This window comes from Novipirellula herctigrandis (assembly GCA_007859835.1).
In the GTDB taxonomy this organism is placed as follows: domain Bacteria; phylum Planctomycetota; class Planctomycetia; order Pirellulales; family Pirellulaceae; genus Novipirellula_A; species Novipirellula_A herctigrandis.
Genome location: SJPJ01000001.1, coordinates 6,822,931 through 6,880,601, shown reverse-complemented (window position 1 = coordinate 6,880,601; position 57,671 = coordinate 6,822,931). Strand labels below are relative to the sequence as shown.

Here is a 57,671-nt window from a genome sequence, read left to right as displayed (position 1 = left end):
CCATATCGATCATTCGCGGCAAAGCGGTTTTGTGTTCATCAAAGCTCTCTCGTTCCAACACGAAATGGCCACGTACCACCCGATATTCGGGGCCGCGAGTCATCCGAAACGAGTAAGTCCCTTTGGGGAAAGAGAGCTCCAAGGATCGATCGATCACAACACCAACACTTTGAGGACTCGTCCCCGACGATCCAGTCCCCGCAGGAACCGTTTTACGTATCGGCATTAGTTTTCCACCGACTTGTTCGCCCCGAAAGACCTCTAGCCGTGCGGAAACGGGCAGTTGGGTGCTTTCGTCCGTTACCAACACGGTCAGTTGTCCTGCAGCACGCAGCGGATTGCCAGGCAACAGTAGCCCAGCAAACATCAAAATCACGGCATAGAAGCAAAAACGCATCAAATTCCCCTTCAACAACTCCAACCAAAAACGGCCAAGCGGCTTTCAATCGACAATCGGCTCAGCGTTTGCTACCGCTAGTGGAAGTCGGTGGAATGTGCCAAGTTGGCACTCTTAGTTATAGTGCAGTTTCCTACCACATCGAATCCCAAAAGCGAACCCAACCGTCGTGACAGAAGACCTATATCAAGTTCTAGGCGTATCGCGAACAGCGACGAACGATGAAATCAAAAAAGCGCATCGCCGTTTGGCGCTTAAGTTTCACCCGGATAAGAACCCCGACAACGATGAAGCACGGGAAAAATTCAAGCGAGTTCAAGAAGCTTACGATGTCCTAAGCGACGAGGACAAACGGGCCGCGTATGACCGTTATGGTGCCGATTTCGAGAAGATCCGCAGCAGTGGATGGAATCCAAACGCCGGTGGCGGAGCGGGTGAAGCTGGATTTGACGGCTTGGACCTCGAACAAATTTTCGGCGGTCGCGGTCGCGGAGGTGGCGGCGTCCAGTTTGAACATGGTTTCTCGGACTTTTTTGAACAAATGATGGGCGCCGGGGCAGCCGGCGGTGGACGGGGTCGAGGCCGCGCTCGGCGAACTCAACCGCCACAGCGTGGCGCGAACGTGCGACATGAACTGGAATTGCCACTTCAAACCGCCGTCCTCGGTGGCACGACTGAATTCTATCTAAATCGCGGCGGAAAAAGTGAAAAACTATCCGTCACCATCCCGCCTGGTGTCGAGACGGGGTCGAAAATTCGGCTTCGAGAACAAGGCCAACCGTCACCCAATGGTGGGCCCACGGGCGATTTGATTTTGCTGTTGAAGGTATCCAATCATCCAAGCTTTCGTCGGATCGGAAAGAATCTTGAATTGCAGCTTCCTGTGTCGTTACCCGAAGCGGCACTCGGTGCGAAAGTCGATGTCCCGACACCGACTGGAACCGTAACACTGTCTATCCCACCGTCGACCAGCAGTGGACGACGATTGCGACTGAAAGGCCAAGGCGTTCGCAATCGTGATGGCTCGGCAGGCGATTTGATTGTCGAGATACAAATTCGGCTGCCTGAATCTCTTGACGACGAATCAAAAGAATTGATTGAGAAATTTGCAGAGCAGAATCCGATGATACTCCGCGACGCTCTGGCATTCTAACGCATGCGTTATTCTTTTCCCAAATCGCGGCGCGTGGTGCAAAGCCAGACGTTCACGTTAATCTTACGGAAAGGCGTTTGCGTTGCCGATGGAACATTGGTTTTATTCGCTGTGAACCAAAACCGATCCATTCCAAGTCGCATCGGAATTACGATTCCAAAGAAAACGGGCAACGCGGTGATCCGCAATCGATGGAAACGACTGATACGCGAATCCTTTCGCACCCAGTCGGAATCGATCCCGGAAGGGATCGAGATGATCGTCCGTCCCAAGAAGGGAGCAAAATCTTCATGGAAATCAATTGAAAAGTCGGTGCCGTACTTGGCCCAAAAAGCAGCCAAACGACTTCAAAGCACAGAGAGCTAAGCGAAGCAAAAATGACTAATGGATGCCCCCGCATGCTAATGCGAGCGTTGGTAAATCATCGTCAATAGTGACTCGGTGTCCTTGAACTTCTTACCACTCGCCAGTGCTTCGTCGATCAATTTTCGTGCATCCGCTTCGCTGTGACCAAGTGTCATCAGTGCATCGAATGTCTCGCTGACAACTTGCGAGCCGAGTTCAACGGTTTCGCCTACTCCTTCACGATCAACCATCAAAGCAAATCGAGGCATCTTGCGACGCAGTTTAGCGATCACGCGTTCGCTGGTCGCGGGACCAACCCCCGGCAGTGCCGACAAGGCTTTTGCGTCTTGCTGCTCGATCAACACGGCAAGTTCTTTTACTGGGCGTACCATTGCGCGCAGTGCCTTTTTGACGCCAACTCCATCAACGCTGCAAAACAAGTCAAAGAATTGACGTTCCGGTTCTGACATGAATCCGATCAATCGAGGCGTCAACCGACCTCCTTGAGCGTTTCCTTCGATGTACTCAAGCGTATGCAGTCGAATCTCGTCGCCAGTTCTCGCTTGTAATTGCCGTCGAGTGAAATCAGCAACCAAGACTTCATATTCGAACGGGTTGGCTTCCAAAACCACCGCAGTTTCACCCACACGGACTAATTTTCCAGTAATCGTGACGATCACGTTTCATTCCCTTTGAAAGAGCATCCTAAGATTCAAGGGACGTATTAGAACCGATAGAAGTGAAATAAAGTAGGCCGGCCAATCCGACCGGCCTACTTAGGTTCATCCCTACAACAAATTGGCGAACGCTTCGTCGAGGGCTTCTAGTTTCTCGTCGTTCTGCTCCTGCGAGCCTTCACGACTTTCAGCGATCAAATCAACCACATCCAACGGTTGCGAGGGCGATGTGGAAGCACTCATCTTCTTCGGCGAAGCCGATTCTAGATTCTCTGGAGTCGATTGAAGATCAACCGCGGACGCATACGTATCAACGACACCGCTCGCCGATTGGGTCGCAGTGATAAGATCCGACGTCACCACTTGTTCGCCCGAAACGCTGTTGTCGTCTTGCTGCGACAATTGATTGATGACCAACAAAGCATCGAGTGCCGTAATCGTGTCGTCACCATTGACATCGTAGTAGTTCGGACCTTGGTCCATCGATGTCACAGGAATACTGGCGACATTTTGCGGCGTTTCCGTCAACCGATTAATAATCAGCAAGGCATCGAAAGCAGTTACATCTCCGTTCGCATTGACATCGTTGTACTTGGTCGGATCGGGGTTTTGCAAGCGGTATTCAACAACGCTGATGTTCACCGTCGCTGGATCGCTCACCCGCCCTTCCGAATCGGCAATCGTGAACTGGAATGAGTCCGGGCCCAAATAGCCAGCATCGGCGATGTAACCGATCGTGCCGTCGTCATTCACCGTCGCGGTACCATGTGACGGGCCGTCAACGATTTGAATGCTCGTCAAATCCAAAGTACCTTCGATAGCGGTCGAAGCAGCCCCGACATCAAGTGTCGTCGTATCCTTACTCGTCGCAACCACGCCGTTGAAATCAGGAACATTCGGCAACAAGCTTAGCGAAATTGTGACGGACGCTGGCTCACTTTGTTGGCCAAGATTATCGCCGACGGTGTAATCGAACGTGTCTACCCTACTAAAGGATTCATTCGGCGTGTAAATGACGGTACCGTCATTCTCGACCGTTAAGGCACCGAACTGAGGCTGGGCGGTGATAATGATGCTTGACGGCACAATTGTGCCATCGACATCAATATCATTGACCAGTGGCGTCACAACGGTTGGACCAGATTCGTTGAGAAGAATCCCATCGTTCGCCAAAATGGGAGCATCGTTCAGTCCCGAGATATTCAAGGTGACGGTCGCGGTGCTGGTGTTTCCGGTGTGATCTCTCACTTCGTAGGTGAAAGAATCGACCGTCGAATCACTAGGTTTCATCGCTTGGATTTCTTCCGCCGTTGCAGGGTTGTAAACGACTCGACCCGTTGCCGAATCATAGGTCAACACTGCGCCTTTGCTAGTCAATTGGCTTGGTGGCATGACGATCGTCAAGACTTCCTCCGGATTTGTTGCCAAATCAGGATCGATGTCGTTGCCCGTCAAGTCAATCGAATCGAGTTCAAGAACCGCGTCTTCATCCGTATCGAGGGTATCGTCAACTGCGACCACCGCATCCTCTTGCTCAACGATAGAGATCGTCAAGGTAACGGTTTCCGAGTCAAATCCTTCCGAATCATTCGCCGTGATCTCAACATTCGCAACACCACTGGCATTTTCAGCGACTTCAAATGTCAAGGTTCCATCATCACTGACCTGTGGCAAGCCACCAGGTGCGAACAATGACTGCGACTCAACAGGTGTAACCACGTTGAAGACTACCGTTTGGTCGCTTTCGTTCGCCGGGCCGGGCGAAATCATCGTGGCCCAGTCGACTTCTTCATATTCGCCACTATCTTCATTCACGCTCACTGGCGAACCAGCGGTGAAGGTTGGTGGATCATTGACCGGCGTTATCGTGATGGTGAACTGTGCTGGCGTACTATCAGCAACAGGCACGCCATCGTCTTGCAGGATTGCCGTAAAGACAGCAACACCAAACTGATCTTGCGCCGCCGTGTAGACCAAACTGGCGGTACCACCACTGATAACCACTTCAGGCAAACCGACGAGCAAGTCCGTCTGTCCGGAGTCTTGGGTGACGATGAAGTTCATCGCTTGACCAACTTCGTCCGCCGCGCCAATAGGACCAGGTCGAATACCCGTGGCCCAATTCTTGACGGTAACTGTTCCTTGATCTTCGGCCGAAGTGTGATCAGCAGCACCTGAGAATTGCGGTGGGTCGTTCACGCCGGTCACCGTCAAAGTAACGGTTCCAGTCGCAGTCAACGCATCGGCTTTCTCCTCACCATCGGTGTTCAAGTCAATGCTGATTCCGCCATCGGTAATCGTGTAGACAAACGTGTCAATCCCGACGAAGTCGAGCCGTGGTAGATAAGTCAACCCTGTGACGACGCCGTTCTCGACGACCGGCGTCAACGTACCACCTTTAGCCGTGCGGTTGGTGAGCGGAGTTTGCATTGAGATGCTTTGCCCGCCACCGACCAAAGTGGATGTTTCGTTCGTCGGTCCCACAACAAATACATCGAGGAGTCCAGTTTCCGTTGCCGAACCAACAAGTGGGATCACCATTTCCGTGTCTTCCACTGACGGAGCGTAGCTTATCGAAGACCCTACACGAGTGTGCAACGGAGCATCGTTTTGAGGACGAACATGAATCGTCAACTTCTGCGTCGATACCGCAGAATCGGTCGTGCCAGGGTTATCCGCCAATGTGACATCGAACACGAAGTCACCAAAGACATCCGCCCCAGGTTGGAACGTCAAATCGCCTTCGACATTCATCGTCGGCACCACAGCAAAGAAATCGGTCGCAACAAATCCATCGGCCGTCAGGGTGAATTCAAGTTCTTGATTCACTTCGTCCAAACCACCACCAGGACTAATACCAGTAGCAACGCTCGTGATCGTTTCGACTGAATTGTCTTCGAGCACTTCAATTTCCGTCGAAGGCAATACAAAGATCGGTGAGTCGTTAACCGCGATGACTTCGATCGTCACAACGGACAATTCCGATCGTTCAACAGGGAGTGCCGGATCAAGCAGCGAGCCACTCGGAGGAATCTCCGTCGCACCGTCGTCTTGTATCGTGTAGGCAAAGAATTCTGGTGAAAGATAGGGAGCTTCGCGGTTGAAATCGGTCGCCGGGCGATAGACGCCTTCGGTAAAGAAGCCGTCTGCGTCAAAAGTGAATTCCAACACACCGCCACCACGGGTTTCTTGTGTCGCCGTTTGGCCAACAAAGTCGGAACCCTTGATTTCAAACGTATCGCTATCAGGACCGAGAACGAGGAACTCGATCACATGAAGCTCTTGCTCATCTTCGTTGTAAAGACTTGACAACCCACCATCGAACAATCCTTCGGCATCAGGCGTTTCGCCAAGCGAGGCATCACCATTGATCAAACTCAACGCATTGAACGTGATCTCAACAGGAACATCAAGCGGTTGACCAAACTCATCGAACTCAACAGATTCGCTTGCCGATAGAGCTCGCGGGTAAGCGACGGGAGCATCGTTCACAGGAGCGATATTGATCGTGATCAATCGTTCGACTGACTGCGGATCACTATTGCCATCGCTATCGAGACCGGTGTCAGTCACATTGATCTTGAACACCGCTACACCGAATACGTCTGGGTTCGGTTGAACAGTCAAGATTCCATCGGTGGACAATTCTGCGTATGCGCCGCTCGGCAAGGTCGCGAACATATCGAGCGGGACGTTTTCAGGTGTCACCGTGATTACAACATTCTGCAATGCCAATTCATCTTTGGCCGTCAAAGGTCCTGGTAGAACCATGACCGTTGGGTCGGAATAGATGTCGTAGAACAACATTTCGTTGTCAGGATTCACGGTGCCAGCTGCAATCGCATTTCCGCTAGCGTCGACCGTGTTGTCCTTCAAATCTTCGACCAATTGCACGATGCCATAGGATGGCAACACAGGCAAATCGTTCGCTTCCTTGACCGTAATGGTGACCATCTTCGGTTCGCTACGATGGTTCAGGCCCACCGGAGGCGTTCCACCATCCGTCGTATAATCGACGGGCGAATCACCAACGGGTGATACTTGGTCAGCACCTGGAATCGTCGTTGCACCAAAATCTTCGACGATGTAAGTGAACTGTTCGACCGTCAACAGAGGATCGAAGTGTGGCAAGCGGTTGTAATCAACATCCGGCACAAAGACACCGCCGGTGAATGCACCGCTAGCCATTTCAAAGTTGAAAGCGATCGTGCCTGTCGCCAACTTCAAAGGAATTCCATTGAAGTTGTCTTTGTCAACGATCACATCGGCACCGGTATCGTCAGTGACAGTGAATTCAACCACACGAAGTTGCTGCTCATGCTCGTCGAATCGCGATTCAAGAGTTGCTGCAAAGTCCCCTTCTTTGGCTGGATTATTCGCATCCGCCGGATCCGAAACGACACCGGTGTTCTCACGAAGTAAGTCTTCCACCGTGATGGGCAATTGACCAAAGCCATCGACAATCGCATCGGGCTCATGCCGTTCGGTGAATTCCAATTCACGATCAAACGAAATCGGGGCATCGTTCACAGGCGTGATATTCACGGTGATCGTGCGCGTGATACTGCGAGTATCGGCCGACAAACCCGAAGCCGGATCGTAGCTCTGGCCGTCATCGGTCGCCGTGATTTCAAGCACTGCATAACCAAAGACGTCTGGGTTTGGAGTCAACGCCAAGACGCCGTATTGATCAAGCGTCGGCGTGCTGGCGAACATGCCTGTTGGCGCGACCATCGTCGTGGTGAACGTCAAGGTTTCATTGGCTCGTTCATCCAATGCGGTATCGCGACTGACAAAGATCGCTTCCGCCAAACTTGGGGCCGCGGGGTCGTAACCCATCAGCACCGTGCCACCGTAGACGTCGTAGTAAACGATCGAGTTATCGGCTTGAACATCTTCAGCAAACTTAACCACATTGGTGATCGGATCAAATTCAGGTACGTCATTCATTGAACGCGTTCGAATCGTCATCAACTTCGGTTCCGAACGGTTGTTCAGATTATCCGCTGAGTCCAGTTCGAGTGTGTAATCGATCGATGTCGATACTGCAGGAATAATGACGTCGGCTCCGGGGATCGTCGTGGGACCAAAGTCTTCGACGATGTAAGTGAATGCTTCCGTCGGCACGAATTCAGGTCGTTCGTTGTAATCCGTGTCGGGGTAGTATTCCCCGTCGGTGAACTCACCAGTAGTCGGATCGAAGTTAAACGTGATCTTGCCCGTGGCCAATGTCAATTCGACGCCGTTTTGGTTGTCCCTGTCCACGACAATCAAGTTGCCATCCACATCCGTCACGGTGAACTGAACGACGCGAAGACTTTGTTCATCTTCGTCATATTCGACTTCGCCCAGAGCCGGATTCGGCAACACATTGTCGGCAAAGTCGCTCTGTTCTGCCAACACAGAGTTGGCCGTCGTCCCACCAAGGAAGTCCGCAGGAGTCAACGGCAAGCGTGCGATGAGGTTTGTTGCCGAACCATCACCAACCGCAAACTCTTCGGCTTCGGTCACTTCCAGGTTGCGGTCAACTGAAACCGGGGCATCATTCACTGGCGAAATATGCACAGTCAAGGAACGAACTGCCGTGAGTGGATCGTCCACAAACGTGCCGGTGGTCGAGTCGTAACTTTGCCCATCATCGGTCACCGTGACTTCAAACACAGCCCAGCCATAAACGTCTGGGTTCGGTGTCAACGTCAAGACACCGGATTCGTCCAAGACAGGCAGGCTAGCGAACATGCCGGTTGGGACATTCAATTCGGCGATCTCAATCGTCACGCCTTGACGAGCGATTTCATCCAATGCGGTTGATTCCGCACCAGGAGTAATCATCACCAATGGATCGATGTAGATGTCGCGAACCACCACGGCGAAATCAGCCGCTTCGTCCTCGACTAACTCGACCGTGCTGAACTCGGGGAAGATCGGCACATCGTTGACTGGCGTCACCGTCATCACAACCGTCGCAGGATCACTACGTAAGCTTCCATGATCCACCGACGTTGTCGATTCACCAACTTGGTCCGCACCGTAAACCGTCAACTCGCCGAAGTCTTCGACAAAGTACACAAACGGGTCGGTCGCGGGGAATTCACTGCGATTGTTATAGTCAGTATCCGGCGTGTAAACCAAACTGACAAACGTGCCGACGCCCGTCGTGGCATCGATTTCAAATGACAGTTCGAGCTGGCCGCTTGCGGTCTGCAACACCTCTGTCGCTTCGCCATTAACATCATATGTCAGCGATACCGCGTCGACGCTCGGCGTCGTTGCACCAGGCAAGCCGAAGCCCACAACACGCAAATCTTGTTCGTGCTCATCGTAGGTATCGTTACTGCCGGTCGAGAAGGTCGTTTCCAAGGCACCGCCAACGGCGCCGAGTCGTAACAACTCGGCCGCAGTGATGGTCTTGAATCCAACACCTTCACTCATGGCATTCGGATCAACATCATTCGTTCCGTCGATCAATTCGACTGCTTCGGACAACGTGACATCCAAATCATTCGCCAGTGGTTTGTCATTGATCGGTTTGACCAACACCGTCACCGTAGCGGTATGCATTAGCGGGGCATCCGTGCTGACACCCGCCACATCGATATTCACGCCGGCGTCCGTGATCGTGTAGCTGAACGTATCAAGTCCGTACGCATGTTCGGGTGCTCGATAGACAAGATTGCCACCAACGATCGATACCGTACCGCCAAGGGCTGATGCAGCATCAACGCCCGTCACGGTTAAGACGCCATCATTGATCAGGTCAAGTTCATCAAACGCGGTGTCCCGAGCATTGAAGTCATTGCTGATCAAATAAGCATGTGGAATCACGAAGTCAGTGTCTTCGGTCGGAATCGGCGCGGGAGTGACCGGAGTCGCAAGACCAGCGTTGTACGTGGCCCAACGGACATTGTTTTCACTGATCACATCATCGTTGGCGACCGGATCGTCGTTTTCTGGTTTCACATCGATCGAAACCATCTTGGTGCTGGTCTGGATTGCTCCCATCGTGACAATTGTGCTATCCACCGGATCGATCGATAGACCATCATCTTGAATCGTGAATGAGAACTCTTCAAAGATCGGAGGATCCGCGACCGCACGTCGATTGTCGCGGTTCAGATCTTGCTTGGGCGTGTAGACCAATTGATCAAGAATGCCGCCGGCGAAGGTAACGTCAAAAGTTCCGCGTGCGGTTTCATAGGATCCACTCGTGGTAACGTTCGTGTCGCCAACAAGAACAGGAATCGTCAACGCAACAACGGTTAACGTTTGGTTGTCTTCGTTCCATGGATTTGCTGAACCACTCGGCGAAACAGCCGGCGGAGTTGCAGCGGGATACTGAGCCAATTCATCCGCAACAGCCCCACTTAGCAGTTCGTCGGCATCAATGGTAATGGCCGTATCTTCAAGCGTGACAAACGATCCTGCCACTGCCAATGGAACGTCATTCACAGGTTTGACCGTGATCGTCACGGTTGCCAATGTGACGTTGTCCGGCAATGCAGCCGGCGAGGCGACCGCTCCTTGCACAGGCTGAGTCGTCACCCAGTACGTGAAGGTATCTTCGCCGTAGTAGTCGTCCGCAGGAGTATAAACGAATCGTCCCGATGCATCATCGGTCACCGTCAATGTCCCCTTGGTTGGTTGATCATAAACCAAGAATCGCGGTGGCAAGAATCCAGAGATGACCTCATTATCGAACAACGAGGCTTCCGTAAACGCGGGCGGCACCGACATGTCCATCGCGGCCGTGTCAAGCGTCACATCTTCGTCGACACTAAACGAGTCATCCTCAGGAATCGTTGGCGAAATCCGGAAGACTTGGAATTGATAATCCTCCACTTCACCACCGATCGCCAATTCATCGGGCCCTAGATTCCCTTCTTCTGAAATTCGGAATCGTGCCCATGGACTACCTGCCGCGGTGTCAATCGGCGTTTGGATCGTTAAGGTGTTATCCCCCGCAACCAAGTCAACGTTCTTGAAAATTTGTTCAGTGACATCGAACGTGCCGTTGTAGTTAAAGTCGATCCAAGCATCGAGTTTGCCAGCACTGCTGGCGTTTACCGAAATCGTCGTCCCTAACTTGTCAAGCGGATTGAGGAACCCAAGCACATCGGCTGAGTCAGTCGTCAATGCGGGCGCGCCGGGATTGAGGAAGACCGTGTAGTCCGTGAACACGGCCGGGTCGGCCGGATCGGGGATCACTCGGTATGTACCGACGGCGACACCATCTTCATCATCGAAACTGAGAACCGCGATTTGTTCTGGCAAGGTTGCATCGATCGTCACTGACGATGCATCCCCTTCCGCGACCAATTGTTCACGAATCGCATCGGCCAAGTTGGTTGCGATATCGGACGCTGAATCCGACGCGGTCAGTGCTACAGCGATGTTACCTCGCTTCGCCGCAAAGCCGGGAAGAACCAGTTCGAACGTCTCACTACGAAGTCCAATCTGGACAGTCAACTCTTCACCACCGACAGCCGTTGCCGTTGGATCCACGTCGATCATGTAGCCATTCTGTGCGGGATCCACCGAAGCGGCGATCAGGAACAATCCATCCGGGGAGGACGCCCAAACAGTTTGTGCAGTATCATCCGATCCTGCTGGAACCGGGCTGTCCGGTTCACCGTCGACACGCGCTCCCAATCGCGGAGTCGCGCCGGGTTGGATCGTATGGCGAGCGGGGTTTTCTGCCAGCAAGGTGTCAAAACTCGATGGCGCGTCGCCAAAGTCCAATTCGACGTCCGGCATCAAGATAAAGAACTTCGTCGAACCATCGGTTTGGTTCGACCGCAATGGGTTGCCCGCCAGGTCAGCAATTTGGGTATTGTCGAGCGTGATGGTGTACACGCCGGTCGGTTCCCACAAAGTCGACAGCGGAGTCAGCAGCAGCACACCTGTTTGCGGGTTATAGCCGAGCGAGTAATCCGTATTTTCGACAAGCAGTCGACCGTTGTGAACGATTTGGACTCCGTCGGTAGAGATATTCAAGTCGTTCGGATCGTCCACCGTCAAACCATTGACGCCGGTTCCTTCGAACGGTGAATTTGGGCCACGTCCATCACCCAAAAGGATTTTGAAGTTTTCCAGCAACGGATTCGTCATATGGACGACCGTCTCGTTTGGATCACGATCCTCATTATCGACATCGTTGTCCACTGGGTTCAATAGAACCGCATAAGGCTGATCCTTATCGGATCGATCAACGGCACCACGATCAATGAAGACATTCGCACCGGTACCGCCACCGGTTCCACCAGAGTCAATTCGCAATTGCCCGTAAACATCCCGACTCGGTGCACTGGTCGGCGATTCAGGTATATCAAAGGAATTCTTGAAGGTAACAAATTGGGCGCGATCCTGTTCGACGTCTTGCGAACTATCGAGTGCCTTGGACCCCGGCAACAAATAGTAGTTGCGATTCGCCTTATCGACGAATAACGGTTCGCTACCACCAGCAAGGATGGCTGCCGCACCGGTGGTTCCGTTGGCCGCATTGCCTTGGAAGAAGTTTGAGCGGATGACCGAACCGCTTCCACCATTAAGGCCAACAGCCAAATCGGTCATCAAGTTGTTCATCACTGTGGGGCTGGCAAGCCCAACCACATCGACGCCGATTCCAGTTTGACCATCACCAACAAGTGTATTGTTGATAATCTTGCCGTATGGGACAGGTCGTTGAGGATTTGGGTTTGTCTCGCCAGCGAAGATGATGCCCGACGAACCGGCGACCAAGTTGTTCTGGATCACAACGCCTGGAATCAAACGCCCACTGTTGAGTTGGGGGAAATTAATCGTCGACCCCGCATGCGGTACGCTGCCGCCTGCTTCGGCTTGGCCGGGTTGCACATGAATCCCCACTACCGAGGAATCCGAAATGAAGTTCGAGTCAATAATGAAGACGCCCTGAGCACGTTGGCGGTTTCGGTCGGCGACCAATCCCGTGCCACCCTGCAAAATGCGAATATCATCAATAAACGCCTCGTTCAATCCTTCCGCTGCGGCGGGATCGGTAAAGTCATAGACCCACGCAAAATGATGGTCACCACCGCTGAAACTAAACTGGACCGTTCGGTAACCCAGATTGCCGGTTGCTAACAGAGTGTCCCTTCCAGGGAAATCAGAATCAGGCGGCGTCAATTTCTGTGCAACGCCATCGATCAGGAATCGCAGGCCATGCGCGTCGGCCGCTGACGAGACGCTATACGAGAACTCGATCACACCAGCCGTATCGTCCGCGACCAAATCGCTTCGATTGAATTGGTAGACCGAATGCTGCTGGGTTGCCGAAACGGCTCCCGACTTCAGACTAAAATCGCCCGTGAAGGGTTGGTCCGTTGAGACCTCCCACTCGACAATGTCGGCTGCTGGAACATCCACGCCAAGAATGCGAGTGTCCACCACTGGGGTAGTATCAGGATAGGTTCCCGGCGCACCCTCCAACGTCACAATGCCCGTTTCGAGCACTGAGTTGATATGCCGGTCATTGGTATCGAAAGTCGCCGCGACTTGCGGACCACCCGAGGCTGCTAGAACATATTCACCCGTTCGACGGATCTCAATTTGGTAAGGACCATTGACAATGTCTGGGCGGGCATTTGGATCCCTATCCTGAGTTCTCGAACCGCCCGCATACAGATTTGTAATCGTAGTGTCGGAATTCGTGCCTGAAACCATTTCACCTCGTTCGGCATAGCCGACGATGATGTCGTCGATAAAGAAACCTTCGAATTGGTTGTTCTGCGAAGCGTTCGATCGAAGGTTGCTAGCTCGTTCTCCGAAAGAGTTATCAAGCGGATCGCCCGCAACGCGACCCGCGGTGGCAAAATCAAATCGCAATTGGACGTTCGCTTCATCAGCAAATGTCGACAAATCCACTCGAAGTTGACGCCACGTTTGTGGAGCAGCACCACCCGCTGTCTGGTCAAACAGTTCTTGCACAATTTGATGGCCTTCAGCGCGAGGCGTATCACTATTCAATCCCGCATCGGAAAGATGCGACAAGAACCCAGGCAATTCGCCCTTCGGGTTGTCACTAGGGTCAGGCGCGCTAAGCGCGGAATTGTTTGTCGCCAGCAATTCCCATGTAGCGCCGTTATCGCGAGAGGCATAGACGCGAGCACTATCACGGAATGGATCTTGACCGTTGGCGTCCGTTTCGCCCGCATGATTTTCCGTTTCGAGATAGTAGTTCAAATACAGCGTCGGTCGGTCTTCAGCAACCGATCCTGCAAGGCTGAACTCATCCGACATCAACGAACCAAATGCACCGCCTGGCAAGTTGTATGTGTTGGCAATGTTCGGGTTACTCGTCAGGTCACGTTGCAAGTTTTCACTGAAGCCCCACTGAGCGTTGACGCCTTCGTAGGTCAAATAGCCTTGCGTATTACTGTTAAACGAACCGCTAGGAATGTGTTGTTCCAAACCAAAGTAGAAACTTGCTCCGCCTTGTCCTTGGTTAAACGAACGATCCGCACCGATGTTATCCACATAATTCACGTTCGCACTGCCAGGTGCACGCGTGGAATCGACCACTGTATTGATACCATGCCCAGCATCGGTTGCACGACGAGTCGTGGGATGCCAGAGGTTGACATCGATCGGCGAAAATGCAATCCCCACAGGTACATCGCTTGTGGTCCCACCATTGTCAGGATCGGTATACGAGACGGAGGTCGCACCACCAGCGAAGATAGCCTGCAGATTCCCATCTACGTCAAACGCGTATAGATCTCGGGTGCTAGTGATCGCAAAGAACATATCTGCATACAATCCGCCTTCAACATTCTGAGGGCCGAGCGCCAAGCCCGCGAACTCGATGGCCGGATCTTCGAAAAGAATCGAAGCATTGCCCGTATTCTTTTCGATCCGAATAAATTCACCACCTGCGGTCACGCCATAAAGCGTTCCCGAGGGGGTCACAGGATCGTCAAACGAAATGCCCGTCACACGTCCGCGAAGCCGTTCACCCGTGCCCGCAACGTAATTTTGGCGACCAACAACGTTCGCATCGGTTCCTTCGTTACCATCGCCAAATCCGGTAGCATTACCGCCAACGATCACGGCAGTAACCAACTGCCTAGCATCCACGTGTTGGTTCAGTGCATCAATAATTTCACCGGCGGTCGGCCCACCGCCATTTTGAGCGCCAATTTCAAGATTGATCACGCGGTTGGCAAGATCAACACCTAGAACCACTGCGTTACCACGATTCCCTGGGCGAGTGATATTCAGGACAAAATCGCCATCGGCAGTCGGCAGGGTGGACTGGACACGGATATTCGTGACGTTTGGTGGATCAGCGTCATCAATGACCGAGAATACGGTATTCGCATAAGTCGCGGCTTGGTTGACATAAGTATTAACCGCCGGCGAAGTAGCTTGCCCCACACTTAAGTCATCACCAACTGCGATCGACGCATACATGTACCGCCGAGCGATCGTATCGTTATTGATCAGGTCCACAAAGTCTTGAACCGATGGTGCCGAACCGGCATCTAAATTCACAAGAAATTCACGATTCGCTTCACTAATCGTTGTGATGCTGGTCGGTGCAAAATTGCGAGTGATCGTTACCTGATATGGCGGATCCGTCAAGATTCCCGGTGCGATCGAGTCAAGCCCAATCGAAGTAATCCGAGCCGTCGAGGTGGTCACCCCATCAAAGAAATCGACCTCTTCGTAGACGGTTGCTGCAATCGCAATCGAATCACCCGCAGCTGGCGATGTCGGCGTACCAACATCCGAAAGCACGCTTCCGCCACCAATCCTTGCACTCACAAATGGGATGAGTTGCGGATCTGTATTGATCAAATTGATGAACTCGCCAACCGTAGTTTGATCCAGTGGATCGGTCGTTAAGTTAATCGTTGCGGTATGCAACACAGGATCAAAGGCCGTCACGCCGGTCGGAACGGCCGGATCAGCATCTCGAGTAATCGTAAGGGTAAAGGTCCCATCGAGTGAATCGAGAACAACGCGAGCCGTCGTACCCAAACCATTATTGAATCGCACCGTAGGAGACGTCGCACGGTCGGTAATCGACGTTGCAGCTGGCGACGTGTTGCTCCCACTACCACCAAGGCCTGTTTCGACCGAAGCACGCAGGAATTGACTTACTTCGGCATGGTTGTTGATTAAATTGACCAACACAGAAACGGTTGGCGTTTCTCTACCGTCCAAATTCACCGTCGCAGTTTGGTTCGCAACATTCACAGCGGTAACGGCATCGGCTTCGTCACGTCGCGTGATCGATAATGTGAACGTACCCAACTTCGAACTAACACGAACCGTTGAAATCTCACCGGCACCGTCGTCGAACGTGATCGTTCGGTAGTAAGTGTCTATGTCTGTGAAGGGAGTCGCTGGATCGGTTGGTTGCGGTGAACCAAAGGTTCCCTGCAATAACGGATCACCAAAACGCAACGTGGCTTCCACAAACTGACTGACATCCACGTCATTATTGATCAGATCCATGAACTCTTGAGCGCTCGGATTAAAGTCACTATCCAAGTTGATCGTTGCGGTTCGAGCGGCAACATTGACCGCTGTGATACCGGTTGGATCCGTCGTGCGAGTGACCTGGACCGTGAACGTCGTGCCGTTGATTCCCGTTAACAACACGCCTGTGGTGTCAGCTCCATTGACAAAGTCAACTTGGGCATTGTCATTGACCTGAATGTTGCCCATCAAACCGTATTCAATGTTTCCGGTCGCATTGGGACCTCCCACGACCGCTGGCGTCGGGGTCGCGTCGCCAATGGTATTCCCTCGATACAATTTCGAGGAATCATCCGATTCGCGAACCACATAATAAACATCGTAAATCGGTGCCGCCGAGAGGTTGCCCTGTCGCTCAAACGTCAACGCATCGACGTCGTCCGAATTGGTGAATTGGTCGGCACGATCAAGGTGCGAACCCAACCTTCGGTCGATATCACGTGTGTTGGGTCGAGCCGACGCACCAACAGCCGCAACTCCGCCTTCACCAGGGATGTTGTCAAGGGCAACGGTAGTCAGGGAACCGTCGGAAGGATCGATCTCGACCAAACGCCCCACGGAATCCGCAACCCCATCGACGCGTTGATAGCCGAACATTCGACCGTCGCTACGAACAACGATGTCTTGGACGTCGTCCGCACCAGCAGACCAACTGTTTGGGGAAACGGGATTGGAATAGGCGCCACCATTGTACGGATCGACGATATAGAGCCGGTCATCCGCGTCCGCAGTCGCACGATCCGTCGCAAGGTAAAGCGACACATCTTCGAACCGGTACTGCGGAATGTGCGTGTTGAGCGAAGCGACACTCTCAATACCAAAAATCTGATCGGTTTCCGGAGCGATCAGCGAACCTCGCGAATCGTATCCTGAGAATCCGATATGGTCTTCCACGACGCGTGTGACCGAGTTAACCGGTTCCAAGCGAACAAAAGCATTGGCATCATTATCGAGGTCAGCCACAAAAGAGCCGGTCATTGCCGAAGGCAATTGACGATCGCTCATCACCGCGACGTAGTATGTTCCCCCAGAGGGCAAATGGACCGGTCCAATGTATGCATCCTTCACGCCAAGCGACCCACGCCCAAGATCGGAAACCGCAGTGTTAGGGTCCGTAGGATCACTCGGTTGATCATCCTCAATATTTGATTCGCGACCGACGTAAACCAAGTTCTGATTGCTGTCGTACACCGCGATTGTCGTATCGCCACGCACCGCGTTGTCGGAATAGTCAAGGTCAAAGACAACCGCGACCGTACCGACGTCGTCATTTTGTCCTGGAATAACCTGAACGCCCGTCTGGGCTACATCGAACTCGTACCAATCCACATCATTTGCATCCGACAACTCTCCCGAAATACTCAAAGCTGCAATATCGCTTTGCAGGACATTGATCATCGACTGGGCCGCGTCATAAGAGCCGCCTTGGCCCGCTAGTTCCCCACCCTCGCCAATCAAGGGACTGTGCGCAGGAAGGCCTTGGACATCAATCCCAGTTTGTGCAAAACGGATATCCGCGTATTGGACCGTTGAACCAGGAAACTCGTTGGTTTGGTTCAGTCGAATTTGTAGCGTGTAATTGCCTCGGCTCTCACCAGCAATCGTTGCCTTATTGGTCGAAGAAGCGGGGTTACTACGAATGCGAACAAAGTACGTTCCTTTTGCTCCGGGAGTGCCGGGAAGTGTATATCGGAGACCCGGGTCACGGAAGTTTTGCGTATAGTGGTCGCCGCCCAGTAGCGTATTCTTTGTCAACGTGCTTGTATTCAAGTCGCCCGCTGCACCCACTTCGCCCGAACGCATCGATCGAGCCAAAACGGTTCCCGCTGCGTTGACCACTTCGATCACCGCATCAAGAGTCGTATCGGTTCGATCCACATCGAGCCATACTTCGGTTCCCGCCGTACCAACGAAACTATATACGTCGACATCGTTTGCATCGTTAGGGCTAATGTAACCCGAGACTTCGAACCCAAGTCGACTGCTTTCGTCACCACTCTTTTCGTTCTTTGCCAACGTACCAAGCAATTGGGACACGGTTGGATTGGCGTTGACATCCAATTTGTTGGTGATTGCGTTTTCGAGTTCACGAACGACTGCAACGTTCCGGTCATTGCTAAATTCGTCAAACAAGAAACCACGCCACGCACCGGGAGTCCCCGTTGATGGACTGCCACTGTTGTTGGTGTTCTTCATCACCTCGCCGGTCGGTGTGAAACCGGCACCAACCAAGTCATCAGCCAAAGCCGTTAGGATGACAGGATGGCCGACCGTTCCAAGAACTTGAATGGTTCCGCCGACGCGGTCATCGATTTCAACAGGCGTTCCCGTTGCGGTGAAACCAACATTGGCACCGCCACTCAGTTTCACAACCAAGCTTTCCGAATTGCTACTTTGCAGGCGCAATCCGCCCACGTGATGCAAATTATCGACAATGATTTCGCTCTGCAGCACATGTACGATATCGGTGTCATCCCAAATACTTTGGGCCACCAACACTTCGCCGCGAACCACCATTCCATTGATCGAGTTGTTATCGAGTTGGTTCAATCGAACCAAAGGCCCCGAGTTATCTGCGAATTGAGAAAACAAATCGACATCGCCAACCGACCGGCCCGCGTCTCGCATGTTTTCATAGCGAAGGGCATTCGCATTGATGCTGATCGCAGGACCGTCATTGTCAACGATCTCGTTATTCATGATGATCGGCTGGGCACCGCGAACGTAAATCACGGACGATGCATTCGCACCAAGGCCTCCACGAACACCCGAAGCGGCACCTGACGCGTTGTCTTGCAACAAGCTATTGGTGATTCGGAAATCAGCCTGATGCACTTCAACCGCATTGAAGGCAGCACCGCTCGTGTTAGACACGCCACCAGCGTAAGTAATGATCGCATGATCAAGACTTCCCGAGGTCGCTTGCCCAAAGTACAACCCGCTCCAATCACCGGCCATCGGTGAATCGGTTGTATTGTCGGCGTCAAACGAGCCGCTGCCGCCGTAGCGGTCATCTTTGAACGACGTAAACACGATCGGTCGATCGACGGTTCCTTCGGCGATCAGCGATCCCGATCCACGTTGGACTTGAATCACCGCTCGGTTCATCTTCATCACAATACCGGGATCAACCACGAGTCGCCCAGCTGCACGCGCAACCAGTGTGCCCGTGGATGTCAATGTCGGACCACCGGATGCCCCAGCGATGATCAGATTTTCGCTAAGAACATGCGTGATATCGGTATCGTCGAAGCGTCCTGAAACGGTCAACGTATCGATGCTGCCACCGACCGGAGTTTCGACGCGAATAAACAAACCGTTGATCGAATTATCCGCAAGCGAATTGCCAACGACGGTCGGTCCGATTCGTCCTAATGAATCATCAAAGCTATCGGGGCTAGCCGAAATCGCCGCGTCATCGCTGTCCGTAATCCGATTGAACGAGATGGTCGGTCGAGAATCAACAAGGTGAATCGGCGAAAAGACCGATTCGTTCGCATCCACGAATACTTTGCCACCACCATGTTTGATATCGACATGGTTGACGTAATTCAAAAAGATGCCGTTTTCTTCGAGGTCCGAATCGTCTCGTAAAACGATTCCACCGAAGTCGCTTGAATTCGGTGCAGGCCCTACGCCATCGGATTCACCGCCGACCGAATCATCGTGGAAGGATCGCAAGAAGACAGCATTGTTCGGAGTCCCAAGAACTTGCATCGAGGAAGTTGCACGGCTGATGTTCGCCGATGAAGAACCTGCGTCGAGATTCGCTTTTCGCATTTTGAAAAGCGCCCCGGCGTGGATCATCACGTTCACACCTTGTGGCACAAGGAATTCGCCGCCATCGACCAACGGGTTGCCACCGGTATCGAGCCCAACCAGATAGGGCCGGTTATCGGCAAGCGTATCAATATTTTGGTCCGCGCCACCATTGCCTACAACCTTAACAAGGTTCGGAGTAGTCAAAAAGGTTGGCGATTCGGTGATATCGAGATTGTCAATTTGCCCAAGCTGGACAACTTTGCCGGTAACCGATACCTCCACGGTCGCATTCAAACGGTTGGCACTTTGAGCAGCGAGAATCGCTGCGTTGGTTTTCGTAGCAATATCGGAAACGCTATCGGCTGGATCCAGCACAATATGGTCTAAACCAGCTCCGCCGTAGGTGAACGTCGCCACATTTACGCCATCGTCAACCTTAAAAGATTGGCCGTCAAGAATCGCTTCGGTCGCATCGTTGGGAATGACGATTCGGTTGCCCGCGAAAAGGAGCGCACGATCAAGTTCATCAATCGGATCATTGATCGCACCGCTACCCTGGGGCACATTGGCGGTCGTGTCGGCAATCTTGTCCACATACAACGTGGTCGACGGATCGCTCGATTGGAACCAGAACGAATAGACGCCGCCGGGGTTACCATCGTTGTCACCATCGATCACCGTACCACTGGCGTCACGCAACGCCCCATCGCGATCAGCGTCGAATGCAAGCTTTAGCTCATAGGCACCGTTAGTCGTTCCACCAAAGCCAGAGTCTTTGACTCGCGGATCATAGTTAGTGTTACCTGTGCTACTAACGCCAATGAAATAGGTGCCTGGTTCGAGCGAAATGTCGATCAACGAATCAGCACCGACGTATTGATCGTTGCGAGAGACAACCTCGATATCGCCGCCCGCAATTTCGCGGTAAAGAGTCAACGCCGTGTTGAGTAAACTTGGAGTTGCCAAACGTTCTGCAAAAGTCTCAGCGGTGAACCGGCCTGGCTGATCCAAGGTGAACTGATACATATCGATATCAGTGCTGTTGGGCGGCATGATTCGTTGTAAATGAATGATGTCGTTGTCCCCGGGCGAAACGTTATTGGGCAATGCACCACCCATCGTCGCAGGAACGTCATAGGCATGGCCCAACCCCAAAGTGTGCCCGATTTCGTGGAACATCACGCCCGTGAACCCATCGCCAAAGAAGCGATTATTACCATCGTAGATCGCACCATTTAGAACGGCAGCGCCAAAGCCAAGATTACCGCCACCCAAGCCCGCAACACCACTATTGGGACCGACACCGGGATCCAAAGAACGAAGATCCCCTTTTCCGATCATCAAATCACCGTCCCCAGGAGCCATTCCGGGGGATTCAATGAACTCGTAGCCCGATTGCTGAGCGTAGATTTCAAAGATATCTCGCACAATTTGCTTTTCGGTCGCAGTGATCAAGTTGGTGTAGTCACCACCGGAAGCATCGGCGCCAAGGGTTGCCGGGAAGTAGTAACGAACAACACGAGTCGGCGATGGGACCGTTGGCGTTGTGCCCGTGCTAGCGATGTGGGCTTCGCGTTGGATTTGGCGATGACCAAGGTCATCTTCGCTGCCGACGAGCGGCGGCAATGGAATCGATTGAGGACTAATTTGACCACCGATCGTGATACCCGCCGCACCAAGGCTTCCGAGATCGGTTGCGTCATTGATCGTTGTGTTGTCATCACGATTGTCGATCGGGCTATCGGTTACCGAGGCATTCACGGTATACGATCCCGTGGAAACGCCGTCTGCGCTACTGACTTCGATATAGAAGGTCCCATCTGCGGCAATCGCAAACGCAGGTACCACAATATCGACACCGGCTGCGGCCGTTTGCGTCGCTAACTCAGCACCGCCTGCGTCGAGGATACGCACCAAGCCCTCTAAGCCAGCGTTTGGACTAACGCTAACATTCAACGCCGTTGTCGCCATCGACGCCACGATCTTCACTTCGTACAAATCAACATCGGCCGCGTCCGTGCTAGAGCCACCGACATCACCAATGAATCCATTTTGGCTAAACGCATTGTCGCTCGACAATCGCCCAACTTTTACAGCGCCTGCTAATGTCGAATTATCGCCACCACTATCGCCAATATCGAGTCGGTAATTGCCTTCGGGAATTGCCGCGGCAAACGTCAACACAACGCTGTTTTCCGCGCGGTCATAGCTGACGCTTTCCGGTAACATCGTTGAATCATCATTCGTCGAAAATGTACCTGAGGTATTGATCAGGCGATAATACTTTGGATCAACCACTTCGGCACCATCGATCGCTTGATCGTCAAAGTAAACGACGATCTGGTTGGATGCCTGTGACAAAGAGCTCGATCGCACCACATTGCCCGTTCCGCCGACAAGCGACGAAGTGTCCATCACCATCAATGGAACCTGTTCGCCAGCAAATTGCCCTTGGAACGTCACTTCGCGAGTACCACCCACTAGTACATCACCGGTTTGGACACCGTCGAGCGCTTCGAGCGCCGATTTGATAGCCGCGTTACTGGTCGGTACACTCAGCGGATCAGTCGTTTCACCGTTGAGCGAAAGCGTAAACGAACCACCGGTAACGCCCGAGGCAAACATGATTTGCTGGGTATTCCGACTGACCGGTTGTGGAACGACCGAAACGACCTGCGCCCCACGATCAAGGCGGAAGGTTGTTTGGAAATCGACGCCATCATTGAAGGCCTCGCCCGAAAGATTCGTCAACGCGCCACCACCGGCGCCGACAATTTGAATCTGGTAAGTGTCATCGGGAAAAGCGGATGTCGGATCGGTTGCATTGAACGATGCCGAACTCGATGGGCGGAATACGATCCGCTGCAAATCGTCTGGATCGGTACTGTTCGGTTCCCCCAAACCAATATAGCCAAGCGATACCGCGATATCGTTATTCAGGCTTCGAGGGTCATTTGGATCGGTGATCGCAGGATCAAAGAACGCGCCGTCCCCGCCACTACGAACCAATTGAATCGAACTATTTCCAATCGTCGATTCATCGATATTCGCCCCACCCTGAAACAACAAGTTGAATTCGCGTGGTGCAATATTCAACGTGTCATTGCCTTGCAGTAGCGCGCCCGAGTCAGGACGAATCGCGATCAGATCTGGACCAGCAAGCAATTGTCGAGACTCTAATGCTTGGGCCAGCATTTGACGAGATTTGGATCGATGAGCCTTGCTGCGTCGGCCAAAGCCTTTGCGTCCAGTGCGCCGCTCGGACGTGGAACCAAAAAGAGAGCGAATGCGTCGAAGAGTCATGGATAAATTCCGGGAGACAAAATGGCAGGAGACGATGGGAAATATCTCGAGCAATCGCTCGAAACGCGTATTTAATGAAACCTTGATTCTAACGGTTTGGCAGTGCTAACGAATCCCTCTTCCGAAACACCCTACTCAAAAACTGCGAGAAAGGTTTACCTCCGAAAGGCTATTCAGCGATCACATCAACGCTGCTTTTTTCAATAATCTTTTAGGCTTCCGTGCCCCAATTCCGATCCCTCACCCAAACAAGTCAGGGGAGACATCGCAAGTTCGTTTTTCCTATCACTTGCTGAACTCCGCTATAGCGGAATCCAACGCGGACAATGTCGGATCCAATTCCGACGGAGTAACCGTGTCCTCCGTGACAAAACTGAGTACATCATCTTGTTCTAACCAGTCGGTTGAGTCATTCATTGCATCAATCGTTGGATCACTTGATGGCGACACCAACTTGTCGGGGCGAGGTGCCAATGCAAACGCCGAATCAGGTTCGGCAATCACTCCAACCGTCGTAGTTGTCGCGAAATTGATCACATCGCTCTGCAAACTCGTTTGCGTCGCAACCAATTCGCTGACCGATTCGCCCTCGCCGATACCACCACTTGGGATCGTTCCGCGAGCGGTTAATTCGTTGATAACATACAACGCGTCAGCGGCCGTGATTTGCCGGTTGCCATTAGCGTCGTAGTAGTGTGGCCCACGATCATCGGGCTCGACCGGAATGCTCGCCTCGGTAGTATCGCTCAACAAGTTGATAATCAATAAGGCATCCAGCGCCGAAACCGATCCGTCATCATTAACGTCCGAGAACCGTTGCGGGTTCTGCAATTCGCTAGCGACAACTTGCACGTCGACTTTCGCCGGTTTGCTCTGACGACCTTGTGTGTCCGAGATCGTGTAGGTAAACGAGTCCAAGCCGGTAAATCCAACCGCCGGGATGTAGCGAACCGTTCCATCGGCAAGGGGTACTGCTTCGCCCCTCGATGGTCCACTTACAATTTGAATACTGGCCAAATTCAGGGTCCCGTCAGGGTCCGAATCATTCAGTGCCACATCAACGACGACAGGTTCGTCCAAGAACGTGCCCGCAAAATCATTCTTCGCGATCGGAGCCGCATTGGAATCGATAACAATCAAGGCCGGAGCACTTCGTAGCCCCAAATTGTCAGCTACGGAATAGGAGAACGAATCCTGTAGCGTGAAACTGGCAAATGGCGTGTAGGTAATCACACCGTTAGCGTCGAATGAAACGGTACCGAACGCAGGCTGCAACTCTATTCGCATCGAAGCCGGATCGATCGTACCATCGATATCGAAGTCGTTATCAAGAGCATGAATCGTTGTCGCACCGGTCGTCGCCAATGTTGGGTTATCCGCCACCAACGTTGGTGCGTCATTGACGCCACTGATTTCAAGTCGAACAACAACGGGTCCACTTTCCACACCCGCGGCGTCTCGTACGATGTACGAGAACGAGTCCGTCACACTTTCCCCAGGCGCGAGTGCTTGCAGCACCGACGAATCGGTTGGGTTGTAAGTGATCTCTTGTGTCAACGAATTGTAGGTCACAAGAGCACCACTAACAGAACGCAGTTCCTCAGGCATCACAACGGTGAGAACTTCATTCGGATTGGTTGCGAGATCGGGGTCCTGATCGTTAGCAAGCAAATCGCTTGCAGGAATCGTGAACACGGTATCTTCATCTGAACCATCGAGGTCATCGCCAACGGGTTGCGAAGGATCGTTAACCTCGGTGATCGATATCGTGAACGGGACTACCGACGATGTTGCTCCGCCGCTATCGGTTGCTGTGACCGTCAATTCGGCGACACCAACTGCGTTAGCCGCTGGGGTGAACCGCAATTGGCCTTCTTCGGTGATGATCGGCAATGACGAGAAGAGGCTTGTGGCATTGTCAGGAACGACGATGTCGAAGACGACCGTTTGCGCCGATTCATCGGCTGGCCCAGGCGAAATCGTCGCTGCCCAATCTTCGGCGTAAGGACCATTATCCTCAAGCACCGTAACATCGCCGCCTGAAACAAACGTCGGAGCATCATTGACCGGACGAACCGTGATACTAAACGTCGTTGTCTTACCCACTGGATCGTCACCGTTTGCCGGATCATTCGGTCCGAAGTCACGGAGCGTTGCCGTGAAGACCGCGACGCCATTGGCGTTCGGAGCGAGCGTGTAAGCAAGCGTTGCTGAACCATTCGAAATCGACGCCGATGGTGGATTCGAGAACAAATTGGTCGGACCACTGACTTGGACGATATCGAAGACCATCTCCTGTGGTGGAATTACATCTTCAATGCCATTGATTTCGTCGACCGCACCGGCCGGTCCGGCTTGCACGTTGGTCGCCCAATTTGGCACCCGCACGACGCCACGACCAAGACCTGTATTTTCGTCTTCGTCGTTGATTTGGTCGCTCGCACCGCTGTAAATCGGCTCGTCATTCACGGGCGAAACAACCAACGTAACCTTGTTCGCTGCGATACGAGGATCCGATTCGGTAGCTCCGGTCGTCGGATTCACAGAAACACCATCGTCAACCACCGTGTAGAGGAACGAATCGGTTCCCGCAAAATTGGTCATCGGTTGATAACGTAGCCCCGTGACTTTGCCAGTCGAATCGGTGATTGGCGTCAAGGTTCCACCGGAAGCCGATGAGGTTGGGTATGGTTCGTTAAGCGAAAGGGTCTGGTTGCCACCTGGGTCCGTGTTCTCACCTTCATCCCCAGGCCCAACACTAAAGACGTCAAGCAAACCCACCGTGGTGGCGTCGCCGTCAACCGGGATCACAAACGACCCACCCTCATCCAGTGCGTAGATCAACTGCGGAGCATCCGGTTTAACCGCTGGGGGATCATTCTTTGGCTCAATCGTGATCGTCATGATGACCGGTGGGTCGGACGATACCAAGTCACCGCGTGTTTTGTTCCCTGGCCCAAGGTCGCTAAGAACAACTTTGAACTTGAACGTACCAAACGCATTGGGCGCCGGTTGGAACGACAGCGTTCCATTTGGCAGAATCTCTGGGAACTTCGTGAAGTAGTCTGGCGTGTTGGGCGCAGAGGACTCATCGGCGACCACACTAAAGACGACACCCTGTGCCGTTGGGCCACTGTTCTCGTCAAATGCCGTTAGTGGCGGACCAGCACTAATGTTGAATGCAAAGTTCGCTTGGGTCTTTGTGTCACTATCTTCGGCGACGGTGACCGTCGTTTGACCGACATCAAATTCGGGCCGGTCATTGACCTTGTTCAACTTCAATTTGACCGAATTGGACACTTCTTTGAAGTCATCAACAAACTCGCCAAGGTTCGAATCCCAACTTCGGCCGTTGTCACGAACCGTGTAGCTAAACGAATCATCGCCATCAATTTCGCTGTTGTAATTCATTGGTGGAACATAGTTGACACCTACGACCACACCATTTTCAATCACGCTGGTTAAGGTACCACCCTTGACCGTGGCTTGATTGGCGGGGAAGTCAACTAACGAAACCGTTTGCAAACCACCCGGCAAATCTAAAATTTCGGTTGGTGGTCCTGGTAGAAATACGTCAACCAACCCGACACGACTGTAGCTCGACGTGATTTCCATCGCATTGACAGGAATAAAGTAAGGCTGCGATGTATCGCCACCCGCTTGAGTGTTGTCTTCGCGAAGCGTGTAAGTGATCTCGCCCGTTGCACTAATGCTGTAGGCTTCGTCGACAATTGGATTCGTGCCGACCGGAGTGATTTGGTCACTGGTTCCGGCCAAAGCAGGATTCACAATCGGTGCGTCATTCACCGGTCGAACATTGATGGTGAAGGTTTGTCGAACGGTGACCGGATCGTCAAGCGTCGGTTCACCAAGCTTAGCCACGTCGACACCTTCGATCACATAAATCGCGGTACCAAATTGGTCCGGTGCGATTGAGATCGTCAAGTCACCATTGGCATTGAGGACCGGAGGACTGGTCATCAACCCGGCCGGAATAATGGAGACAGGCGATACCGTCAAATTCAAATCTTGACTAGCAATTTCATCCAAAGCCGTTGCCGGACCGACTGCCGCACCCGTCACGAAACCAGTGATCGTGGTTTGCGGGTCATCTTCGAGGACATCAATGTCCGTTGCCGACAACGTGAATATTGGCGCGTCGTTGACGGGCGTAACGCTAATCGTCACCGTCGCCTCTTGGGCCACTGTGGTGCCATTTTGCTGAGCACTGAATCGATACGTGAATGTATCTTCGCCCGCGAAATCGGGATCAGGCGTATAAGTGAAATAGCCTTGCGTCGGATCGGTTTGCGTCAAAGTACCATGCTTGACATCTTCGATGATGAAATACCGGATCGGAATCAATTGGGCATCGACACCAATATCATTAATGAACAAGTCATCTTGCGAACTCGTTGCATCGACGACAAGTGGCGTGTCTTCTTCGGTCACATAGGCATCGTCAATCGGTTCAGCGGGATTACGTGGCAAGACCGAGATAATGTAATCTTCGACTTCACCACCAATCGCAACGCCACCAGGTCGCAAGTTGCCACCATCGCTGATTCGCACTCGCATCGTCGTGTTTATCGTATCGCCAATCGTCAAGTCAGGATCATCCGTACGACTTGGGATCGTCAGACGATTGATTCCATCGTTCGCTGGAGCATTCGCAAAGACCTGCTCGTCATCTTGGAAGACACCGTCAGCATCATAGTCAATCCACGCGTCGATCAAACCAGTTCCGGTAACCACGACATTGACGTTGCTGCCAGCCGGATCAAACGGATTGAGGAATCCAAGGATATCGTTCGTACCGACATTCGCGGGGTCCGCGTCAACGGTAGTAAACACATAGACGTTTTGACCACCAACGGTATACAGTCCAATCGGCAAACCATCTTCGTCGTCCACAGCCGTCATTTGAATCGCCGCACTATCAGCGGCATCAATTTCGACAACCAAGGCGTCACCCGTTTGGTCAAGTTGGCCCTGCATCGCGATCAATAGTTTCGATGCGATTTGCTCTGGCGTATCCCCCCCTTGGCCATTGATATCGTCCAGCTTGATCACAACTGGCACGTTCCCGGCTTGCGGGTTCGAGGTGGACTCGATCAATTCGAAATTCGTGACCTTCGTTCCGACGGTGACTTGCAAAATTTCCCCACCAACTGGTTTGGTCGAGTTAACCGTTACCGAGATCGTATTGGCCGATGCACTATCCACATCGAAAATACTCGAACCAATCGCATCGATTAGCACCGGTTGGTCATCGCCGTCGGCGTTGGTGCTCGGATGCCCATCGGTTTCGGTGTCGAGGAGATTACCCAATCGCGGTGTGCGGTTCCCGCTGATCGTATGGCTAGGTCCACCGCTTGTCGCTTCCGTTGAGTAAGAATTCAGTGCATCACCGAAGTCGAACAATACATCCGGCATGATGATGGTGAATCGCGTTTCGTTGTTTTCACGCGTTTCTTGGACTGGGTTTCCGGCCAAATCAGAGATCGCAGGGACTAAAACGCCATCACTGACGCCATCGATTGCAACCACGGCACTTGTGGCATTGTCAACCAACAATTTGCCACCGCCGGGCGAGAAAGTCTCGACATTGAGTTTGGAATCCACAATCGCAAACTCAAGCGTCGCAGCAATCGCAACGCTCGAAAGATCCGGGACAAAGCGAACGGGCAATGCACCTTCACTGACACCATTGATTTCCAAGGCGACACCCGCCGTGTTAGCGGTTGTGGTCAGTGACGACGAGGTTTGTTCACCTAGAGTCACGACGCTTCCGACCGCGGCAGGCGTCAACACGCCCGCGAACGACGGAGCGATTCGACTCGCAGTCAACGCTGCCACTTGGCTTGGCATCATACTTGCCGTAAGCACGATCAATTCCTCGGTCACACTCGTGGCCGCGGGATCATCAGTATAGCGGAACGTGACGGTGAATCCGTCAACCTGAACATCAAACGTCGAGCCGACCAAGCCAAGCCCGTCAGCGGTATCGGGAATCGTCAGTGACAACGAGGGCGTCACACCTGGCGTTCCATTCACCAAAAGCGGACCTTCCAAGAAGCTATCGGACTCTTCGCCACCAAGTAAGACAAGGTCACCGACAGCTTGCGCCGAACTCAGTCCCAATTGTGGGAAACGGGCAACCGCTGCAACGATCTTCTCGGCAATTGCATCAGGATCATCCGTTAATGCGAACGGAATCTTGCTCGCGTTCGCCGGCAAACTTGTGTCGACCGGTGTGGTGGTGAACTCGAATTGAACCGAAACTGGACCATGCGAGTAAGAGAACATGTCTCCGTCACGGATGGAGTCCGGCGAACCACTGAATAGTAAACCAGCAACTGCACCGCTAACATCGTTTCCATCGATGGTACCAAGTTGGATTTGGCTGTCACCGACCTTCACCGGGGTGAGCCCTAAGAACGTCGCAACCGTGATCGCATTGTTTGATGGATCGGGTCGACTAAGAGCGGCGAAAATTGCATCTCGCACTTCCCCAATCGTACCTGCGGTTTTCAGGTTCACTTCGATGTTATTGCTATTAACCGCATCGGTCGTATTAATTTCAAATCGTCGCGGAATGCCTGTTGGCGAAGTGATCGTAAAGACTTCCTTGTCGACGAAACGGCTGTTCGCTTCAAGCACGGTGATCGTGTTGTTCTGAGGCACCATAACTAAGTAGCCGCTGTCGAATTCCAACACCGCGGTGTAACCGGTCGCATCCGTAATCGTCACTTGATCGCCATCGGCGATTTGACTTCCGGCCGGCATATCGATCGACAATCGCTCATTATTATTAAGCGTGATTTCGTAAACCGCATCGTTGCGGAACGCACCGGCGAGTGGCGTCAATCGAACCAATCGACTGTTGGCGCTATAACCGAACGTGTAATCGACGCCGGGAACCAATTGAACGCCATTTTCGGTCAAGATCACATTATCTTGGGTGATCGTGGCCGGATCAGGCCCACTGCCGTTGGGGTCAAACAATTGAATTTCAAAGAACTCATAATTCCCGCTAGTTAACCGCACATAAGACCGCTCGGCACTAATATCAACTTCGCCTGGCGGGATGACGGCATCATCACTCACAAAATCAAGCGGAGAAACCAATTCAGCGACTGGGCGAACAAAGTCCGCACGATCGATCGCACCACGATCAATAAAGACATTTGAACCAACACCCGATGGTGTCGTCACGTCAGGATCATCAAAGCGAGGAATACCATACGCATCGAATGACGGAGCAATAATTGGCGATGGTGCGATGCCGACAGGCTCCTTGACCGTGTTCACAAAGCTCGATCGATCCGACAATGACGAGAACGAACTATCAATCACTTGCGATCCGCTAGCAGGAATGTAGACATTGCTCGCAGGATTTTCGAATAACGGAGTAGTCGGAGCGATCACGATACTGCTGGCAGCAATCGATCGATTTGAATTGGTACCATTGCTTTGATAAGCATTGCCACCTTCAATCGTGCTAGTACTGTCTCCCGAAATATCCAACCCGGTCGTAAATCCGCTGATGATATTATTCAGGACCGTTGGGCTTGCACTTTGAGAAACCTCAATACCTACACCCCCACCAACGCCAACAACCGTATTATTGACAATACGTCCAAAGGGAACCGGTGCTGGGGAATCCCCCCCTGCGGCCGTCTCACCACTGAATGAAATGCCGGTGCCCGCTGAAGCAATAACCACGTTATTGGTGATAATCGTTCCTGGCAATAATCGGCTCGTATTGACATTGCGAAGCGTCGCAGCAGCACCCGGTGTCTCGTTGTCCACGAAATGGGCATCGATCCCCGTTACCGAGAAATCACGAACAAAGTTCGACGAGATAACATACTGGCCTTGGTCGCGAACCGCGTTGGTATCTCCGCTATCCAAGTGATAGTCGACCATCAAGACATCTCGCGGAACCGGAACACCGTTACTAACGAGATTGCCTGGGCGAATGGTCAGTTCGTAGTCCCCACCAACGCCATTGAACAACGGGTCAAACGGACCAATTGGCTGGAACGGGGCAATACTAGAGAAGCCCGTAACGGGGTCTTCCACAATGCTTATCGGACTGACACCAACGTAATAGAAACCAGATCGAGGCGCGGCAAAATCGTCAATGAATGCCCCCTCATTGTCGCCGTTTTCGCCCGGCGCCGTGTTGAACCAATCAAACACTTCAAGCGTTGGATCGACGGTTCCATTATCGCTAAAGATGGCAACCGATGCGAATTGGAACTCGGTTCCTAAAGTCCATCCAACGGTATCTAAGTCAACGTCGATCACGTCGCCTGCATTCAGATAGATCTTGACATAATCCGCATCGGCATCGGTTTCCTCTCCCGGATCCGGAAATGGATTAAACGGAATCAACACATTACCGCTGTTGTTGATCACATCATCGCCACCGTCGCGAGTGGAAACGTGGTCACCGATTTTGCCTACGGCTACCAAAGTATCCGTAGCACCATTCACAAAATTCGTTACCGTTGCTCGGGCGAAAGAGTCCGGATAGTAAATATCGAACACGGTTTGCGTTTCGTGATCGACCATCGGCAAGGTTCGTGCGGTTTCGCGGCCGTAGAATGTTTCTTCGGCAACCATGTCGACCTTGCTAAACCGGCCACTGCTTGGATTAAGTTGGATGGACTCACCAAACAATTCCACTCGGTTGTCGGTCATCGGACCGACTTCGCTACTATCGCGCCCGACTGCATAGACCCCAAGAATATTGAATGCTTGAGGACTGTTAATCGCATCACGAATCGATGTGGCAACCACTTCGGCTTCGTCCGCATCGCGACTGTATTCCGTCCCGGTTGCGACGGGCGTGAACGGCACGCGGACACGTCCCGGTTGGATGCTGCCATCGCTGTCAAACTCAAATGTCACTTCCTGTGAACCATTGCTCAACACGAATACGTCGCCATCGACCAAATCAATTCCGCGTGGTGCAATCAGGGTCACACCTTCAGCATTGAGTCGGTCATTGGTATCAAACGAACGACCAAATCCAAGTTGTTCGTTGAGTTCCAAACGAATGGGATCATAGTCTTCGGGCACACCATATTCGGCACCAGAGCGGACTTCGAGCGAGTAATTGCCGACAAGAACTTCATCAAGAAACTCCGGTTGCTGCGTATCCGTGAACGTTTCGGTTCGGACTTCCGGCAACACTTCAAAGTTCCGGTTCACAGGAGCGTTCAAGACGAGTTCGCCACGTTCGGCAAAACCGACAATGATGTCATCGATATGAACGCCACGAATCGCATTATCGGTCGCAGGCCGCGTATTGACTTGGTTTGAACTCACCGAACTACTACCATTCGCGCTGAATTCATCACCAGGCAAGAAGGTGCTAAAGCCAAGCGAGGAGGTATTGGCAGCGGCGTCGGTCGCGTCAAACGAATGGTTGTATAGACGAATACGGTTTGTGCCGTAGGCAGGGAAGCTATCAGCCGTTGCGGTGGACACACCACTAATCAACGATTGCGACCCGAGTCCCTCCGCCAACGAAGCACGAATCGAATCGCGGACTTCCTCGACGGTCATCGATTCGGAGTAGAAAATTGGAACATTGCCGCTCGGCAAGAACTGGGACGCGGTCGTGCCTTGGTTGACCGAAACGACATCAAGCAAACTAACAGCACTACTGGCACCAGGAATAATCAACCGTGCCCCATCGGTGTATGCCTGAAGCAACGGATCCACGGCACTGAGCTTATTTGCAATCGCGGTCGCGACGACGTCCGGGGTCGACGCGGGGTCATAATAGACTTCGTCTTCAGGGAACTGTGGCACAGTCGCTGGAGCAAGGAACGGAGTGGTTCCAACACCAGCAGAGAGAGTTGTTGTGAAGAACCCAATGTTATTGATCGCTGTGATAATGGCATCGTAGTCATTGTTGGTCGGCGTAATGACCGCAGGATCGGGATTCGAATTAAACGTCACCTCGATGGCATTGTCGTTGAAATCATAGGTCGCCGTTGGCGGAGCATCAAAAGTGTCCAACGCAACACGATCAACCAAGCGAATCAGAGTCCCCTCGAAGAAACCGAGGAAATTAGATTCCACTGTTATCTCGTTGATCCCATCTCCAAAGGAAACGTCTTGGGTGGTTTCCAGAGTCACCGTCGTGGTTTGGTCAATCGAGTTACCAACGGCAATCGTTTGACCAAGAATCGCTGCGGAATCGACTACGCCGGTTCCATCATCAGGGATCAAAATCTCCGCTGCACCGAAACGTTCTGGTGTAATCGAATACGATGTGACCTCAGGAACACGAAGCTGCGAATCGACCGCAGTTACCGCTAATTCGGGCGACAGTAAATCCAAGGCGTCCGCGATGGCAGTGGCCAGCGTGTCGGCGGTATCCGTTCGAGAGAACCCAACATCCACCGAAAACGGCGTTGACGCACCGGGGGCATCAGTCGTTAACGTGACCGTATAGACATTGCCATCAACATCGGTGAACGCAAGCTGTTGTCCGTTTAGAATCGTGGCGGGATCGGGGACCGTAACGGCTGCGCCCCGAACAAACTCGAACGTCGTGGGCGCGCCAAAGAAGTCATCCGTATCCGTAAGCTCGAAGGTCGAACCGTCGACAACATCAGTCCCAGCCGTCGCTTGGACTTCGGTTAGATAGCCGCTCAGCCGCGACCTCGAATTCATACCGCCAGCGGTCGAGAAGTCAAAGCGAAGTTGGACGTTCGTGTGACCTGCCAAAGGCGACAAATCGATACGAGCTTGACGCCAATCGCCATTCGTATTTTCAAACAACTCTTGGACGGGGATACCGCCGTTGGTCGAGAAATAGTCGTATTCGTCACCGCGGATGATTCCATCACCACCAAATGCACTCGCAGGAACATTGCTCCACGTTCTCCACGAGTCGTTTGTAGCTAGCAACCGCCATTGGCCGTCATCGCCGGTCGCAAAGACTCGGAAACTATCGGTCTGACTTCGGTTGGGCGCGAAATCCGCATTCGCTTGGGTTTCAAGCAAATAGGTGAAGTAAAGCGTCGGCTTGTCGCCCGAATCATAGCCTTCAAGGCTAAACGGAGCACTCACCGTGGTGCCGCTCGCTCCACCGGGGTTAAGTGTTCCATTGCCACCGTCAAGCGTATTGTTGGCCGCGTTGTTATCAATCTCGTTACCAAAGTACAAACTCGACCCACCCGAAATCCGGGTGCGTGTTTGATTGTGATTGAGGAAAGTACCATGAGCATTAGGTGTGGTGGTGCCAAACGGGGTGCTCAAATCGCCGGTGACATGCCATAGATTCTCTTCTCGGATACTGAATGCGGCACCCGTAATTTGATAACCACTTGTGGAAAGTGCGATCGCACTGTTACCGTCGCTAAGCACATGCGATGGCGTCACTTTATCCGTAGTCGGATCGATCTCCATTGCATAAAGCCAACCATCCGTGGTCGTTGCAAACAGGACATCACTATACGATGACCCATTGGTTTGCCGTGGCCCGAAAGTCAGACTACTAAAATTAACCGTACCAAAATGATCTTGATGAGCCGCGACTTGCCCATGGTTGGTCGCGTTAATCACGCGGTTGTAGGTTTGGAGTCCCAAACCATCAACATCAACCGTTCGGGTGTCCGATGGGTTAAACGAAAGCACGTAGCCTTCGTCGGTCACAGCGTAGACCAGTGACGAGGAAATAAAGGCAATCCCGGTAATGTCACCCGCATCGACTTCGTGACCATACAATGCCGAATCATTAAATTGACCGACGTCGACAATACCAAGTTCTTGCTTATTGGTAGCAGCTCCCATCGCTTCGGTATACGGTCCGTTACCGAAATCTCGATCGAGATTACCGTTGGTACTACCTCGATTGGTTGCGGCACCGCTGGTTTCCACCACGGAATAGACAATGTTTCGGCGCAGATCATCGTAAATTTCACCGAACCGTCCAAAGTTATCACGATTGCCGACTACATAAGCACGTGCATTGCCACTGGCTGCCGGATTATTGTTGGGATTGAGGCCACCTGTACTCGGCGCGAACGCAATCGCGTTAATCAGAAGTTGGGCGTTATCGTCACCCTCGGTACCGGTTCCCGCCTCATTCGATCGACGGAAGCCAAGACCATCATCGCCAGAACTGTTTTTGTTTGCATTGGCGGAACTGATATTCAAGAAGTTCCCAGTGTTGCCGTTATTCTGAGTCCCACTTACTGGTCCCAAGCTATAGGCAAACAGTTCGCCATCGCGCCGCGTCGCCAAGTCACCGACCGGTTGATCAAACTGACCAATCGTGCGGTCGAGTTCGCCAGTAAATGGATTCACCGAGATTAGGGTACTGCGATTGTTTCCGCTCAAACCACCATCGAGCGTCAGGAACAACCTGATATCCTCGAGTTGATAGGGGACAATCGACGTCTCATCGAAAAGCGGCCGAACGGTTGGCAACTCGGCTGCGGTGTCGAGTTGTATGATTTCGAATTCACTATCGTCGGTCACCGGAAAGCCATTGACCGCAACGGAGTTTTCATCAAACCCGAATTCACCGATTCGACGAGATGAGTCGACGGGAAGAATCCGAACCGACGACTCAACCGAGTTGTTTTCGAACAGTTGATTTAGACTGGCTGGAATCATTTGCGCACTGCTAACGACGACGTAATACGTCCCGACTTGCAGTTCTACCGGGCCAATGTAGGCATCCAATGTGCCACCGCTGCCACCGGACAGGTTGGTTGGATCATTCCCTTCGCCTGGACGGCCTTGGTCATCGGCGATGTTTGAATCTCGCCCGTGAAGAATCAATCGTCCCGCAGCGTCGTAGATCGAAACCGAAGTGTTCGGCCCACCAAATTGGTCGGCATAGTCCACATCAAAAATGGTCGAAACGAATCGATTCTCGTTGATGACATCAGGAGCTTGAAGATTCGAGTCAATTTCAACGCGATAAACGTCAAGGTCCAATTCTTTTGGATAGTCAGGCGTAATGTTGCTTGCGGCAATCTGATTACCAAGCACGCCACTTACCTTCAACACGCCACGATCCGATGCATTTAGCGAGCCAAGCGGATCCGCAACGCCGTTACTGAACCCAGCACTGGCAGCACCGTTACCAGCATTAAACGATTGACCACCGTTATTCACATCCAGCCCGTTGCCACCGATTTCTTCCGCGGTTTCACCAGCTAAGGGCGAATGACTTGGGGCCGCTGGAACATCAATTGCTGTGGTTGCGTATCGGATGTCTGCAAGGCGAATCGTTGAACCTGCGATCTCGTCAGTCTCTTGCAGTCGAATCGACAATTGGTATTGGCCTCGCGACAACCCTAAACCAACAAGTGATGTGTTTGTCAGATTGTTTCTTGAAGCACCCGGCGTCAAGTTGCTACTTCGCACACGAACATAGTAAGTATTTACCGACGTGCTATTGCCCGGCAAGATGACTCGCATACCGGCGTCGAGCACATTCGGATTCTCAACGACCTTGTTCCCGGTCTTATACAGCGGCAATACGTTGTCCGCGGGAACCGAGGATCCATTGAAAAGCAAACTCGGTGTCACGGATTCTAATTCGGAGCTATCGCTCAGCGCAACAATGTTGCCGTTGATATCGATCAACTCAACCACGGTGTCCAAACCGAAATCGGTATCATCGATGTCAAAATAAACTTCGGTGCCACCATTAGCCGAGAAGGTATAGACATCAATATCGCCGGTTTGGCTTAGGCTACCACGCACATTAAAACCAAGCCGTCGATTTTCGTCGGAACTGACTTCGTCTTTGGCAAGTAATCCAAGAATTTGAGCCGTCGATGGAATCGCGTTGAGTGCCGATGCCGTTGCCACGGCGCGTTCCGCTTCGGAAACGAACGCGACATTGCGGTCGTTGCTTCCGGGATTGATCACAATCCCTTCCCAATTGCCAGCCGCAGCCGGCGTAGTTTGATTATCAGTGTCATTTTGGGCCAGCCCGTCAGGCGTGAAGCCAGCACCGACCGAGTCATCGCTGATGCTGGTCAAGACAACCGGGAAACCTGGCTGACCGATCACTTGGATCGTTCCGCCAATACTATCTTCGACATCCGTTTCATAGCGGTCGGCGTTGAGCGAACCACCGTTTTCGAATTTCACGACCAAACTTTGGTTCGGGTCACTCTTGAGTCGTAGCGTGCTGCGGTGATGATGATTCCATGCATAAACGCTGTTCTCGACGACGTGAACAATGTCGGTATCGTCCCAAACGCTTTCGGTCGTCAGCGATTCGTTGCGAACCATGATCCCGTTGATCGCGTTATCAGCGAGTTGATTCTCTTCGATCTGAGGACCTTGGTTATCGGTATCACATTCAAAACGATCGATCTCACCGGTACCGCGTCCCGCGTCAACGACCGACATATAGTTCAGTGCATCCGGGTTGACGCTAATCGCAGCGCCATCGTTGTTGACGATTTGGTTCCCGACGATGATCGGCTGGGCACCGCGGATAAAGATCGTCGCAGGCCCGTTGAAGCCAACGCTGTCGCGGGTGTCATAGTCGGTCGTTCCCGAAGCCGTTCCACTCGCATTGTTAGACAAGCGTGAATTGGCAACACGAACGTCCGCCTGCAAAATCTCAATGGGATTGAAGTAAGCAAATCCACCACCGCCCGAGCTCTCACCGCCACCGTAGCTAATCACAGCATGATCGATCGATCCACTACTGCCTTGGCGGAATACCAAACCGCTCCAATCGCCACCAACCGGCGAACTATTGGCCGCATCATTATTGGTATCAAACGACCCGCCCGCACCATACCGGTCATCCAAACGACTGGTGAAGACAATCGGGTTACTTGCGGTTCCTTCGGCATAGAAATCAGCACCGAAGGTCGCTTCGATTCTCGCGGTATCAAATTTGGCGACGACGCCGGGATCAATACTCAATCGAGCATCGAAACGAGGCAGCAGTCGCGTGCCGGTCGACGTTGCAAGTGCAGCATCTGAGAGCAAACCATCACGCGTCGTGCCAATGTCTTGGTAAGTTGGCGTTGCGCGGTCAAGCTGTGTCACGAACTCGTAGTCGCCCGAAGCCGTCAATCGGTACAGCCGCCGGCCCACAAATTCCGATGATGCGGCGGGCAAATTACCGATATTGACCACACCCGTGGCGGTGACGGTAAATGGCATCGTCGCTTCGCTCGACAGCGATTCGTAGCCCTCAGAGGTTACAAACGTCACTCGATAATCGACGACGCGATTTTCATCCAATGCAGTCGCTGGTTTCGGTGTAACCACACCCGCCCCCTGGGTGACGCTAAGAACGTCAGGACGATCCTCGAGCAGTTGTGGGCCACCTGGGTTGCCTTCCAAGACCAACACTTCGCTGAACACGTGTGTGATGTCACTATCGTCAAAGCGAGCACTGCTAGACAAAGCCGTACGAACGCCACCAGCAGGTGTATTGACGCGAACAAACAGCCCATTGATCGTGTTCCGCTCGAGCATATTTCCGCGTACCAGCGGACCAACTCGGTCGTAGTCACTTGCAAACGTCGTCTTTGTCCGGACCATCGTGGCCGGATCGATATCGAAAGCCGCTTGCTGATAGATCGGCGCGTTGAAATTAGTTTCTTCGAAGCTATCAGGATCCGCGCTCATTGCCGCATCACGGCTATCGCTGATGTGGTTGTAGATCAGTGTCGGTCGACTTTCGAGCATCGAAAGTGGATTGACCACCGGTGAAGTCAACGAAACGCTACCGCCGCCGTAACGGATATCCGCGTTGGAAACGTAATCGAGGAAGATCCCTTCCGTTTCCCAAACACCCCGTCCTTCGGAATAGTCGAAGTCATTTCGGAATTCAATGCCGGCCCAATCACCCGAAGCTGCGGTGGTCGGAATCGAATTACCATCACGCCCGAGCAGAACACCATCACGACGTTCTTCCTTGTAACTGGTAATGTCAACCGTACCATCAATGACGCTACCGTTTTGGTCAATGATGAACGGTGCTCCGAGCACTTGCAGCGCCGCCAACGAGCGATCCTCATCGATCGTTTCGCTACCAACACTGATTTTCGCGTTTTGAAGTTTCAAAATCGCACCGGCGTCGACCATCACCGTCACGCCCTTAGGCACTTCGAAGGTCGCACCATCTTTCAGAGCACCACTTCCATCACTGCCGATTTCGTACGGCACATTGTCGGCGGTGGTGTCAATTAGTCGGTCAGCCCCACCATCGGCCAGCAAGCGAATGATGTCTTGCGTCGGTTGTCCGGGTCGCGCCGACGAGGCGTAAGCTTTTGACTGTGCTATCGCATACTTGATCGTCTTGTAAGGCGTGGTTACCGTTCCGCTACTTGGTGAGTCCAAACCGGCACTGCTGCTAACAAACAAGGTTCGCACTTCGTTGGGCCCGGCGACATCTTTTGGCTTCGCGGTGCGGAACCAGAAATTGAAGTCACCACCTTGTTCGCCATCGCTATCGCCGTCCAATCGCGACCCGTTGGTATCTTCGATCGTACCGACCGAACTACTCTCGAATCCGATTCGCATTTCGTACAAACCTTGGCTACGGCCGCCACCACCGCTATTCGCGATGCTAGGGTTGTAATCTTCGTTTCCTGCGGCGGTGATACCGATAACGTAAGTCGCTCGAGTGCCGTCTTCGTTCCTGTCAACGTCAATGCCGATGAACGAGTCGTCACCGTAAAAATCAGCGTTCCGGGCGACCAAATCGTATTCGCCGCTCTGTTTGTTGTATTTCCAAAGCTTAAGGTCGGTATCGAGCGTACTGGTGTTAAGCAAACGCTGCGCGTAAGTTTCCACCGAGAGGGTTCCACGTTCACTCACGCTGAACTTGTACAAGTCGGCGTCGCTTACTTCGGGACGATGCAGTGCTTGTAATGGGGTGATGTCGCTGGTACTGAGGAAATCAGGTTCGATCATAAAATTGGCGGGCGAGCCAAACAGCGATCCATCGTAGAGTGCAGGATTGGATCCACTAGCCACACCGGGAACTTGTTCAAACGTGGGGCCAAGACCCAACAGATTCCCGATCCCACGCAGGGCTTCGACAAACCAACTCGGCTCGTTGGCATTGGGGCTAAGCCCATAACCGTCGTACCAAGCTTCACCGGCCTCTAGAATCAAAACACCTTGCGTCGGATCATTGTCATTGACGCGGTACTCTTGGTACGGAGCCCCCGGCCCCGTGGTGGCCCCTTCTACAAGCGCACGCAAATCGCCGGTGACGATCTGCAAGCCTCTGTTCTCCGACTCAATAAATTGCACCCCAAGATACTCGGAGTAAAGATCAAGTATCTCACGGGCCCGCTGCTGTTGCGCCGGCGTGATCGCATTCTCTAAATTATTGCCACCTGCATCAACGCCATAAAGATCAGCAAAGTTGTAGTAGAAGACATTCACACCATCGGTTGTATCAGCGCGACCGACGACTTGGGCATCACGGCGATCGTCTCGGACACCCGGTGAATCGATTCCTGGCCATTGGATCGTATTGCCCGCAGTCGGCTCAACTTCGCCACTTATTGTGATACTGGAATCGGTACCACCACCAAACGCAACGCCGAGATCTCGTGAATTCCGGAACGTGTCGGCGACATCGTTGGTTTCGTCCGTTGCGTCTGGCGTGAGCGTGACTGGCAACGGTTGGCTCGACCCGATGCGCAAACGGTATGTTCCTTCGCCGTCTGGGCCTGCCAAAGTCGAAAGATCATCCGAGAACGTCAAAACGGCCCGGCGAAGTGCGGGATCGTAACTAATCTCCGTCGGTTGGATCGCCGCCCCATCATTGGCCGGTCCGTCGTCACCCGGTTCGACCGTATCGTTGGTCAAGAATAGGTTGTAGAACTGTGGCTGAACCACGCTTGGGTCGGTCGCCGAACCCGTGCTGGTGATCTCACCGGCACCGGGATTGGACAATGGATCCGCATTAAAGTAAACGTGGATCTGGCTACGTTCTTGAATGTGGGTATTGCCAGTCGCGACAACTGGTTGTGGCACCACAGCAACCACCCGAGGCCCGACTTCGACTTCGAATCGAATCGTTTGCGCATTCGGACGGGTCCCATCCGGCAAAAGGGAGGGAGCAAAGAACTCGCCATCCGTGTTCCGCAGGCCTTCGATACCAAGATTCGTATCGTCGTAACCCGCGATTTGAACGGTGTAAAAATCATCCTCGAGCGTTTCAGCAAAACGCGCGACAACAATTCGAGTTCCGTTCTCATCTTCGAATCCAATGAACCCAGGAACGACTCTCGATTCGTTCCCATCGGTAAACGATCCATCACCACCGGAGCGGAAAATCTGGAACGCTTCGAACGTGTTTGAATCGAGATTTTGGCCACCATCGAAGCGGAACTTCAATTGCGTCGGCGACTCCATCAAACGATTGTTGTCCTGCAAGTCGAACAGTCGCCCCGAATTGGCTTCAACCGACAACAGGTTTGGTGCAGACTCAGACACGCCAAGATCGGCCGCCAACAATTCACGCTTTTCAAGCGTTTCATGATGCAATCGTCGTGATGAATTTTTGCTTGCACTAATCGGTTTGCGAGAAAATCTTCGCTTAGTCATATTCGCCCGAACCTCGGAGGGATCGTGTGGAGTTAGGCTTTAGGCTTGGGGCCGTTGGCCGAGGGATAAAAGGAAAAAAACTCTTGGAGTTAAATATCTAAATCGAATGACGTGTCGTCCAACAGCGACGCGAAGGCCGCATCAACGCTGGACGCATCGGTCATAGAATCCGCATCGGTTGTCGACAAACTCATGTCATCCGCAACCGTTTCAAGTTTCGCATTGTCGATTTCGAAACCGGCTTCAAGGATCGCATCACGAGGATCAACCACCGCGATGCTTTCAACGAAGCTTTCCGCCTCTGGCTCGACTGCCACCACGTTTCGTACTGGCAAGTTAACCGTCGACATTGCCGCATAGGACAAGGTTGCCCCAGCTGACGCAACCGAACTCACAGGTGTTGCTGCTACCTGCTCGCCCTCACCATCGAGTGGTTGGGTCGGCCGTTCTTCGAGAGCATTGATCACTAACAACGCATCAAACGCCGACACGACCCCATCACCATTGACGTCGACAAAGTCTGGTGGTGGTGCTCCGATCTCGTTCACAGGCAACGCAGATCGGCCGCCCATCAATGGACTGCTAAGCATGTTGATCACGCGAAGCGCGTCGATCGCCGAAACATAGCCGTCCGCCGTCACATCGGAATTCAGATCATCAATCGGGTTTTGGTAACGCGATTGATTTAGCGTAAACGTTACGGTTGCCGTATTACTGCGTAGCCCCGTGCCATCGATCACGCTATACGTATACGACACTTGGCTTCCGACAGTGCCGGCGCCCGCGTTGTAGACGAACGTGCCATCGGGGTTGACCGTCAAGTTCGAATCATTCGGTGTAATCGAGTCAACATCGACCGTGAAAGCATCTCCATCGGCATCACTGTCATTTCGCAGCAATCCATTGCTTGGATTCAAAACCTGCAAAGTCGCACCAACCGGAACGCTGTAGCCATCGTTCACTGCGATCGGTGTGTCCGCCACAGGAGTCACCGTAAACGTGAACGCATCACTGACGCGGAAAGAATCATCGTTAGCGGCGATCTCCAATTCCACTTCACCGAACTGATTCGGAAAGACATTGATCGTCATTTGGTCGCCGACAAAGTCAATCGATTCAATCAAACCACCGGCTGCAATTTCCGAAGCGGTTGGATTGATCAGACTCCCGATACGAGCGACCGAGTAGGTTAGCGACGAACCATCGGGATCGAAGAAGACCGAGTTCAAATCGCCAACAAAATCAACATCCTCCGTCGTCGCCGCAGGATCGAATGTGCCAATCACTTGCGGTGCATCCGGAGTGTCAATCACGGTGACCGCGACCGCTTGGTTGGTGAACAAACCATTCGAATCGGTTGCAGTCACATTCAAAGTCGCAGTACCAAACCCATACGGTGGCAAGGTCAACGTCAACTTCTCATTGAGCACTGCTGCACTAACGACTGAATTGTCCGTCGAAGTAACGACGTAAGTCATCGAATCATTTTCGGGGTCCGTAAACCAAGTAGACAAATCGAATGTCTCGGTTCGGGCGACGGACTTGCTTTCGTTGAACGTCAGCGAATCCTCGCCTGGGTTGCCGTTGATACCGACGAATACTGGCGAGTCGTTATCGCCACCAACGTTGACCACAACGGTCCCGGTGGCCATCGCCCCCAAATCGTCGAGGACGGTGTAGGCAAATTGATCCACGCCACTGAAGTTCGCCGGTGGTGTGTAGATAAAGTTGCCGTTGCTGATTCGGACAGTCCCCTTCTTGAACGTTTGCTTTGGATAACCGGTCGTTTCCAAAGTAATCGTTTGTCCGGCAGCCACTTCATCCGCCGGTCCAGCCGTATCATTGTCGATCACACCGGTATCAGTCGCGTTGGACAAGGGAATCGTCAACGGTGTGTCTTCGTCACCAACATAGAAGTCGTCAGTCACGCGAGGAGCATCGTTGACGGCGGTGAACGAAATCGTCACCGTTCCCATCTTGACCGCAGTCGCAGAGGTTTGTCCCTCACCGGGGACGTCGGCAACACGGTACGTGAACGTGTCACCGGCTGCATCGTTGTAATCCGCCGGTGGCGTGTAAACCAACTCGGTACCACCACTGGTGATTGCAATGCTGCCGCCTGCGGAGGAGGCGAACGGCACTCCGCCAAATCCAACCGATTCAAAAATGATCGGCTGACCGATGGAAACTTCATTCGCTGGTCCCGCATCGTAGTACGGAGTGATCAAAGTTGCGCGATCAAATGTGGTTACGACGTCTTCGTCAATCGTCACACTGGTCAAAACGTCGGCTGTCTTCGCAACCGGAGGATCGTTCACTGGCATGACATTGATTGTCGCTGTGATTGCTCTTGGACTAATCAAGGAACCATCGCTAACACGAGCAACAAACGAGACTTCACCGAAGAATTCCGGCTCGGGAACAAACGAGAAGGTACCATCGGCATTGAGTGTCAATGAACCTGCATCGGCCGAACCGATTTTCAGCATCTTCGTTCCAACGTCTGCTGGATCGATCACGGGGGTGTCACCATCAGGATCGGTAACGCCGACGAGCAAGCCATCGTCTTCGGGCGTCGCCAAACTGAGCGAGCCATCCACATCCAACACTTGAAGGGCGACATCTTCCGGCGTCGCAAAGTTGCGTGCGGCTTGGGCCGGTGTGACGGTCGGTGGCAAACCTGGAATGAGGGCCAACGAGTAGTCTTCGACTTCACCGCTGAGCGCCAATCCGCTCGGTGAAAGCCCACCAGTCTTGGAAACTCGGAATCGAGCAAACGTGTTTGCCGAATCCGTGATATTCCATGGATTTTCCGAGTACGGCACCATGAAGGTTCGAGTCACCGATCCCGATGCTCCGTCAAACGGTTCACTGAACAGGATTTGGTCGCCTGGGTCATCGAAGTCTCCATCGGCGCCAAAGTCAATCCAACCGTCAACAAAACCGCCTCCGGTGACAGTGACCGTCACAGGATAGCGAAGTTCTTGGTACGTCGATCCGTCGGTATTTGTGATCGTGACGTAGGTTCCGGTCCCTTCGTTTAGGATGCCAAGCGGATTGTTCTCGCTGATAAAGCTGACGCCATCCTCATCGTTACCGCTGACAACCACTGTGTCGCCGCTAACCACCGTCGAGGCAGGCTCGACCGGGCTTTCGGCAATCGCTCGGACAATCGCCGCGGCGATCATCTCGGGCGTGTCACTGACCGATGACTTGATCGCGAAGTGGTCTTCGTCAAACAGTCCGTCGGTATCGAATTCCAACGTCGCGATTGCATAGCCTGTATCGATAACGATCGTGTCGCCATCCGCACTTGCCAGCGGCACCGACGGATCCAATGTGATGGTTGCAACACCATCAATTGTCGAAACGGCAAACAGCGATCCGGTCGTAGCAACTTGAAGCGCGACATTGTCGCCGTCCGCTTGATTGCCCGGTCGTCCGTCTGCATCCACATCGACGAGGCTACCGAGCATCAAACCACCACCGGCCACGTGACGTGGTCCGTCGGTAGCAAGGGTCGTTGGGTAACGGCCAATCGTGCCAAGCTTTGGACCGGCGGCATCACCAAAGTCCAAACCAACTTGAGGCATCAGAATCGTGAACTGGGTCGTGTTGTCGGCGCGATTTGCTTCGAGTGGATTGCCGTCGACATCTTTGATACCACTCAGATAGAACGAATCAATCGGGCCACTAAAATCGCTAGCATTCTCGACAAAGAACGTCGATCCACCACGGTCGACTGCATTTAGATCAGTGAAGGCAGCAACCGATGGACTATTGATGGCCTTGATCAAAGCTCGCTTGACATCTTCGTCGGTCGCCGATGGCGAGATAAAGACGGGCTGTGCTCCACCCGGGATACCAACCACGTTTAAGGTCGGTTCAGCGCCCGTTGGAGTTGCGGTTAAAATGATGGTGCCTGGCACATCGTTGAGTGTTACCGCACCCGTTGGATCGCCCACCGCGTCGACCACGACTTCCGCTGGCAGCGGATGATCGTCGTTCAAATTGAACTGCAACCCACCACGATTGTTGTTGATCGCGGCCGCCAAACTCTCAGCGATGTCCCCGGTCGAACTGGTCGACGAGAATGGAATCGCGACATTGCCTGCGGTAACGCCTCCACCATTGGAGATCGATTCAAATTCGTAAGTAACCGAATCGGCTCCTTGACGAATCGTCAAGGTTTCGCCATCGATAACGATCCCACGACGGACCGCGATTTGCGGAACACCTGGAACATCGTCGGTCGGATCGACTGGGTCATTTTCCAAACCACCGAGATCGACTCGATCCGCTGAGATGCGACCAAGCGAAACGCGACCATTGCCTGCGTTGGATGAAACAATACCAGCGGTCGAACTGTTGATCGCAGCGACCAACGTACCGGCAAGCGTGTTGACCGGATCAAACGTATTGAATGTGACCGGAACTGCACCAGCGACGTCTTGTGGCGTGTTCGCTAGGTTGAATTCAAAGACCACATCGTTACCGACAGTATCCTTCAATATCAACACCGACCCGTCGGCGAATCCACCGCCGCCAACAAGCGGCAATTGCAATAGTAGCGGACCAAAGACTTCGATCGTCGAGGTACCGGCAACACTTGGTTGGCCGGTGACTTCCAGGGCAACCCCCGTGGTATCAAATCCGAGTCCGACTTCGCCGCCAATCGACAATTGGCCGCCCGGTTCAGCTGTAACGTTCGCTTCGATCAAACCGTTGACGTCAACCGATTGAATTGCATTGACGACCAATTGGGCCATTTCATCCGCTGTGGTCAAACGCGTGATGTTGATGGCGGTGTTGCCAATCGCGACTCCGTCGTCCGCCGGAGCGGGCGATTCGTCAGTGCGGTTGAGTTCAAAGATTACGGGCGGGTCAATCGAACCATCCGCGTTTGGTGCGGGCGTCAGCGTAATCAAATCGCCGTCTGTAGGTGTACGGCTAAGACCAACCAAGCTGAGTTGGCCACTCGGAACCGATGCAGCACCATCAAGAGGCAAATTCAAGTAAACCGAAGTGTCATAGACAAGCGGGTTCAGTCGCATGCGAACCGCGACCGACTGCTGAATCAGCTGTGCCAACTGAGTCGCATTCGGATTGCCCACAATCGAAATCCCAACATTCGTCGCGTCATTGAGTCCGCCAGCGTTATTAAATTCGAATGTAACTGTCTCCACACCATCGTTGATCGTAAAGGTGTCACCATCGACAACACCACCGAAGCTAGCTCCCGCCGCAGGTACTTGTAGCGACAACGTGCGAACATCTTGAACCAAACCGCTACCACGCGTATTGACGATCGCTCCGGTTTCCGCACCGATGATCACCGCGTGTCCATCGAGCATTGTGTCAACGTCCAAGCTTCCCGCAGCAACTTGCGCGTCAATTGCCGCTTGAATGTTGGTCGCAATTTCAGTTAAGAACGCATCCAAGGCGTCCGGATCCGCTGGAGTCGGTCCGTCAGGCAAAAGCACTTCAACACTGCCGGGCAATTTCGCGTCGCCGGGTTTGTTGAATTCAAAGACGACGCTTGAATGGGTACCATCGTCGATTTGGAAGATACCGCCATCGCGGACGCCACCTTCGTTGGTTCCGTTAATAGGAACCATTAACGAGATCGTTTCAGGGACCAACAATTGGTAACCCGTTTCGAACTCGAAGACGACGTCGCCACCGTTCGCATCAGTAATCGTGATTTGATCACCATCGGAAACCTGACTTGCACTCGGTGCGACCAACACGTTGCGATCGTATCCGTTCAATTCGATTCGATACGCTCGGTCATTCTGCCAAACACCTGCAAGTGGCGTCAGGATAACGATGTTCTTCGTCGAGTCGTAGTGGAAGGTATAGTCGATCGTTTCTTCGAGCAAACGGTCATCTTCGAACACGGTCACGTTGGATCCCGCAAGCCGCAAACCAGGCCCATTGGGAACCGCAATTGTATTGTCGTCGATGCCATGGCCGAGGAACGGATCCGATGCATCCCCATTGTCACGCAATTGGATGCGGAATTCCTTATACGTCTTGTCTTCGAAAGCGACATAGGCCGTTGCACCATCGGTATCGATGAATTGCGAATCGTTATCGCGAGGCACTTCAAGGATCGCCACAGGGCCGACGAAATCAGCAAGTTCCACCGCACCGCGATCTTTGAAGATCGTCTCGCCAACGGCATGAGGCGAAGCATAAACCGGGTGGTCCGCTCGCAGCACACTGTAAACATCACGCGACGGAGCAATGACGTTGCTCGCCAAGATACCAACGGACTCCTTCACGTCGACGAAGGTATCGCGATCCGTGATCGAGTTTACCGCACTATCAATGATCACTGCGTTCGGAGCGGGCAAGAAATTGTCACCGGCTGGATTGACGAACAATGGTTCATCGTCATCCAGGGTGAAGTTAAAATCGTCGGTTCCACCATTGACATTACTCGGTCCCGGCGTGATCCCAATATTCCCGTTTCCAGTGAATGGCTGCGTCATGTTTTGACGGAAGACATTGTTCGCCGTTTCAATATGCTGGAACGCATTTCCGGTGACGATCACCGACCCTGGCTTCGGATGCACGTCGGTATTGTTCGGGAAGAAACCACTAAAAGTAGTAAATTCATTGACAACGCCTTGGTGCAAATTCGACAGCACATTGTTGAGCACCGTACCGCTACTTCCGCCCGTCAGCAAAATACCGGTTTCAGGATACAACTGGTCAATATTCAGTCCTGCGGCTGGATCGAGTCGCAACCCGGCAGCAGCGGCTTCAGGACTAATCGAAATTTCAGCAGCCCGTTCCACGAGCACGTAAAGTTCGGAAACTCCATCTCCACGAGTCGAAGATCCTCCAACACCGGAAGAACCGGCTACCGCAGCAAGTCGGTTATGACCAAACACGGTGTTGTTGTCATGGAAGTCCAAGAAGAACTGCAAGCCACCCGAATAGCCATCCTGGCCACCAAGCGCACTCGCCGTCACTCGGGCGATTGGCCCAGTCACTCCATCGGGTCCGTTGCCAAATTCATGGTTCGGCAGCGGCGGGTTGGGAGTTCCTTGATTGTCAACGAAATTGACGCCACTAATAGCGTCTGCTATCGCCGTCGAAATGTCCGCAACGCGGAACGCCTCGCCAGCACGAATGGGAACGTTGACGTTACCATTGGCCAAACGCAATCCACCCGCTGCGTTGCTAAACTCGAAAGTTTGGACGTTGGTTGGATTGTTACCCGTTTCCAAACGGTCGGGGATTTGCGTGATCGTAAACGTGGTTCCGACCAATGCAGCGCCGTCAATCCCTTGGTTTGCAGCAGGAAATCGAGCGTTACTTCCATCGTCGACCGACAACACAAACGACCGTGGCGCGTAGGCTTCGATGGCAACGTTGTACTGCCCAGTACCACCGGCACCACTAATTCGATCCGATGTCGTTTGGGCATCGTAATCGTCATGTCCCGAGGACGAGACACCAACGTAGTAGGTATCTTCGCGTCGAGCAGTAAAATCGACAAACGGGTCAACTGGATTGACCAAAGCCGAGTCGAATGCCGCAGGATTGGCTGCTGTTTCGAGATAGTCGGGTGCTGCACCAAAGTCGTTCATGGCAACTTCGACGCCGCTTGAATCGAAGACGCGAATCACGGCATCAAGGCCGCCGAGAGCCGTGTCCACATCGACCGTCAATCGGTCACCGGCACCCAAATGGACGCGGTACATGTCAACATCGGCAGCCGCAGGAACGTCGGTAGAATCACCGATCGACCCGGTCGCGGTAAATGCGCCTGTATGGGCGTTGCCGACTCGCGTTTCAACGGCCTGCAACAGAACCTCGTTCGGCTCCGCAGTAGGCGATCCCGTATTCAGACTTGCTGTGCCGTCTTCACCGAAGATCGTATTGTTGACCAATCGGCTAACCGGTTGCGGTGCCTCATGGACCGCTGCCAAGCCAGTCAAATCGAACGGATTCAGAGCGGGAACCGGTGGTGGATTCAGGAACGAGAACGAAAATTGAACGTTCGTCACCCCTTCAAGATATACCGCCGCATTGGTCGGTCCAAAGATGGAGCCGAAGAAGTCGTCATCATCTCCTTGCATCGATGTCGACAAAGTTGCCTTGGCCAGGGGAGCGAGTCCATTGCTGACCAAAATACTGCTGTTGAACGCATTATAGATCGACAACATCGTTTCATAACGTGTTCCCGCAGAACCGCCACCGTTGTATCCAGGTGTGCCCGACGTGCGACGGTAATAGATTGGAACATGGCCGTCGGCGAATCCGTTACCACCCGGAACACCGCTACCGCCGGCGGTCGTCGCGTCACCACCGATGTCTTCAAATTCGAAGACCACTCGCACATCCGCTGCATCGACGATCATCGTCAAACCATCGGAAATCAAATCACCAAACAGAACGCTATCAATCCCGAAATCACTCGAATCGATGACGTACGGACGCATTTGACCTTCGACCTTGATGCCGACCATGCCAGCTTGGTCAATCACATTATTGCGGACCACAATTCCGCTCATTTCCCCGCCAATGACTGCGTCATTAAGTGTTGGGAAATTGCGAACGGCTCCTGGGTAGGCATTTCCAATCGGCGCTGGATCGTAATCGCTAAAGCGGATCGGATTATTGGCCGACCGCGTCAGAATCGGGTTGTTGTTAATGACGGAGTCTGTCGTTCGAGCGGGGCTAAGGTCCTCAGGATCAAACCCACGCACGCCCGCTTCGCTGTACACGCCGATGGCGCGGACGTCGCGAATGACATTGTTTTCCACAATCACTTGGCTTTGGTATCGCTCGACGTTCGCATCACCAAAACCTTGGTTGTAAACCACTGGCAATTGGAAACCGTTACCGGCATTTGGAAGTGGCGTGCCCGATGGGGGCAAATCCGTCGATCGGTCCAGCGAAAGGAAATCGCCAACCACGTTACCCGACAGGGCAACTCGCACATCCCCGTTTCCGCCTGTGGCCGAACCCGACGAATCCGATGCTTGGATTTGCACCGTGCTTTGCACCGTTTGTGAATTGATCGCTGAGCGGATCGCATCAGCAATTTGCGATTGCGTGCTGAGGGCGGTGTAAGGAACCTGGATATTGCCCGGCGCAACGCCCGCAACCGTGTCCAAGTCAAATTCAAACGTCACTTGTTTGACGCCATCGCTAAGGACAAACGTATCACCGTCTGCGATTTGGTCGACATGCGGTGCGATAACCGTCACCGATTCGCTCAAGCGATCATTCGTGTCATAAGTCGTATCAAGAGTAATACTACCACCGAAATTCGGTGTTGCGTACGACGTGGCTGGTCGAACTTCTAATTGGTATTCACCACTGTTAGAGGTCGAGTCCGAGAACCCCGATATTCCGACTACACCCGAAGGAGCACCGGTAATCATTTCACCTCGTTCGGAGAACCCGACAATGAAATCATCGAGGTACAAACCATCGCCGATGCCGGTGCCACTTGTATAGCTGAATTCGATCACGATTCCGGTATCGCCAGCGAAGTCCGCAAGTGAGGCAACGCCTTGATTCCACACGCTACCGAACGTACTTGGTGAAAATGTGACATCGTTTAATGCGACTGCGGTCGGATTCTCTATGCTACGGGCCGTGATCGCGACATCGTCACCGAATCCTGGATCGTAAAAATAGCTGAAGTACAAATTAGGCTGATCGTTCGGACCATAACCTGCCAAATCAAACGCGACACTTTCGACTGTCCCGCTTGGTTGGCTACGATCAAAATGAATCGACGAATTCGTCGGATCGCCACCATCGTTTGCATGATTTTCAACACTCACTTGCAGAGAATAGGTTCCCGAAGTTGGTCGTTCGTCTTGGTCGAGTGAGAACGAGAGAGTGCCCGCATCGTAGGTCGTCGCTTCGGGCGAAACCGCCACGAAATAAGTACCCGCCAAAAGAGTTTGCTGGATGAACGGGTCATCGCTCAACGAACTGCCAAACGTCGAGGTGACAAACATCGGCAGCGATCCGAGCTGGCCTGCACTCACCGCATCAAACGAGTCAAATCCAATGCGATTGAAATTGGCGTCGAACAATTCCAATTTCAAATCGACACTATCCGGATCATTCTGGTTGGGGATAGCAGGGAAGTCGTCAGGCAAATTGTCAGGGTCAAAGACGAACGGGTTCGCACCAAAGTCGATATCCAAAGTGACTGCCGAACCATCGACAGGAACGTCAAATCGATAGATATCAACGATCTCATTAAACGTGTTACCGTTAACGGTCGTGTGAGGAATGAATTGCGATGTATTGACCGATCGGTTTCCGATGTTCGGATCGTCGGCTAAACTCCACAGCGGATCACCAAGCGACAAATCCTGTGCCGAAGCAAACGTCCCATTTTGGAACTGAATTTCCGTTTGAACACTTGGCGGGAAGAGTGCGTTGGTTCGCGACCCGTTAAAGGTTTCACCAATACCGTGTCCTGGATCTGTCGCCCGATCAAGCGTGACCGACCAACCAGGATTCAGCGTCGTTTGGTCAATGAACGCGCCTTCACGGGGCGCCAATGCCGTGCCACCACCGATCGAGCTGACATGGTCTTCGAAAATTCGCAACACCGATTCGAGCGGTTCGCGTCGCGTCGTTGGATTCAATAAAGCATCCGCGACCAAGCCATCATTGACGACTGCAACAAAATACGATCCACCCGACAACGACACAGGCCCGATGAACGGATCCCCTGGTGCCACGGAGCCTCGCGTGAGCAAGTCGTTTGCCAACCCGCTAACGGGACTCGATTGATCGTCTAGTACACTGCTATCGTCGCCGATAAGAACCAAGCTTGGCTCGATCGCTCCGTCTTCCCCATCGGGATCGTAGTACACGTAAAGTGTCGTATTGGGACGATTGAAACCATCCGCATAGTCAATATCAAAGACACCTGTCGTTTGCGAGTTGAATCCACCGTTCACTCGATCAACATCGATTTGGTAGAAGTCAATATCGGCACCACTGGACAACGACCCGCCAACGCTGAAGACCATGTCTTCGCTTCGCAGCAAGTTGCCAAGATATTGAGCACGGTTACCTGGAATATCCGTTCCATTGAACCCAGTATCGGTGGCGATCGAGTCGTTACTGGCGATAAACGAATTGATTTGTTCATTCTCTTGAGCTTCACCCAAAAGTGGTGACGAACTCGGCAAACCACGCGTGTGAATCCCATGGTTGGCGTAGCGAATGTCCGTGTAGCGGACCACGCTGCCAGCAAATTCCTGTTCTTCTTGCAATCGCAACTGGAATCGATAGCCACCATCGGTCAGACCACAACCCGCGTCATCGGGGTTGTGAGATGCGCTCAGGACGCGGAAGAAATAGACGCTCCGAGCGTTGGAATCCGCGGTACTGCCGGGTAACACAAAGTGGATACCAGCGTCACGTGGGTTCGTCGATCCGAAATCTTCATAAAGGCCGCCTGCACCAAACTCGGTGAACACATCCGGCTGCGTTTGCAGTGATGTCGTTGTTCCTTCGAACGATGGATCCAAGACAAGCACATCCGACGCGCCGCTGATCTCATCAAAACTGTTGTCGCTACGTGCCAGCACATTGCCGTTTTCATCGAGCACTTCGATGACGGTATCGAGCGTGTAAGAAGTTCGATCAATGTCGATCCAAACTTCGGTTCCGGGCGTCCCGATGAAGCTGTAGGTATCAATATCTTGCCGATCGCCCAGGAAGCCTTCGACGTCGAAACCAAGTCGGCGAACATCATCGCTTGCGTAAGGCCCTGAGGCCAATTCGCCAAGCTCTTGCGCGGTTTCCAGATCCCCGTTCAAACCGGGGGCCAATTCGGTCGACAGTTCCAATTCCAACGCAGCCGAAACGTTGCGATCGTTGCTGTATTGGTCCAAAAAGACGCTGCGCCAATCGTTCTCTTCGGGACGCGAACCGATACCATCACCGTTAGTATCAGTAAACGGAGACCCGTCCGGTCGCAACCCGGCGCCGACGGCGTCATCTAAGAAACTGGTCAAAACAACCGGTGCCCCCGGTTGTCCAAGAATATGGATCGTGCCACCAATTCGGTCGCTGATATCGGTCATCGAACCGGTCGCCGTCAATCCGGTGCCAAGGTAGGCATCATGCGGTGCCGCCGAGCCGAGCATTTTCACGACCAAGCTTTCATCGAGGCGGCTTAACAAACGAAGGCCACCAGAAGAATGCAAATTTTCGACGGTCACGGAATCAAACAGCACGTGAACAATATCCGTGTCGTCCCAAACGCCAGCGGTCGTGAGTGTCCCGCCACGAATTTCCATGCCTGAAATTTGGCGGAATGACGCGTTGCTTTCGTTCTCGCTATCTTCATAGCGGTTGTAACGAATCATCGGACCGTAGTTATCATCAAGCTCGTCAAAGCGATCGTTTGCACCCGTTTGACGTCCTGTATCAAGCACTCGTTCGTCAGTCAGCGATTCAACGTCGATATCGATAATCGAACCACGGTTGTTCGAGAAGGTCGTCCCGACAATGATCGGTTGTGCTCCACGAACAAAAATTGTCGACGGCGTAACGCCCAGTCGGCCGAATCGTCCAACCGGCCCGGCACCGTCTTGTCCGTCTTCATTGAATTCGAATCGCGAATTGGTGATGCGACCTTCCGCTTGGTGAAGTTCAAGTGCCGCAAAACCTCGAGTTTGTCCACCCGTTAGAAGCGTGACACCACCACCGTAGGCAACCGTCGTATGATCAAGACTAATCGTCGAAGTCGGACTTCCGTAAAGGCCACCCCAATCGCCATAGTTTCCAACCGCGCCACCACCGGGGGTGTCGGCGTCATTGTTGGAATCGAAGGTTCCGCCAGCACCAAACCGGTCATCGAAAACACTGGTAAAGACAATCGGTCGTTGGGTGGTACCTTCGGCCAAAAGCTGGGCACCGAATCCGACTTCAAAACGCGATCCACGCGTCTTAATCACCATACCTGGGTCAACGACGAGCGATGCATCGAGACGCCCACGATTACCTTCGCGAGTCGTATCAAGAACGCCATCGGTTCGAGTGCCTCGGTCGACGAACGATTGCCCCGAACCGTCTAATCCAGTCACCAAGTAAAACGGTCCACCGGCGGTATCTTGACGATACAGTCGACGCGTCGAATAGGACGACCCTTGTTCTACTTGTGGCAAGCTGAACAACTTAATCGATGAATCGTTTGCGGCAACGTCAAACGAGAACGGCGTTGGACTTGCTAGTGATTCGAAACCATTCGAATCGACGAACGTCATTACATAATTGTAAGTTCCAACAGCAAATGTGCCATCGCGAAGCTGATCCCCACTGGCCAACCCCATACTCGGTGCGAAACCGTCTTGGATCGATCCACCCGGTGTCCCTTGGATGATGATATTGTCAGCGATGTAATGGACGATATCGGTATCGTCAAAACGTCCCGCAACGGTTAACGCCTTGGGTGTCTCGGTAGGTGCGGTTACGACGCGAACAAACAACCCGTTGATACTATTATCAAACAACAAATTGCTGTGAATATCGGGGCCAACCCGGTCATAATCGGCGGTGTAAACACCCGAGGCCTGGAATTCGGGTGATTGATAACTTGACTCTTCAAAGCTGTCTGGAAGCGCACTGATTGCGGCATCAGCACTTTGTGAAATCTCGGTAAAGGTGATCGAAGGTCGCAGATCAAAAATATCAATTGGGTTAGCAAGTTGCGGGACCGAATCGATCAGTACATTCCGGCTACCGCCATAACGAATTTCGGCATGATTGATCGAATCAAGGAAGATGGCCTCTTCTTCGATGTGACGTCGGCCTTCGAAACGGTCGATATCGCGTCTCAAGCGGATACCGCCCCAATCGCCCGGCTGAGCCGATTGCAGATTCGCCGCGGCGTCCGCGTCGACGGCCCGATCAAAGAAACTTGTAAAGATAACGCTTCCGTCATCGTAGCCACCCTCCGTGACATTTTCTTGAGCGATAAGTGTCGGCACCGGCCGGTCCGCAGGAACCGCATTGTTTGTCAAACTAAGGTCGACCAAGCGAGGCGTTCCGAGAACCTGAAGCGCACCATTGCTACGGTCAACTTGGACCGTGCTACTACCAACGCCGATATAGGCACTACGGAGTTTGAATGCTGCACCCGCATCAATCATCGTCGTGACATCTTTGGGCACTTCCAACGCCCGGCCATCTTCGTATGTTCCGCCACCGACGTCCGGAATCCCGATCTGGTAGCTATAGTTGTCCACTTCGGTCGCGATGTTTTGGTCCGCACCTCCGTTGCCAATAATGCGAACGATGTCGCCTGGAAGTGCGGCGTCAAACGCATTAGGTACGTCGGAGTTCGCGATGTTATTGAACGGTTTCGCGAGGCTGCCATCCGACAGTACCTCGGCGCTCTTGTCGACGAAAATATTTCGCCCGAGGACTTCGATCGCAGCGGAATCGGTCGACAATGCCAATGATCGATCGCCGGTCAACTCAATCGCGGCTCCGTTGGTCGTCGCCATCACACCGGTTTGAACCGCTTGAAGATTGATTGCGGTTTGCAGCGCCGTGGCCAGCACTTCGGGAGACGATTGTTCAACCGGATTATAGAGAACCGGTATATTTCCGGCCTTGGCCGAACCACCTGTCGGAACAAATTCGTAGGTTCGCACCAAGCCCGTCGCACTGGTGATTTGAACCGTTTGACCGGGCACAATTTGGGTGCCGTTATCGGTAATGTTTACCGTCCGGTTTAGCGGACGAGTTTGGAACCAGAAATTGTTCGCGCCGCCAGCGATCCCATCGCCGTCACCGTCAAGGATCAATCCCGGAACTCCCTCGCGATCACTATCCAAATCGCGAATCACATCGCGTTCGTCCACTTGGGGCTCGAACTTGATGTTCAATTCATACTCACCCTGAGTCAATCCGCCGTAACCACTCTCGGGAATCGTCGGATCGTAATTATCATTTCCACTTGCCGCGACGCCAACGTAATAGATCCCTCCGTCGAGCGAAGCCGAAAGCCGCGAATCTTCGCTGAAGTAATCATCGTTGCGGCTGAGTTGAACCAATCCACCACCACTGAGTTCCAGTGGCGAGTAGTTCGTGACGTTACTTGAAATATCCGTGGCACCATCGCCACTTTCCAGCGTGGCCGAAACGATCGAGCTGGCAAACGCGTCGCCGTTGATCGCTGCAATTACGTCGTTAGCAGTAAACGGAGTATCACGAGGGACGACTAATTCAATCGCATTTGGCAAATCGTTCCCAGCACTATCTTGGACACGATTGACCGTGACACCGCCCGCACCTTGTTGTTCAACAAAGCTAATTTTCAAACAATTACTGAGCAAACCATCGAGTTTTGAATCGAAACGAACTCGTAGCGTTCCTGCGACGCCAAACGTCGTCGTTAGCGAAGCTTTCTGCTCTTTGAATAGAGTCAAGGTTGTATCGAGCATGCTCGAATCAGCCAAACGCTCGGCAAAAGTCTCAGCCGTGAATGTGCCAACTTTGTCTTCATCGCCAAAGTCAACTTCGAATCGATACATGTCGACATCGATGCTGTCAGGCCGATGAACGTATTGGCCATGCAGCACGTCAAAGTTACCTGGGAAAACCGGCTCCAAGTCACCAAGGCTGTCAATACTGGCGTTCAAGTAGCCCGAATTCAGACTCATCAATGTCTGGGACGGAAGGTCCGGTGTGGTTTCCAGCCCAAGAATCAACCCGATCCCAGCCGCAGACTTGCGAAGGAAGTCTTCGCCATACGCGGTTTGGAAATTGGTTTGGTTACTGAACACCAACGCTGATTGGTCAAATGTTGGGTCGATTCGCAGCCGCGCACCGAGTGTCCCTTGACCAACGATCGTCGTCCCCAATTTGGGCTGCAAGTTCGCTGGATCGCCAAGCGCGAACGTAATACCCTCGCTGACGGTTTCGC

Annotated in this window: 7 protein-coding genes (2 of these 7 only partly in view); 2 read left to right on the top strand and 5 right to left on the bottom strand. The window is 52.9% G+C overall.

Annotated elements, in window-relative coordinates:
• A protein-coding gene (locus CA13_RS25095) for a CehA/McbA family metallohydrolase domain-containing protein (RefSeq protein WP_419194791.1) crosses the window boundary here: on the bottom strand, window positions 1-397 show its start. 1,157 nt of this gene lie to the left of the window's left edge; only the first 397 of its 1,554 coding nucleotides appear in the window; the start codon lies at window positions 395-397; the stop codon falls past the left edge of the window.
• A 169-nt stretch (window positions 398-566) separates the two neighbouring features.
• On the opposite strand from CA13_RS25095, the gene CA13_RS25090 reads away from it, so the two are divergent.
• Window positions 567-1,550 carry a DnaJ C-terminal domain-containing protein gene (locus CA13_RS25090; protein ID WP_146401363.1) on the top strand — a complete coding sequence of 328 codons (984 nt, stop codon included), beginning with the start codon at window positions 567-569 and terminating at the stop codon, window positions 1,548-1,550.
• A gap of 3 nt (window positions 1,551-1,553) precedes the next feature.
• Window positions 1,554-1,916 (top strand): ribonuclease P protein component, encoded by a 363-nt coding sequence (gene rnpA / locus CA13_RS25085; protein WP_146401361.1) that lies wholly within the window; start codon window positions 1,554-1,556, stop codon window positions 1,914-1,916.
• Between the two features lie 35 nt (window positions 1,917-1,951).
• Here rnpA and ruvA read toward each other — a convergent pair whose 3' ends face one another.
• The 4 genes from ruvA to CA13_RS25065 form a co-directional block, all read right to left on the bottom strand.
• Window positions 1,952-2,575 (bottom strand): Holliday junction branch migration protein RuvA, encoded by a 624-nt coding sequence (gene ruvA / locus CA13_RS25080; RefSeq protein WP_146401359.1) that lies wholly within the window; start codon window positions 2,573-2,575, stop codon window positions 1,952-1,954.
• A gap of 108 nt (window positions 2,576-2,683) precedes the next feature.
• Window positions 2,684-23,140: a tandem-95 repeat protein gene (locus CA13_RS25075; RefSeq protein WP_146401357.1), complete on the bottom strand. Its 20,457-nt coding sequence runs from the start codon at window positions 23,138-23,140 to the stop codon at window positions 2,684-2,686.
• A gap of 285 nt (window positions 23,141-23,425) precedes the next feature.
• Window positions 23,426-41,731 (bottom strand): tandem-95 repeat protein, encoded by an 18,306-nt coding sequence (locus CA13_RS25070; RefSeq protein ID WP_146401355.1) that lies wholly within the window; start codon window positions 41,729-41,731, stop codon window positions 23,426-23,428.
• 89 nt (window positions 41,732-41,820) lie between these two features.
• Window positions 41,821-57,671, bottom strand: the 3' portion of a protein-coding gene (locus CA13_RS25065) for a tandem-95 repeat protein (protein WP_419194790.1). The gene runs 1,243 nt beyond the window's last position; only the last 15,851 of its 17,094 coding nucleotides appear in the window; its start codon lies off the right edge, out of view; it ends in the stop codon at window positions 41,821-41,823.

Excerpts from the sequence above, each read along its gene's own strand:
- rnpA (WP_146401361.1), top strand. The coding sequence starts at position 1,554 with ATGCGTTATTCTTTTCCCAAATCGCGGCGCGTGGTGCAAAGCCAGACG.
- CA13_RS25070 (WP_146401355.1), bottom strand. The coding sequence starts at position 41,731 with ATGACTAAGCGAAGATTTTCTCGCAAACCGATTAGTGCAAGCAAAAAT.
- CA13_RS25075 (WP_146401357.1), bottom strand. The coding sequence starts at position 23,140 with ATGACTCTTCGACGCATTCGCTCTCTTTTTGGTTCCACGTCCGAGCGG.